This is a genomic window from Brucella oryzae (genome assembly GCF_041929965.1).
Lineage (GTDB): Bacteria > Pseudomonadota > Alphaproteobacteria > Rhizobiales > Rhizobiaceae > Brucella > Brucella oryzae.
The window spans coordinates 285,020-341,870 of sequence record NZ_JBHEEO010000002.1 but is presented as its reverse complement, the minus strand read 5'-3'; the positions used below and the strand labels follow the sequence as shown (position 1 = coordinate 341,870).

Sequence of the window (56,851 nt, the reverse complement as noted above, 5' to 3'; positions counted from 1 at the left end):
CGAAGCAATATCCCATATTGCACCGCCTTGGTTAAGGAGGTCTCAACATGAAGCTTCGGTTAACGCATTTTCGGGAAAAGTGGGAGTCGGTTTTCCGCTGGAAATGTGCAGGAAATTTCTTGGAGCGTGCCCTGCCAGTTGATTACAATACGGGCAGTTCCAGGGGCTTTGCTCAACGATGGGGTGGAGATGTCGAACAAGAAGAAACCGCTGGTCGTTCTTACGCGAAAACTGCCGGACCCAGTGGAAACCCGAATGCGGGAACTGTTTGATGCGCGTCTGAACATAGACGACCACCGCATGAATCAGCCGGAAATTATCGCTGCGATGAAGGAAGCGGACGTTCTGGTGCCTTGCATCACGGACGTCATCGATGCAGCAGCGATTGAACAGGCTGGCCCCAATCTCAAGCTGATCGCAAATTTCGGCAATGGCGTGGACAATATCGATGTCGCCGCAGCCGCAAAGCGCGGAATCACCGTTACCAATACGCCGAATGTCCTGACCGAGGACACTGCCGACATGACCCTGGCGCTGCTCCTGTCGGTGCCAAGACGCCTGGTTGAAGGTGCCAATGTGCTGGGCGAGCGCCATGGGCAATGGCCGGGATGGTCGCCGACCTGGATGCTCGGACGGCGCATCTGGGGCAAACGCCTCGGGATTGTCGGCATGGGACGCATCGGTACGGCGGTCGCCCGCCGCGCCAAGGCTTTCGGACTTTCCATTCACTATCACAACCGCAAGCGCGTCAATCCGCAGGTCGAGGAAGAGCTGGAGGCGACCTATTGGGATAGTCTCGACCAGATGCTGGCCCGGATGGATATCATCTCGGTCAACTGCCCTTCGACGCCTGCCACATTCCATCTGCTGTCCGCACGCCGCATCGCGCTGATGCAGCCGACAGCCTATATGGTCAACACGGCACGCGGCCAGATCATCGATGAGAATGCGCTGATCGAGCTGATCGAGCAGGGCAAGCTTGCCGGCGCGGGGCTGGACGTGTTCGAGAACGAACCGGCGGTTAATCCCCGCCTGCTGGCGCTTGCCGAAAAAGGCAAGGTTGTCCTGCTGCCGCATATGGGTTCGGCCACCATGGAAGGCCGCATCGATATGGGCGACAAGGTCATCATCAATATCAAGGCTTTTGTCGACGGACATCGCCCGCCCGACCGCGTATTGCCGAACCGGGTTTAACTTTTCCGGCTCGCAGTTTTCATTTCTTCGGCGTCCTTTCCATCGATGAAACGCAGGACTGTATGTGCATAGAGGCGCGGATTTTCGATAGGGACGCCATGCCCGGCATCGGGCAGGACAATCAGCTGGGCGCCAGGTATCTGACTGGCGATGAATTCCGTATGTTCGCGCGTGATGGCCGTATCGCGGTCGCCGATGACAATCGCGGTGCGCACGCGAATATCCGACAGTTCCTCGTCGGTATAGTTCGGTTCATTTGCCCAGAGTGCCTGGATTTCCTTGTCGATGCTCTCATAGTGGCGCAGTTCCGGTATCGGCTTTCCTGCGGCGCGAGCCTCGGCATAACCGGTATTGCCATCTGGCGTGACGTTCGCCGCCTGCGCGAACAGGCTTTTCAGCCGTTCAGGATAACGCATGGCGATATCGAGGCCGATAATGCCGCCATCGCTCCAGCCGACAAGGTCAACCTTGTCGATTTGCAGATAATCAAGCAGCGACACATAATCGTCGGCCATTAATCCATAGGTGATGGGATCTTCGGTGCGGGTGGAGTGCCCCTGTCCGCGGCTATCAGCAACGATTACGGTGTGGTGACGCGCAAGAATCGGAAGCTGTGCATCCCACACATGCTGGTCGGACAGGCCGCCGGGAATAAGCAGGATCGGCGGTCCCTTACCGATGATCCGGTAGTACATCTGGATGCCATTGACTTCGGCAAAGGCGGCAGGGGATGCGGGAATGGTCATGCGCGCAATTCTCTCAGTCGAAACGGGGGAAGGAAAAGACAAAGCAAAGCCGATCAGCAACGCAGCTATCGTCAATGTCGTCTTTCCCTTCATAAGTCCCGCTCTCTTTTGGAGCATCTACGAGTTAGGGTCTGCGGATGAGTGTCGGCAGATCATAGAGGTAGGCAATTCGCTTGATGGCATCCTGTAGCGGTTCCAGCGTTACCGTCATCGTATGACCGCTCGCATGGATCAGCATGTCGGGCGAGGCGCAGATGGCGACATGGCCCTTCCAGAACACAAGATCGCCGCGCTTCAGGTTCGAATAGGCCGCATCAGGCTCGATAATCTCGCCAAGCGTGTTCTGCTGCATGTCCGAATCGCGCAGCACCTTGCGGCCTGCTACCCACATGGACAGTTGCACAAGGCCGGAGCAGTCGATGCCGAAGCCCGATGTGCCGCCCCACAGATAGGGCGTGTGAAGAAGCGTTTCGGCGACCGCCACATAGTCTGCTGCATGTTCGCCCACCGGTGCAAGATGGCTTGCGATCAGCGCTTCGCCGCTTTCCAGAAGCGCATATTTTGTGCCGCGCGTCTCGGCCGCGCCGACAATGCGCACGCATGAGCCGAGCGACAGGGCCTTTGTGTGCGGAAAGCGGAGATCGGAGCCGGGATAAACGAAGGTGCGTGGCACGATGACCAAGTGTGTTTCGGTTCCAGCGGGCTGCTCCAGCGCGGCAGAGGAGACGTAACCCGTATAGCCGTCACGTTCTGCCTGCACCCACGACCAGCCGTCCATTTCTTCGTAGACGCGGACGCGATCACCGAAAATCATCTGTGTTTGCGGTCCGCTATCCATACGCGGTTCGGCACGCAGATCGACAACGGGTGCGGAAACCTGCATCGGTGTTCCGGCGGTAAAACGCGCCGCTTCCACCTGGCCGGACAGCCGCTCATCTGCTAGGTCGGGTCGATAGGCGTTGAGGCGGCGGTCGAGCATGGTCAAAGTGGTAACTCCCTGGCTTTGGCGATCACCAGATCACCCAGTCTTTCAACATAAAGTGCACCGGCGACCGTCCGCTTTATTAGCACATTTCGCCGGTCTTTTTCATCACGATGCCGGGAGACGAACTCAAGCGCGCCCATCGTGTCGAGCGCGCGGGTAATGACCGGCTTGGTGACGTTGAGTTTTGCTGCAAGTCCCCGCACGGTATGCGGCGGGGGCTCCAGATAGATGGTGAGGAGAATGGCTGCCTGTCGCGTGGTGAGATCGGGCATCTCGTCACGCACCTGTTCCAGCGACAGGGTTCTCAGCAATGTCAGCGCCTGCAACGGCTTCAGCTCAATCGGCATCCGGCTCCACCAAAAAGGGGATTGTTTCGGAACCGTTTTATTCAATCTGCTTTCGGCGTTTCAGGCAAGTGGATTCAGCGAGCCGGGTAGCGTTCCTTCAAAAACTGGTAAAGAGCGCGGATGGCCTGTGCCTCTCCGCCGACCTGCGAAGCGGGCTTTTCGACCGGCGCCCAGCCAAAAATGTCGAAATGCGCCCAGCTTTGAGCCTTTTCGACAAATTTGCTGAGGAAGAGCGCAGCCGTCACCGAGCCAGCAAAGCCGTCGGTGGTGACATTGTTGATATCGGCGATCCGTGAGGACAGTTTTTGCGCATAAGGCTTCCAAAGCGGCATGCGCCATAGCGGGTCTGCCGTGGCATCCGCGCTTTGCGCAATCGAAGCGGCAAGTCCGTCATCATGCGTGTAGAATGGTGGCAGGTCGGGGCCGAGCGCGACACGAGCAGCCCCTGTCAGCGTCGCCATGTCGATCAGAAGTGCAGGTTCTTCTTCATCGGCAAGCGCAAGTGCGTCGGCAAGAACCAGCCGGCCTTCCGCATCGGTATTGCCGATTTCGACGGTCAGGCCCTTGCGGCTTTGCAAGACGTCTCCTGGACGGAAGGCATTACCGGCAATCGAATTCTCCACTGCCGGGATCAGCACGCGCAGCCGCACCGGCAATTGCGCATCCATAATCATGGAGGCGAGGCCCAGCACATTGGCGGCTCCACCCATGTCCTTCTTCATCAATAGCATGCCGTTTGCCGGTTTGATGTCGAGACCGCCGGTGTCGAAGCAGACGCCCTTGCCGACCAGCGTGATTTTCGGATCGCCTGCCTTGCCCCAGCTGAGATCGATCAGGCGCGGTGCAATGGCACCGGCACGACCGACTGCATGGATCATGGGAAAATTCTTCTCCAGAAGTGCATCACCTTCGGTGACGGCAATTTCGGCCTTGTATCTCTTCGCCAGTTCGCGAGCGGCATTTTCGAGAGCATCCGGCCCCATATCGTTGGTCGGTGTGTTGATGAGATCGCGCACCAGTGTGACCGCATCGGCGATGCGGCGGATTTCCGCTTCGTCCACACCATTGGGCAGGGCGATACGGATCGCCTTGCCGTTTGCATTGCGATAACGCGTAAAACTATAGCCGCCCATCAGGAAGCCCAGAACGGCAAGCGCTGCCTCATCGACCGCGCCCTCAATATGCCAGTCTCCTTCCGGAAGACTGCGGGCGAGCTTTCCGGCAAGGAGTTGCGACTGGCTGCCCTTTTCCTCGTCTCCGATTCCAAAGAACGCACCCGACACCGATCCACCTGCACCCGGAACAACGAGTACGCGCCCGGCTTCGCCGTCAAAGCCATTGGCCCTGGCCCATGCGATTGCATCGGCTGGAAGGCCGGAAGTTTCCAGTCCGCCTTTCGGCGTAAACCAGATCGGGCGGCTTTGTTCGGATTTTCGGGAAAGAAGTTCGACAGACATGATGCTCTTTCTGACCAGTAGGTGATGTCCGGCAAAAGCGCATGGGATTTTGTCGGAAGTCCATAAAACAGACAGATAGCGCATCCCGAAAAGTGTGAAACGGTTTTCGGATAAGATGCGCGCCAAAACAGACAGATAGCGCGATTATTGCCGTGCGGAAACAGAAACCGCAATCGCTTTATTAACCAATCATTAGGGTTAACAGATTATTGATTTAGCAGGAATTGGGCTTGAGGGTGACTAAAGCATGCTGGATGCGCGATGCGCTTTAGCAGGAGAGGCGGGATGCTGAACATCGTTCGAAAAGACGCTATCGCAACACGTCTTGGCTTCGCCTGCATTCTTTCGGCACTTGTACTTTCCGGCTGTACATCGGTCGACCGGACCACGACCGGTTCGGTACGCCGCGCGGCAACGGTCGCCACTTTCGATCACATGAACGACGCGCAGCTTGCAGCCATGGCCGGACGGCTCGGCGCCCAATACGAACGCAATCCGAAGGATCGCCAGACAGCGCTCAACTATGCCAATGTGCTGGCGCGGCTTGGACGAAACGATCAGGCATTGGCCGTGATGCGGGCGCTCGCCATCGTCTATCCGAAGGATCAGGCCGTTCTTGCGGCTTACGGCAAGGCGCTTGCCGGTGCTGGCCAATTCGACGGCGCGCTTGATGCCATTCGCCGTGCACAGAACCCGGCCTATCCCGACTGGAAACTGGTTTCCGCAGAAGGCGCCATTCTCGACCAGATGGGCCGGAAGGAAGAAGCCCGCGCGACCTATCAGAAAGCGCTGCAGCTTCAGCCGAATGAACCGTCCATCATCTCCAATATGGGGATGTCTTATCTTCTGGCCGGTGATGCGCGAACGGCGGAAACCTATTTCAAGCAGGCTGCAGCCGCGCCCGGTGCGGACAGTCGTGTGCGTCAGAACCTGGCCCTTTCAGTCGGCCTGCAGGGGCGTTTTCAGGAAGCTGAAGCGATTGCCGCACGCGAGATTTCTCCGCAACAGGCCAAGGCGAATACGGATTATCTCCGCTCCATGTTGGCCCAGCAGAATTCCTGGAACATGCTCAAGGATAAGCCGAAGAGCTGAAATCTCTTAAATCAGTTGCCGCCGAACAATCCGCCCTGCGCCGAAATCTGGATGAAAGCCGGGCCGAGGATAACGATAAAGAGCACGGGCAGGAAGAACACGATCATCGGCACGGTGAGTTTCGGCGGCAAGGCCGCAGCCTTCTTTTCGGCTTCCAGCAAACGCAGATCGCGGCTTTCCTGAGAAAGCGTGCGCAACGCCTGCGCGACGGGCGTGCCGTAACGTTCTGCCTGAATCAGTGCCTGCGTCACCGACTTCACCGGGTCCAGTCCCGTGCGATTGGCGAGATTTTCATAGGCTTGCCGACGTTCCGGCAGGAAGGAAAGCTCGGCATTGGTCAGCATCAGTTCTTCCGCAAGCTCGACGGACTGAATGCCGATTTCATCGGCCACCCGGCGAAAGGCAGCTTCCGTGGACATGCCCGATTCGACGCAGATCAGCATCAGGTCAAGTGCATCCGGCCATGCGCGGCGAATGGATTGCTTGCGTTTGGTCGCCTTGTTCGAAACATAGAGATTGGGCGCATAGAAGCCTGCATAGCCGGCGAAAATGCAAACAAGCAAGCGAACGAAGAACGTTTGATCGGCAAGCACGCCGAGCATAAAAATGTAGACGGCAGCAACTACCATCGCACCGAAAGGCAGCACAAAGCGCAGGAATAGAAAGATGTTGAGGGGGTTCTGGCCTCGAAAACCTGCCTGCCTGAGCGAAGCAATCGTCTTTTCGTCGGCAAGCGCCCGTTTGAGGTCGAGCTTTTCGACGAATTCGCGAATGCCCTGCTTTTGCTGATGACGCAAGCTGTTACGGCGGTCGCTTTCCGCTGCAAGACGGGCGCGCTCACGCGAGCGAATGGCCTCGCGCTCGGTTGCGACGGATTTCATGCGCGATTTGAGCGCGGTGCCGCTCAGAACCGGCATGAGGATCGTCACCACGGTCGCAAAAACCGCAACCGTAATCAAAGCGCCGATGAGAAATTGCGGGTCGGTCAGTTTTTGTGTGAGGAGAGAAAACATGTCCGGTGCCTCACATATCGAAATTGATCATGTTCTTCATGATGAAGATGCCGGTCAGCATTAAAACGGCTGCAATGCCCAGAAGCATGTGGCCGGTCGAAGACGTGAAAAGCAGCGTCATATATTGCGGGCTCGTCAGATAGACGAGAATCGTAACGATGAAGGGCAGGACACCGATGATCGCTGCGGATGCTTTAGCTTCCATGGAAAGAGCGTTGACCTTGGCTTTCATCTTCTTCCGGTCGCGCAGAACTTTTGAAAGATTGTTGAGCGCTTCCGAGAGATTGCCGCCGGCCTGTGCCTGTATCTGGATGACGATAGCGAAGAAGTTGGTTTCCGCGCAGGGCATGGAATCGGGCATCTTGCCGACCGCTTCGGGGATCGAAAGCCCGATCTGCTGTGCCTCGACAACCTTCTTGAACTCGCTTTTGACCGGTTCCACCGCCTCACTCGCAATGAGTCTCAGGCCGTCATTGAGTGGCAGGCCCGCCCGGGTCGCACGTACGATGACATCAAGGGCGTTGGGAAACTCCTCGAGAAATTTCTTCAGTCGCCGCTTGCGCTTTTGCAGTACGAACCAGCGCGGTAGGCCGAAGAAACCGGCAATAGCGATGCCCGGCAGGAAAAGCAGCGGCGCGCCGAAGATCAGCGCGATGAATGTTGCAAGAAACGCAGCCACACCGGAATAGATGTAGAATTTCCGCAAAGTGAGATTTAATCCCGCCTGTGCGAGAAGAATGCGGAGCGGCGGATATTTCTGGTTCTTTTCGCGTTGCTTCTGCCGCGCTTCCAGATCCTTGATATTGTCCTGCAGCTGTTTGCGGCGCTTCAGGATGTCAGCGTTTCTGTCGCGTTCGCTACGCGTTATCGCCCGTTCCGAACCGCTGTTGCGCACGGTTTCGAAGCGTCGTGCCGCATGATCCTTCTTGCCGAGCTTTTCATAAAAAAGTGCATAGAACAAAGCCGCACAGGCAATCACGGCAAGCATGATGAACATTATAATGCTGGCGCCGGATCCCATCATGCGTCTGCCCTTTCCATGCTGTCGAGCACGGATGCAAGGCGGCTGTCTTCATTATAGTAGCGTGCCCGTTCCCAGAAGGCGGGACGCCCGATGCCGGTCGAGCTGTGGCTTCCGAGAATGCGGCCAGAAGCATCTTCCCCCTTGATATCGTAGAGAACGAGATCCTGGGTGGTGATGACATCGCCTTCCAGTCCCACCACTTCGGTGATGTGGGTGATACGACGTGTGCCGTCGCGCAGGCGTGCAGCCTGAATAATAATATCGACCGAGCCGACGATGATCTCGCGCACGGTCTTTTGCGGCAGCACATAGCCGCCCATGGCGATCATGGCTTCCATACGGTTGAGGCATTCACGTGGGCTGTTGGCATGGATCGTGCCCATTGAACCGTCATGGCCGGTGTTCATGGCCTGCAGGAGATCGAACACCTCCGGACCGCGTACTTCGCCGACGATGATGCGTTCAGGACGCATGCGCAGGCAGTTCTTCACCAGATCGCGCATGGTGACTTCGCCTTCGCCTTCCAGATTGGGCGGGCGGGTTTCCAGACGCACCACATGCGGCTGCTGCAATTGCAGTTCAGCTGAATCTTCGCAGGTGATGATACGTTCGTGCGTGTCGATATAGCGTGTCAGGCAGTTCAGAAGCGTGGTCTTGCCCGAACCGGTGCCGCCCGAAATGATGACATTGCAGCGCACACGGCTGATGATTTGCAGCAGTTCCGCTCCGGCATTCGATATGGCACCGAAACGCACCAGCTGGTCGAGTGTAAGCTTGTCCTTGCGGAATTTGCGGATCGTCAGGGTAGGGCCGTCGAGCGACAGGGGCGGCGCGATGACGTTGACGCGCGAACCGTCTGGCAGGCGGGCGTCGCAGATCGGGCTCGATTCGTCGACGCGTCGTCCGACCTGACTGACGATACGCTGGCAGATGTTCAGAAGCTGCTGGTTATCACGGAAGCGGATACCGGTTTCCTGCAATAGGCCGTCCACTTCGATATAGGTTCGGCGCGAACCGTTGACCATGATATCGGCGATGTCGTCGCGGGAAAGAAGCGGTTCCAGCGGGCCGTAGCCCAATACGTCGTTGCAGATGTCATCAAGCAGCTCTTCCTGCTCGGCAATCGACATGACGAAATTCTTGATGGCGATGATGTCGTTGACGATGTCGCGGATTTCCTCACGCGCGGCGTCCGGTGCCATGCGGGAGAGTTGCGACAGATCGATCGTATCGATCAACGCCGAGAAGACCTGCGATTTGGTGTCGTAGTAACTTTCGGTCTTTTCGCGGCCCTGTGTACCTGGCTGGGCGGGAGATCGGGCCTGTGTCGTCGGGACGGCTGCCTGCATACGGGATGGTTGGACTGCCGACTGGGCCGACACGGGCATTGCAGCAGGCGTGGCAGGTTTCAGCGCAGCCGACCGCATTCCGCTTTCCGGCTTGTTTCCCGTATCGTTGCCTCTTCTGCCGAACATGATTTCCTGCCGTTACCTGGTCTTGCGTGCAAATTTGCCGATAAGGCTCGAAATGCCGCTCTTCTTGCGCGGCTGCACATCGGCCCTGCCGGTGACGACATGCGCGATATGGCTGATGGCTTCGGCGACCGGGCTTTCCGGATTGGTTTCAGCCAGCATGCGGCCATTATTGGCCGCATTGCCGAAAAGCTGCGGATCGAAGTCGATGGTCGCTATGGGATCGATGCCAAGCGGTTCGGAAAAATCGGCGAGCGCGATTTCCGGCCGTTTGGGAATGCCCATCTGGTTGAGGACGAGATGCGGTTTGAGATCGTTCGGGCGCAGTTGCGCCAGCGTGTCGAGAAGGTTCTTCGTATTGCGCAGATTGGCAAGATCGGGTGTCGCGACGATCACGATCTCATCTGCGCGCATCAGGGTGGTCCGCGTCCATCCGCTCCAGCCATGCGCCACATCCAGCACGATCAGCGGAGAACTGCGCTGCGCAACATCGATCAGTTCGGCAAAGGCGTCCTCGCCGAAGTCGAATGTGCGCTCCAGCGTGGACGGGGCGGCGAGGATCGACAGATGGTCGCCATATTGCACCAGCAGCCGGTCGAGATAAACTTCGTCGATGCGTTCCGGCGAAAAGACGGCATCGGCAATGCCGAGCGTCGGATCCTGATCGAAATTAATGTTCGCCGTGCCGAAAGGCAGGTCCATGTCTGCTAGCACGACATCGTGCCGGAACAAGTCTGAAATCGACCAGGCGACATTGTGTGCGATGGTCGAAGCGCCGACACCGCCTTTTGCACCGATGAAGGCGATGGAACGACCCAGCGGTTCCGCACCGGGATCGAGAAAAATCGAGGACACAATGGCCAGAATATCAGCGAGCGAAACCGGCGCGACGATATATTCTGATACGCCACGGCGTAGCAATTCGCGATAAAGCCAGACCTCGTTGGAGTGGCCGATCACCATAACCTTCGATCCGGGATCGCAGACCTCGGACAATTGCTGCAGTTCTTCCAGCAGCATATTGGGTTCGGAAGCTGATTCGACAATGATCAGATTGGGCGTGGAAGCGGTCTGATAGAACTCGATTGCCGCTGCAATGCCGCCCATCATGACCTTGAGATGGGTTTTGGCCATGCGGCGGTCGCCGCCTGCACGTTCGATTGGAATGGCGACGCTTTCGTTGACGCAGAAGGCCTGGATTGAAATGCGTGGAATTGGGCGCACGTTTTCAAGCATGATCGGTGCGCGGCCCGTCTCGACGCCCTGTTCTTCTTCCGCCGGTTCGAAAGCGAAGTTGCTCATGGCGTCCTCTTAATACTCGGCCTGTTGGCTACGGATTTCCTGCCAGTTGTCTGTCTGTGCCGGTGACATTTTCGCATAGCCCTGATCGCCGTTGAGACGCTCCGTCGTGCGGTCCGAATCGATAGGCGACATGACGCGCGGTCCCAGAAGATCGGCCGGATTGGCAATCTGAGCGGCAAGATTGTTCTGCGAAGCGCAGCCGAAATTGGCGTAGTGCCTGTTTTCAGGCGTGCTGGCGAGATCGTCCGGCCAGCGACCGCACGGCGTCGTGCCTGCCGTCATCGCATAATAGCTGATGCGGATCGGCGCTGCCGCTTCCGGGTTCTCGACCGGATAGTTTTCGATGGCGATATTGTTCGCCTTGATACCGCTGCGGCGCAGTGTGGCGGATACCTCTGTGCTCAGCCGGTAGGCTGCAGCCTGATTGGATGCGCCCGAGGGCACCAGGACATAGAGCATGCCGGAACCGCTGCGCCGATAATTGGCGATGGCACCCTGAACGATGCCGCGTTGCATCGGGCTCAGCTTCTGGTCAGCCTGTGCGACAGGAATATCGGTGACCTGCTCCCGCTCGGCAATCGTGATCGGATGGTTTGTGCGATAATCGTCCGGCAGTGCACCCACAGTGACGTGCTGGCGGTTCGCGCAACCCGCGAGAAGGGCCAGCGACAGAGCGACAAGCGCTGGTCGGGCGGAAATCCTGCAAAAGCCTCTGACTGTCATGATCTGTCCCCGCTCACTTGTAGATATAACCGACGACGCCGTTGTAGCGACCGGGCGGCAGTTTGGTTTCCATCGTGCCGTAAACGCGATTGACCTTGCCAAGGATGTATCCCGCGCCATCGCTGGCCGGGTTGAGATTGTCATCAGGCCGTGCAAGCTGCTGGCGGGCAACAGGGCGTGCCAGATAAGGCGTCACGATCACCACCAGTTCGGATTCATTGCGGATGAAATCCTTGCTGCGGAACAGCGCGCCGAGAACCGGAATCTTGGTCAGGCCCGGAAAACCGGAAACCGACTGGCGCACTTCATCGCGGATCAGGCCGCCAATCATCATGGAGCCGCCGGACGGAAGTTCGACCGTCGTGTCGGCGACGCGCTTGCGCAGCGACAGAACACTGGCGCCCACGCCGTCCATCTTGTTGGTCGTGCCGGCACCTTCGGTCGTCGGTTCCGAGACGGAGGTTCTGATTTTCAGGCTGATGCGTCCCGGCCCCAGCACGGTCGGCATGAATTCGAGACCGATACCGTAATTGATTTTGGCCAGCTGATTGGTGCGTTTTCCGTCATCGTCATAGGTGACGCTGTTGATGACATTATATTCGCCGCCGACATTGAAAGCCGCTTTTTCGCCGGAGATTGCCGTCAGCGTCGGTTCGGCGAGTGTCTTCATCACGCCTGCCGATTCCATCGCCCGCAGATAGGCGGAAAAATTGCTCGTCGCGAGGCCGAATCCGGTATCGGACAGGTTGTTGCCGATAGCTCCGGCAATACTCTCGGAAATTCCACCATAGGAAATGCCGTTCGAAACACCGCCGCCGCTCATATTGACGCCAAGCTGCTTCATGACCGAGCGGCTGACCTCGGCGACAGTGACTTTCAACGTCACCTGGTCTTCGCCGACAATGGTGAGCATATTGACAATGGCACTTTGACGCCGTCCCCGGTCAGGATTGTTGATGGCGACGCCGCCACCATCGGTTGGTGCTGATGCTGTAGTCGTAAACTGGCCGGTTGTGGCTTCGCCGCCAGAAACGAAAAGACCGGCAAGTTTTGCAGCCTGCGCCGAATCCTGCGGAGTCTGTACGGTTCCTGTCAGCACCACATTGTCATTGATTAATTCGACGCGAATATCGGAACCGGGAATAAGACGTTTGAGCTGGGCGGCAAGCCCGCTCACGTCTCGTTCAATTTCGACATCGATGGAGGCAACCTGTTCACCGTTCGGACCGAAAACGAAAATATTTGTCTGCCCGACCTGTTTGCCGAAAAGATAGATGCGCCGCGATGTGCGTGTCACCGCATCGGCAATTGTCGGGTTGGAGACGAGAACATCGTAAGCGTCCTGCGGAAGGTCGAGAACAACCGATTTGTTGAGGCCAAGCCTGATCGTTTGCGAACGCTGCTGGCTGCCAACCTTGACAATGCCAGCTGCTGCCATGGCGGACATATCCGAAAGCGGCAGTGAAAAGACGCCAAGCGCGCTGGTCAAAAGCGCGATTTTTGCGGAATACGGGCGCACGCGTTTTATCTTTCTCATGAGCGCGGTCCTATTTCTGTAACGCTGCCGGACTTGATGATCTTGACCGTACCGCTGCGGGTCGGTGAAGAGACCAGATAGTCGGCCTGCTTGATATCCTTGTCCTCGACATCCTGTGTCGAGCGGAGGGCCAACGTCAGGCGGTCGGCCATCTGTTGGGCGACGGTGATGATTTCGGCCTGTTCCGGCGTGACTTCGAGTGTCGCTGTCTGGCCGACCATGACCTTGCGGCCCTGCTCATCCTCCTGAATGGCCTGATCGATGGCGAGAACCCGCACGTTCTGAAGCACGGTCTCCGTGGTAAAAGGTGTCAGCGATTTATCGCCATTGTCCGGCTTCCGATGGGTCATGATGACATCGACGAAATCATTGGGAAGAATGAAGCCGCCTGCCGAGCTTTCGGCATTGATCTGCGTCGCGACGGCGCGCATGCCGGGCGGCAGGATTGAAGACATGAAGCTCTGGCCTGGACCGATGAGCTTGGTCTTGCGGATTGGTTCGCCGGTGAAGAACTGCAATCGGACGGTGGCGCCGCTCAGCTGGTTGATAGCATCGGGTTCGCTCGCGCGGGTGATATAGCCTTCGCTGATTGCTTCCGCAGGCCAGGGCTGCCAGCGCATCTGCGATGTCAGTTCTGCGCCGACACCAAGGTTTTCGGTGGCGACCAGCACATCTTCCAGTTTCATCTGCGGTGCTTCGGGCGCAACGACAACTGGAGCCGGCGGCGGCGCGGCGAGATTCATGGCAATATAGCCAGCGCCACCAGCCGCAAGAACGGCCACTCCTAAAATGAGCAGTCGAGCTGATTTCATGATGTGCCCCACGCAAATCCCCACGTCTCGATGACGTGTTCCAAAATTGCACTGGGAATCGTGTAATTATGGTTAATATAATCTTATTCGAATGAAGAAAGATTGGGAGTACACGCGAGCGTTGCACATAAATGTGCTCTATCTCATTGTTTTGTCGCGCATCTTATCCGAAAACGGTTCGCACTTTTCTGGATGCGCTAAAGTGCTCCCACGATGTAGGTTTTCATTGTTTCCCCGACCGGTGACAGTGGAAATGTCCAGAGACCGGCAGCGCCAAGGGCAATGCCGTAGGGAATGCCCACATCCTTGCGCGCAAGCGTTCCCATGAAGACATAGCGGTTCGCGAGTAGCGGGCGGGGGATCATCCTGTAAAGAATGATCGTGAGTGTCAGCACGCCGCCGAGGATCGAAACCATCACAAGATAGTCCACGAGGCTGATATTCGGGCCGAACCACAAGGCCGTCGCGGCAATGAGCTTGGCATCGCCGCCACCCATGGCGCGAAGGCAGAAAAGCGAAAAGGTGATAATCAGCGTGATACCGCCGATACCCAGATGCCAGGCATAGTCGGAAAGGGAGAACCCCAGGAACGGGGCGAACAGGACGAAGCCAAGTGCCAGTCCGACGGAAACGCGGTTACGGATCGTCATCGACGTCAGGTCGGTGATCATGGCGGTCACCATTGCCAGGGCGAAGATTGCCGTCATGGCTGCTGCTGTCATCGCCGATGCCCCCGCGTCGCCTGTCATCCCATTATTGGGCCACTGTTTGCACGAAATTACGCTATAGTGATTAGCGGTTCGTCGCCTGTTCGAACTGTATGGCCGTATCGTTGAATTTTTCGCCGACATTGCCGGCCACAAGCGCGACGCCGCTGATGATCATGATGGAAACTAGCGTGCCGATCAGCGCATATTCGATTGCCGTCGAACCGGCCCTGTTCTTCATGAAACGCGTCATCAATGTCGGCATCACATGCTCCTCGCTGTTCCGATCGCGCTGGTTTTGGAATGCGCTTTAAATTCGGATGTGCTCAAGCATAGGGGAGAGGAATTGTGGTCCTCTTAACAATCAGGGTTAATGAAGCGTTTCGGCGCTTTCCGGTGTGCGACAATCGCGCGATTGGTTAATCCTTGGCGAATTGCGGGCGCGATCTGCACGGAACGGTAGCGACTTAATTCTTCCTTCACCAATCCCGTTCATTCTTTGCTCATTATATTGATGGGGCCGCATCTATCGGCGGTACAGCGGGGGAATGTCGCGTGGCGCGTCGTTTGTTTTCTTTGGGTGGCTTCGGCATAGTGCCCGCCATAGGCGTTGCGTTCGTCGCAGTCTTTGCTGCAGCACCTGCGTCTGCGGAAGAATATATAGCCCTTGAAACCAGCCAGGCGCGCATCTTGCGGCTGGCGCGTCCTGCCGACAGCGTCGTGATCGGGAACCCGTCGATTGCCGATGCGGTTGTTCAGGATGCACAGACCATCGTTCTGACCGGCAAGGATTTCGGCGTCACCAATATTGTCGTCATGGATAAACAGGGCGAACCAATCCTCGACCGCGAACTGGTGGTTTCCCGCAATACACGCGGAACGACGCGGATTTATCGTCAGGCTGAAGTGCAAACGCTGTCCTGCACGCCCTATTGTGAAAAGGCTTCGACAAAGAACGGTTTTGACGACAAATAACAGTATTCAGTCGTAAGCCACCCTTTCCGTTAATACTCTTTCAGGTTGTCCTGTTGTAACGATACGCCCTATCGAGTTCAGGTAGAATTGGGTGGGGTTATGATCTGGGGGATTTTTGCGCGTCACCTTGCGCGGGTGAGTGCGAATTTGCGCCGTTTCACCAATGCGCCAAATGGCGCGGTGGCGGTTGAATTCGCGCTGCTCATCGTTCCGTTTTTCATTATCATCTTTGCGACGATCGAGGTCGGCGTGAGTTTCGCGGCGCGTCAGGTCATATCCAACGCGACGGAGACCGTGGCGCGCAAGTTGCAGATGACGGGCAAGATCGGAGACGTCCCGATCAGCGTGGAAGCCCTGCGCACCGAACTCTGCCAGCAGATGCAGTTCATGGTCGCTGCGGGCTGTCCCAATCTTTCGTTCAACCTTGGAACCTATGAAGGGTTCGACAAGGTTCCGACGGACGGGCTTCTTGATGAAGCGGGTAGGCTGACGTGGGCAGGCATTACCGGGAAGAGTGGAACGTCCACGATCAACCAGCTCAATGTCGTTTATGCCTGGCCCGTGCTGACGAACATTCTTTATCTGGTTAAAAGCCCCCATGCGGCGGGCGGCACGATGCCTCTTTTTGCAACGCTTACCTGGCAGAACGAGCCTTTTCCGAACTGAAACAACCGACGCGCCTCCGAAGAGCGTTTCATACTTTTCGGGATGCGCTCCAGGGCGATCACCAGAGCGATTAAGTGTCATGTGTAATTATCTTCGAAAATTTCTGAGTGACCGGCGTGGCTTGGGAGCGGTTGAATTCGCGCTCATCGCGCCCCTCCTGCTTCTGCTTTATCTAGGCTCCGTCGATCTTGCCGATGGGATGGACACGAACAAGAAAGTGTCGCGCTCGGCCAGCGTCCTTGCCGATCTGGTTGCCCGCCAATTGTCGGTCACGAAGAATGACCTGGACGACATGTTCAATATCGGTCGCGCTTCGCTTCTGCCCTATGGCCGGAGCGACCCGAAGATTAGGATCACGGCAATCAGGATCGACGGAACGGAGAATGCCAACAACCTGGAGCCGAAGGTGGATTGGTCCTATGCCAATATTGCGGATTTTGCGGCAGAAAAAGGTGTTGCCAGCAATTTTCCGGCAAGTCTCCTGGTTGAGGGATCCTATTTCATCAAAGTCGATGTCGAGCTCGACTACAAGCCGCTCAATGCATGGATTTCCACGAGCATTCCGATGAGCGAAACCTATTATTTGGCGCCACGCTATACGAACACGATTCCCTGTACCAATTGCTGAGCTCTTGGCATCGCGGGCAAAACTGAACATATAAGGGCAAAGCCAATACATGGCTCTTGTTCAGGATCAGTTTTCAATGCCCGAATTACCAGAGGTCGAGACGGTTCGACGCGGTCTGCAGCCTGTCATGGAGGGCGCGACCGTCGAGCGGATCGAACAGCGTCGCCCGGACCTGCGCTTTCCCTTTCCCGACCGATTTGTCGAACGTCTTTCCGGTCGACGTATCGCAGCGCTTGGACGTCGCGCGAAATATCTCACGATGCATCTCAATGACGGCCTATCGGTCATCAGCCATCTCGGGATGTCGGGATCGTTTCGCATCGAAACCGATAACTGCGGCGGCATGCCCGGCGAATTCCATCATGAGCGTTCCAAGCTGAGTGCGCATGATCATGTCGTGTTTCATCTCCTGCGCGCCGATGGCGCTCCTGCCCGCGTGATCTACAACGATCCACGCCGTTTCGGCTTCATGCTCTTTGCCGAGGAAGGCACGCTGGATACCCATCCGTTTCTGGCAAGCCTCGGCATCGAGCCGACAGGCAATCTGCTTTCAGGCACTGTGCTGGCGGAACTCTTTACCGGCCGCAAAGCGCCGCTCAAGGCAGCGCTGCTCGATCAGCGGCTGATCGCCGGTCTAGGCAACATTTATGTCTGTGAAGCGCTCTGGCGCAGTCATCTGTCGCCGATGCGTTCCGCGGGGTCTATTGCACAGGACGCAGCAATCATGGAGCAACTGGCCTCCGATATCCGCATGGTGATTGCGGAAGCCATTGCCGCAGGCGGTTCAACTCTGAAGGATTATATCCAGGCGGACGGTGCGCTCGGCTATTTCCAGCATTCATTCTCTGTCTATGGGCGCGAGGGGGAACCATGCAGAAATCCTGCCTGCAACGGCATTGTCGAGCGCGCGGTACAGTCAGGACGTTCGACTTTTTTCTGTGCTTCCTGCCAGCAATGAGGCCTTGAAAAAGAAGCCCTGCCGGTCCACTTTGCCCGCCAATAGCGCGGTTCTGGTTTAGATGGAATCGTCGGAACCGCTCTATCTATTTGTTTTCACGCATTATCCAACGCAAAGCCGCTTCGCACTTTGCCGGAAATGCTCTGGAGCGCGTCCCGAAAAGTGGGAAGCGGTTTTCGGATAAGATGCGCGGCAAAAGACCTGCAGCCAGCCGTTGAAGGAGGAGTTCAAATCCATGGCCTATGAAACGATCATCGTTGAAACACGTGGCGGCGTCGGCCTCATCCGCCTCAACCGTCCGCAGGCGCTCAATGCCCTGAATCGCAAGGTGCTCGACGAACTGACGGAGGCGCTCGGCGCTTTCGATATGGACGGCAAGATCGGCGCGATTGTTCTGACCGGCTCCGAAAAGGCCTTTGCCGCCGGTGCCGACATCAAGGAGATGCAACCGATCGATTTCGTGGATGCCTATCTTCAGGATATGTTCGCCGACTGGCAGAAGGTGGATCGTGTTCGCAAGCCGATCATCGCGGCGGTCTCGGGCTATGCGCTCGGTGGCGGCTGCGAGCTGGCCATGATGTGCGATTTCATCATCGCGGGCAGCAATGCAAAATTCGGCCAGCCGGAAATCACGCTCGGCGTCATGCCCGGCATGGGCGGTTCGCAGCGCCTCACGCGCTATGTCGGCAAGTCCAAGGCGATGGATATGTGCCTGACCGGGCGCATGATGGATGCGGCGGAAGCCGAACGCAGCGGTCTCGTCTCTCGGGTCGTTGCGCCGGAAGAGCTTCTGGAAGAAGCACTGAAGGCCGCCGAACGCATTGCATCTTTCTCGCGTCCGTCGGTGCTGATGGTCAAGGAAGCGGTCAACCGCACCTATGAAATGACGCTGAGCGAGGGGCTTCGTTTTGAACGTCGTCAGTTCCATTCTCTGTTTGCAACGGAGGACCAGAAAGAAGGCATGGCAGCCTTCATCGACAAGCGCACGCCATCGTTCAAGAATCGCTGATTGGTCGGCTGACGGTCCAAAGACTGCCCCGACAAGAGCTGTCCGGAAGCCTTCACGTTGCTTTTGACGGGCTTTCGGGCCCGGTTTGCGGCTTTTTGATCGCGCTTTGGGGCAGAATCCACGTTGACGCCGCGCCAAAGCTGATCTATAAGCCCGCCACGGATCGGCGGCCCCCAGGGATCTTCAAGGGATTTTCTCGGCTGCCCTAGAGGTTTTGTGCCCGGCGGTTTTTGCCCCTGGCTAGCTGACAGAAAAAAGAGAGGCATTAATGGCCAATACTCCTTCGGCCAAGAAGGCAGTGCGCAAGATCGCTGCCCGCACCGAAATCAATAAGTCCCGCCGTTCGCGCGTTCGCACCTTCGTGCGCAAGCTGGAAGACGCTCTGCTGAGCGGCGACAAGCAGGCCGCAGAAGTCGCGTTCAAGGCTGCTGAGCCTGAACTGATGCGCGCTGCTTCCAAGGGCGTGATGCACAAGAATACCGCTTCGCGTAAGGTGTCTCGCCTTGCCCAGCGCGTTAAGGCTCTCAACGCCTAAATAGTCGTCCATTCTTATGGATCAGTTTCGAAACCCGGCTCATTGTTAGCCGGGTTTTCTTTTTTGAACGCTTTTCAGAAAACCGACGTTCTCTCGCTCCACCTTGAATTGTAGAGATTTTTCAATGCCTAGTTGGAATATCTTGCAGGGCGGCTTATTTCACATCTGGTGATTTAATTAGTATTTTCAAATGGTTGTATATTTTTATCCACCATTATCCACAGGCAGGTTTAGGGACTCGGAAGGGTGATTGAGTCAAGGAATATTTTTAAATTTATTTTTAAGCAGAACATATCAGGATCACCTAAAAATTGTCCTATGAAAACGCATTGAATCCAAAGGTGTTATTTCGCTGGCGTCCGATTCCCTACTTTGGCCAAATATCTCTGCAAGGGCTCTAGGTAAAAAAATGTGGCTTTCTGAGGCTTGCCCTTTGCAGCGGGGCTTCGCTAAAGTCAGGGCATAAGAGGGTGGGCCACCGGCCCGGAGTTAGCATCAAATAGAGAGTTTGTTGGCGTGGGCATCATAGCCTGCGGGTGTGGTATTCTGGTCGTAAGGTCCTGTTCCTCATGGTTGTTTGCTTACCGTTCATTAACCGGAATGCCGTTTTAGGCATGTCCCCGACAATTGAATGGTTGTGGCGGATTTCTTTCCGGGCAATCAGCCTCCGGTAAAAGTGTTGTGAGTCGTAAAAAGGTCGCCGGGAAGGAGTATCCGGGTGTGGGTCCTCATGGGACTGTTTGAGTTTGTGTTTGGCCAAGGGCTGCAGAGCCGGGCTTTGTGAGTGAGTACCTGCCGTGCCAGACAGACGATAAGTCTGCGGTTCGGACAGGAAAAAATGACAAGCGCCAAAAAACGGCGCGTACGAATGTGAAGGCAGGCGAGACGATGGCAATGATGACCGGCAAATCGACGGCAACGATGGGTGATGATGCACATGCAAACCGTATCCATGGATCTTCTGCTACCGGAAATGACAAGAGCCTGGTCGAGTTGAACGGCAATGCAGGTGATGAGGTTTTCGAGCGCCTTACGGCAAAGCTGAAAGCCCGCGTCGGCACCGAGATTTATTCCAGCTGGTTTGGTCGTCTGAAGCTCGACGACATCTCCAAGAGCATTGTCCGCCTGTCGGTTCCGACGGCGTTTCTGCGTTCCTGGATCAACAATCACTATTCCGAACTTCTGACCGAGCTGTGGCAGGAAGAAAACCCGCAGATTCTGAAGGTTGAAGTTGTGGTTCGTGGCGTAAGCCGCGTGGTGCGCAGCGCCGCTCCCGTCGAAACCTGCGAAGCCGCTGAAACCAAGCCTGCCGTCGCTCCGCGCGAAAAAACGGTGTTCCCGCTTGGACAGTCCTTCGGCGGTCAGTCGCTGGGCGATAAGCGCGGTTCCGCAGTGGTTGCAGAATCGGCAGCGGCTTCGGGATCGGTCCTGGGGTCTCCGCTCGACCCGCGCTATACGTTTGACAGCTTTGTCGATGGCGCATCGAATCGCGTGGCGCTTGCTGCCGCCCGCACTATTGCGGAAGCCGGCTCCAGTGCGGTCCGTTTCAATCCGCTTTTCATCCATGCTTCCGTCGGTCTCGGTAAGACGCACCTTCTGCAGGCAATCGCCGCCGCCGCGCTCCAGCGTCAGGAAAAGGCCCGCGTTGTCTATCTGACGGCCGAGTATTTCATGTGGCGCTTCGCCACTGCGATCCGCGACAATAATGCGCTCTCCTTCAAGGAACAGCTGCGCGATATCGATCTTCTCGTGATCGACGACATGCAGTTCCTGCAAGGCAAGTCGATCCAGCACGAGTTCTGTCATCTCCTGAATACGCTGCTCGATAGCGCCAAGCAGGTTGTGGTTGCTGCCGACCGTGCACCTTCCGAACTGGAATCGCTCGATGTACGTGTTCGTTCACGTCTTCAGGGGGGCGTTGCCCTCGAAGTAGCGGCTCCAGATTACGACATGCGGGTCGAGATGTTGCGCCGCCGTCTCGCCGTGGCGCAGGCAGAAGATTCGAGCCTCAATATTGGCGAAGAGATTCTCTCTCACGTTGCCCGCACTGTCACCGGATCGGGCCGCGAGCTGGAAGGCGCTTTCAACCAGCTTCTGTTCCGCCAGTCTTTCGAACCGAATATTTCCATTGATCGGGTTGACGAGTTGCTGGGGCATCTGACCCGTGTCGGCGAACCAAAGCGCATCCGCATCGAGGAAATCCAGCGCATCGTGGCGCGTCATTACAATGTCTCGAAGCAGGACCTGCTGTCGAACCGCCGCACGCGCACCATCGTGAAGCCGCGTCAGGTGGCGATGTATCTTGCCAAGATGATGACGCCGCGCTCCTTGCCGGAAATCGGTCGCCGCTTCGGCGGACGCGATCACACCACGGTTCTTCATGCCGTGCGCAAGATCGAAGACCTGGTCGGTGCCGACACCAAGCTGGCCCAGGAACTTGAGCTTCTGAAGCGCCTCATCAACGATCAGGCTGCCTGATTACAGAAGCTTCCCCGCTATCAATGGCGGTTATCAACAAAAAGCCCGGGTCCTGTCGCTTTCCGACATGGCCCGGGCTTGCTTTTCTCCTTAAAAATCTGCCACTTTAACGGACCTTCTGGCGCCTCGGCGCCTTATCGACAGGGGCCGCCTGCCTGCCCGTCAGATGCAGTTGCCCTGTCCCAGCGAGCGAGTGCGTTTGAACATGCGTGTTACCCTAGAGCGATCGAACCTTCTCAAATCTCTCAACCACGTCCACCGTGTCGTGGAGCGCCGCAACACGATACCGATTCTGTCGAACGTGCTTTTGCAGGCCGAGGGCGCAAGCCTCGCACTCAAGGCGACCGACCTTGATCTCGAAGTCAATGAAGCGACGGCCGCCATGGTGGAACAGGCGGGTGCCACGACGGTTCCGGCGCATCTTCTCTACGACATCGTCCGCAAGCTGCCGGATGGCGCTGAAGTCATGCTGTCGACCAACCCGGACGGCGGCTCCATGTCGGTCATTTCGGGTAAGTCGTCCTTCCGCCTGCAGTGCCTCCCGCAGTCTGATTTCCCCGAATTGACCGCAGGTGCATTCACCCATTCCTTCCGGATAGAGGCGCAGGCGCTGAAGCGTCTCATCGACCGCACGCAGTTCGCAATTTCGACGGAAGAAACCCGCTATTATCTCAACGGTATTTTCTTCCATGCCATCGAAAACGACGGTGCTTTGAAGCTGCGCGCTGTCGCGACCGACGGTCATCGTCTTGCGCGTGCCGAACTTGAAGCACCGTCCGGCACGGAAGGCATGCCGGGCATCATCATCCCGCGCAAGACGGTTGCCGAGCTGCAGAAGCTGGTCGATGTGCCGGATGTAGTCGTCACGGTGGAGCTGTCTGATGCCAAGATTCGCTTTACGGTCGGATCGGTGGTTCTTACCTCGAAACTGATCGACGGCACCTTCCCCGATTACCAGCGTGTGATTCCGTCGGGCAACGACAAGAAGCTCACCATCGGTCGTCAGGAATTTGCAGCCTCCGTGGATCGCGTCTCGACCATTTCGAGCGAACGTGGCCGCGCGGTCAAGCTTTCGATTGCCGATGGCCAGCTGACGCTCACCGTCAACAATCCCGATTCCGGCAGCGCTACCGACGAGCTTGCGGCGGACTATGACGCCGATCCGCTCGATATCGGGTTCAACTCGAAATATCTGCTCGACATCACCAGCCAGCTTTCAGGTTCCGATGCGGTCTTCATGCTGGCCGACGCCGGTTCACCGACGCTGGTGCGCGACACGGGCGATGAAGACGTCCTTTATGTCCTGATGCCCATGCGTGTTTAAAGAACGAGAAAAGTGAATACGCCTGAGCCTAATCAAAGCCGCCCGGATCGTGTTTCGATCCGGCGGCTTAAGCTTGTGAATTTCCGCAACTATGCGGAACTGTCGCTGCCGCTTGGCCCCGGCCACGTGGTGCTGACTGGCGAAAACGGCTCCGGCAAGACCAATCTGATCGAAGCAATTTCCTTTCTGTCGCCGGGGCGCGGCCTGCGTCGCGCCGCCTATGACGATGTTGCCCGCACCAGTTCGCTCGACGGTTTTGCGATCCACGCCGCGCTCGACTGCATGATCTATGGTGAAGCTGAAATCGGGACCGGCACCGCAGGCGGTGGCGAAGGCGGGCGCAAGGTGCGCATCAACGGTATTGCGGCCTCCGGCGACGATATGCTTGATTATGCGCGCATTCTCTGGGTGGTACCGTCGATGGATGGGCTTTTCACCGGAGGTGCTTCTGATCGCCGGCGTTTTCTCGACCGTATGGTGCTTGCCATCGATACTGCCCACGGCAAGCGCGTGCTCGATTATGAAAAAGCGATGCGCAGCCGCAACCGCTTGCTGAACGATGGCAATAATGACGATCAATGGCTGGATGCAATCGAAAGCCAGATGGCGGAACTGGGCACGGCCATCGCCGCTGCCCGTGCCGAAGCCATGCGCCTGATCGCAGCCATGATCGAACGGCTGCCCACCGAAGGACCGTTTCCAAAGGCCGATTGCTTTCTGGAAGGGGCGCTGGAGCAGAGAATCAATGTCGAGGCAGCGCTTGATCTCGAAGAGGATTTCCGCCGTACCCTGCGCGATGGCCGCGCGCGAGACCGGGCGGCAGGCCGCACACTCGACGGCCCGCATCGCACTGACCTGATCGTCCAGCATCGCCCCAAGGCCATGCCAGCCGCGCTTTGTTCCACAGGTGAACAAAAGGCGTTGCTGATCGGTCTGGTGCTTGCCCATGCGCGACTGACGGCAGAGCTTTCCGGCATGGCTCCGATACTCCTGCTTGATGAAATCGCCGCCCATCTCGATACGGGACGCCGCGCCGCGCTCTTCGGTATCCTTGATGAGCTCGGCGGGCAGGCTTTCATGACCGGCACGGATCGCGCGCTTTTTGAAGCCCTTGAAGGGGAAGCGCAATTCTTCAACGTCTCAGCCGGTCATCTCACCAGACTGTCCGACGCCTGATCTGACAGGTTTCATTCGAAAGATCGTACCATGAGGCAAAATATCCGCTGACAGCGCTTTGGGAGAGGCATATGTTTGTGGGTATGAATGCACCATCCAGACCATTTTCGTCCGAAGAACTTGAACGCTATGCGCGTCATATCGTGCTGCCGGAAATCGGCGGTCCGGGCCAGCAGAAGCTGAAGGCTGCCCGTGTGCTGATCGTCGGCGCAGGTGGTCTTGGCGCGCCTGTGCTGCAATATCTGGCGGCTGTCGGTGTCGGCACGCTCGGTATCGTCGATGACGACACGGTTTCACTGTCGAATCTGCAGCGGCAGGTCATTCACGACACAGAAAGCGTGGGTAAGCCAAAGGTGGAAAGCGCGCTTGCCACCATTGCCCGCATTAACCCGCATGTGAAGGTGGAAGGACACCAGCTTCGCCTGGATGTCGACAACGTTGAAGCGTTGATCGGCAATTATGATGTCCTGGTGGATGGTTCTGACAATTTTGCCACACGCTATGTTCTGGCCGATGCCGCCGCGAAAGTTGGGCGCCCGTTGGTGGCTGGCGCGATGGGCCGTTTCGACGGCACGGTCACCGTGCTGATGCCCTATACGACCGGGCCGGATGGCACACAGAATCCGTCCTTTCGCGATCTCTTTCCGGAAGCGCCGCCGCCCGGAACTGTGCCAACCTGCGCTGAGGCCGGTGTGCTTGGCGTCCTGCCGGGTGTGATCGGCAGTCTGCAGGCGATGGAGGTCATCAAGCTCATCACCGGCATCGGCGAGCCGCTGGTCGGTCGTCTGCTGCTCTATAACGCGCTCAATGTCCGCTTCGAAACAATTCGCTACAAGGCGCGCAAGAAGGGCTGAATATGGCACTGGCATTAACCGATGAAGAGCGGTCGATAGCCGCCGGCAATCAGGGGGAAGGCGCTGCGATGGCGATGCGCATCGTGGCCGACACTGCGAGACTGATGGGTGCGCCGCGTCTTATCCCTGTCGCATCGGCGCATATCGACGGCGCGCTTTATCACGGCGATAGCGGAACGCTTTTTGCTGAGAAGCTTGTAGGGGGCGGCGCAAAGGTCAAGGTGCGCGCCACGCTCAATGTCGGTTCTATCGATCTGACCGGCTGTTCGCATAATCTTTTGCCGGCTCACGAGGCGGATATGGCTAGGCGCATGATGCGCGCCTACATCAAGCTCGGCTGCGAGTCGACCTGGACCTGCGCGCCTTATCAGGCGGGACACAGGCCAGAAAAAGGAACCGATGTCGCATGGGGCGAATCCAATGCGGTCGTGTTCTGCAATTCGGTTCTGGGCGCACGCACCAATCGCTATGGCGATTTTCTGGATATCGCCTGCGCCATTGCTGGACGCGCCCCTGATTATGGCCTGCATCGCAGCGAAAATCGTCGCGCCACCGTGGTGATCGATATTTCAGGGTTGGACCGGGCGTTCCTGTCTTCGGAAGTCGCCTGGCCTATTCTCGGGAATCTCTTCGGTCGCAGCGTTGGTACGAATATTGGTGTCGTTGCGGGCAGTCCTGTCCATCCCGATGAAGACGACCTCAAGGCTTTCGGTGCGGCCTCGGCATCGGTGGGTGCAGTCGGATTATTCCATATTGCGGGCGTGACGCCCGAGGCACCCGACCTTGAAACAGCTTTGCAGCACCAGAAGCCGGAAGGCGTCATCCGCGTCACGCGGGAAATGATCGAGGCGACGCGCAAGCGTCTTTCGACAGTCGAGCGAGCGGATCATATCGATGCTGTTGCCATTGGCAGTCCGCATCTTTCGATAGCGGAATTCGACCGTCTGGAGCGAGCCATAGGGGAGCGCCAGCTCGCAGTGCCGCTTTATGCCTGCACCGGCCGTCATGCACTGGTTGAGCTGGAGAAAGACGGGCGCAGGCAGGCGCTTGAAAAAGCAGGCGTCGTCATTGTCGCCGACACATGCGTGGTCGTTACACCCATTTTGCCGCTCAAGGGTGATGCCGTCCTGATGACCAATTCCGGAAAGTTCGCGCATTATGCGCCCGGTAATACCGGCTATGGCGTGCTTTACGGCTCGCTGGAAGAGTGCGTGGAAAGCGCTGTCGCGGGCAGGCCGGTTTTCGGGAGACAGGCGGCATGAGCATTGGGGAAAGTTCCGTACTCGTTGCAGGCAAGGAGGCCGATGCTGAGGCATTGGTTCTCTCTGCGCCGATCAGCTTCTGGGGCGGTGTCGATCCGAAAAGCGGGCGCATTGCCGATGTACGTCACCCGGAACACGGGCAAAGCATTGCCGGGCGGGTTCTGTGCCTGCCCGGAACTATCGGGTCGTCATCGGCAGCAGCGGTGCTTCTGGAGCTTGTCCATAGCGGTCATGCGCCTGCAGCCATCGTCCTGCATGAGCCGGATGCGATCCTGCTCCTTGGCCTCATCGTGGCTCGCGAAATGGGGCATGATGTGCCTATCGCTATTGAACTCGACCGGGAGGCTCAAAAGCAACTCACCGGCCATCGGGTGATGGTCGGTGAGGATGGGACGATTGGGATTGCTGCTTAATACTGCGTATTGCGATCCACGACATGCTCCAGCGTTCCGTCGCGCTCGAAGGCTTCAATCTGCCGGATGATCTGCGGCACAAGAGCGGTTGCCGATGAGCTTGCCGCCGCGTGCGGAGTGATCGTCACGCGCGGATGATCCCAGAGAGGGCTGCTGGTCGGTAACGGTTCCTGCGTGAACACGTCGAGCGAAGCTGCCGAAAGAAGCCCGCGATCGAGCGCGGCCAGAATATCCGCTTCGTTCTGCAGACCGCCGCGTCCGGCATTGATCAGCACCGGCGCGCCGAGCGGCCCGTCGCTCTTCAATTGCGCGAACATCGACATGGAGAGGATGCCCTTTGTGTCGGGCGTCAGCGGCAGCAGACAGACGAAGATGTCGGCAGTCTTGAGGAATTTCCCAAAGCCGTCCTTGCTGTGATAGGTCTGCACACCATCGATCTCTTGTGGACGACGGCTCCAGCCGGTGACATTGAAGCCGAGCAACTTCAGCTTTTCCGCTGCATCGCGTCCCAGAACGCCGAGGCCCATAATGCCGACTGTCACTTCATGCGCGGCGGGCTGGCGACGATCTTCGTGCCAGACATGATTCTGCTGCTGCTTGCGATAACGCTGTCCGAGGCGGTGATGATCCAGCACCTGCCAGACGACATATTCCGTCATGCGCATGGTGAGATCGTCGGAAATGATGCGCACTAGTGGCACATTGGGAATCCGATCATCGCGGAAGACGTGATCGACGCCTGCGCCCAGCGAGAAGATGACCTTCAGATTGGGCAGGTTCTCAAGCGAGCCCGGCTTCTGCTTCCAGACGAGCGCATATTGGATGGAAGGATCGTTTTCCGTTCGATTTGTCACCACCGGACGATCCGGCGCGTGATCCAGAAATGTCTTCAGCCAGATTTCCGGGTCCCAGTCGGTGATCGCCAGAAGGATATTGCCCTTGGTTCCACTCATTGTCTTATACCTCCCTCCGTTGCCTCCATATGGAAGGCTGCCGCCATCAACGCCTTGGTGTAGTCGGTCTGCGGGTTGGCGAAGACTTCCTTCGCCGCGCCATATTCGACCGCCTTGCCGTTGCGCATCACCAGCACGTCATTTGCCAGTGCCCGCACTACTTTCAGATCGTGGCTTATGAAAAGATAGGCGAGATCATGCTTCTTCTGCAATGCGCGTAACAGATCGACCACCTGCGCCTGGACACTCATGTCGAGCGCGGAGGTCGGTTCGTCCAGCATGACGAATTTCGGGTTCAGCACCATGGCGCGTGCAATGGCGATGCGCTGGCGTTGACCACCGGAAAATTCATGCGGATAGCGGAAGCGGCTTTCCGGGTCGAGATTGACCTCGTTGAGTGCGGCAACGACACGCGCATCGCGATCGTCTGCCGACAGTTTCGGCTCATGCACCAGAAGCCCCTCGGCGATGATGTCCGCGATGGTCATGCGCGGGGAAAGCGAGCCGAACGGGTCCTGAAAGACGATCTGCATCTCGCGGCGCAGCGGGCGCATATCCTTGAAGCTGAACTTGGCAATGTCGCGCCCATCGAACCTGATCTCGCCCTTGGATGAGATCATGCGCGAAAGTGCCAGGCCAAGCGTCGTCTTGCCGGAACCTGATTCGCCGACGACGCCGAGCGTCTGGCCGGCACGTAAGTTTACGTCGATGCCATCCACCGCCTTCACATGGTCCACGGTCTTGCGCATGAAGCCTTTTTTGATCGGGAACCAGACGCGGATATCCTTGCCTTCCATCACCGTCTTGGCTGCGGGATCGGCTGCGGGCGGCTCACCCTTCGGTTCGGCTGCAAGCAAGTGCTTGGTATAAGGGTGCTGTGGATTGTCGAAGATTTCCCTGGTTGGCCCAGCCTCGACGATCTTGCCCTTGCTCATCACGCAGACCTTGTCGGCGATCTTGCGCACAATGCCGAGGTCGTGGGTGATGAAGAGCATCGACATGCCCTGTGCGGCTTTAAGCTCGGCCAGCAGCTTCAGGATTTGCGCCTGCACGGTGACGTCGAGCGCGGTGGTCGGCTCGTCGGCAATCAGCAGTTTCGGCTTGTTGGCAAGCGCCATGGCGATCATGACGCGCTGGCGCTGTCCGCCGGAAAGCTGGTGCGGGAACGCCGATAAGCGCTTTTCCGGGTCACGAATGCCGACTTCGTTCAAAAGTTCCAGCGTCCGCGCGCGTGCCGCTTGCTCGCCCATGCCCTGATGCATTTTCAGGATTTCACCGATCTGCCGCTCCACGCTATGCAGCGGATTGAGCGATGTCATCGGCTCCTGAAAGATCATCGTAATGTCGTTGCCGCGCACATGGCGCAGTTCCGGCTCCGAAGCCTTCATGAGGTCCTTGCCGTTGAAAAGAATTTCCCCGGAAGGATGGCTTGCGGACGGATAGGGCAGCAGCTTGAGGATGGATAGCGCCGAGACGGATTTGCCCGATCCCGATTCGCCGACGAGCGCTACCGTTTCGCCTTCGGCAATGTCGAAGGAAATGCGGTCGACCGAGATGCGTTCTTCGCCATTCTGGCGGAATGCCACGGACAGGTCGCGGACGGACAGCAGGGCTTTATTCCCCAATTGGTTCATCGGTCCGCCGCTCATTGAAATGCCTTTCGCGGATCGAAGGCATCGCGCGTTGCCTCACCGATAAAGATCAGAAGCGACAGCATCAGCGAGATGACTGCGAAGCCTGTGATGCCGAGCCATGGCGCCTGCAGGTTGTTCTTGCCCTGGGCGAGCAGTTCGCCGAGCGAAGCCGATCCGGGCGGCAGACCGAAACCGAGGAAGTCGAGCGAGGTGAGCGTGGTGATCGAGCCGTTCAGGATGAAGGGCAGGAAGGTAAGTGTCGCGACCATGGCATTGGGCAACAGGTGCCGCCACATGATGGTGCCATTCTTCACGCCGAGCGCACGCGCCGCATTCACATATTCGAAGTTTCGCGCTCGCAAAAATTCCGCGCGCACGACGCCGACGAAAGCCACCCATGAGAATAACAGCATGATGCCCAGAAGCACCCAGAAGCCGGGCGGCAATATCGCCGCGATAATCAGCAACAGGTAGAGAACCGGGATTGAGGACCAGATTTCGATGAAGCGCTGGAACAGAAGATCGACCCAGCCGCCGAAATAGCCCTGAACCGCGCCTGCCGTCACGCCGATAATGGCCGAGAAGAAGGTGAGAATCAGGCCGAACAGCACCGAAATACGGAAGCCGTAGAGAGCACGCGCAAAGACATCGCGCGCCTGATCGTCGGTGCCGAGCAGATTGAAATTGCCGAAGCGGCAATTGGGATCGCTCACACCCTGCGGATAACGCTGGCAGCGTTCTTCCGCCGAATAGAGCCAGAACGGCTTCGATGGCGCGGCCTCGGGTATCTCGTTGTTCACGGTGTTGTAGGAATAGCGGATCGGCGGCCAGATAGCCCAGCCATTATTGGCGATCTCTTCCTGTATGATCGGATCGCGGTAATCGGTGACGGCATAAAAACCACCGAATTTTTCTTCCGGATAATCGACAAAAACTGGCATCAGCAGCTCGCCCTTGTAGGAAACGAGGATGGGCCGGTCATTGGCGATGAATTCGGCGCAAAGTGCTGCGATGAGCAGGAACAGGAAAAGCCACAGCGACCAGTAACCGCGCTTGTTGGCCTTGAAGTTCTGCCAGCGGCGCTTGTTGAGGGGCGACAGCCATGGGCGCTTTACCGGTTGCGCGGCAGGGGGAAGCGTGGTGTCGGTCATCACACGTCCCTCCGGTCAAAGTCGATGCGCGGATCGATCCATGTATAGGTGAGATCGGATAAAAGGCCGACCAAAAGGCCGATCAGGGAGAAAATGAAGAGATTGGCGAAGACCACCGGATAATCGCGGTTGATGACCGACTGGTAGCCCAGCAGGCCAAGCCCGTCGAGCGAGAAGATGGTTTCGATCAGAAGCGATCCGGTGAAGAAAGCCGAGATGAAGGCGCCGGGAAAACCGGCGATCACAATCAGCATCGCATTGCGGAAGACGTGACGATAGAGAACCTGATTCTCGGTCAATCCCTTGGCGCGGGCCGTGGTCACATATTGCTTGCGAATTTCTTCCAGAAACGAATTCTTGGTCAACAACGTCGTCGTTGCGAAGGCGGAAAGTACGAGTGCTGTCACTGGCAGAACCATATGCCAGAGATAATCCTTGATCTTCTCGAACCACGTCATTTGCGCAAAATCGGGCGAGGTGAGGCCGCGCAGCGGGAACCAGTCGAAGAAGGAACCGCCTGCGAACAGCACGATCAAAAGGATCGCAAACAGGAAGCTCGGAATGGCATAGCCGACGATGATGACGCCGCTGGTCCAGGTGTCGAAGCGTGAACCGTCCTTGATCGCCTTGCGAATGCCGAGTGGAATCGAGATCATGTAAGACAGAAAAGTCAGCCAAAGCCCGAGCGAGATCGAAACCGGCATTTTTTCCTTGATGAGGTCGATCACGCTGATGTCGCGGAAATAGCTGCGGCCGAAATCGAAGCGCATATAATTCCACAGCATCTGGCCGAAACGTTCCAGCGGCGGCTTGTCGAAACCGAACTGCTTTTCCAGATCGGCGATGAATTGCGGGTCCAACCCCTGCGCGCCGCGATATTTGGAATTGACCGAGCCGCTATCGACGGCACTTTGCCCGAAATCACCACCACCGCCCGAAAGGCGGTCGAGGGCGTCGCCGCCCTGGCCGGAAAGCTGCGCGATCACACGCTCGACCGGACCGCCGGGGGCGAACTGAACCACAGCGAAGGAAATAGCCATGATGCCGAAAATCGTCGGGATCATCAGAAGCAGACGGCGGAGAATATAAGCGCCCATCAGCCCTGTTTGCTCCGCAGATTCATTGTTTTATGGCTTGCCAACAGCTTTTGCCTTTTCTTCATCAATCCACCACAACGTCTCGACAGGGAAGCCGTAATCAGGCTTCGGCTCCTTGAAACCGAACCGGTCCCAATAGGCCGCGAGATGATTCGCTGTCGTCCAATTTGGAATCCAGTCGCGCCGGATACGCAAGTACCGATCAAGCACCCGCATCGTGGCGACGAGTTCTTCGCGCGTCGAAACCTCGCCGATATCCGCAATCAGCGCATCGATCAACGGATCTTTTGTGCCCGGCAAATTGTAGCTGCCTGGCACTTTGGCTGATTCGGAGCCGAACATGCCGGCAAGCGATTCCTGCGTCGGCGTGGGGCTGAATTGCAGCGCCATGCCCACCATGTCGAACTGGAAATCCTGCAGCCGCGCCTGATACTGGCTTGCATCGACAAGCCGCAGGCTGGCGTCGATGCCGATGGCACGCAGTTTCTGCGCGAAGGGATTGTAAATCCGGGTGAAAGCTTCGGAATTGGAGAGAATCTCCAGCGCGAATTTCGATCCGTCCTTGTCGTGGAACTGGCCGTTCTTGCGCTCGAAACCCGCTTCTTCTAACAGCTTGATGGCCTGCGCGAATTGCGCGCGGTCGCGGCCTGTTCCGTCCGATACCGGCATTAGCACGGCTTCACTGAAAACCGCATCCGGCAGTTTTCCGCGATAACGTTCAAGAACTTTAAGTTCATCGGGCGTCGGCATGCCGCTCGCCTGAAAATCCGATCCGTTGAAGCAGGATTGCGAGCGGGCATAGACATCGTAGAAAAGATGCTTGTTGGTCCATTCGAAGTCGAAACAGAGCGCGATGGCTTCGCGTACTCGGGGATCGCGAAACCGTTCGCGGCGCTGGTTCACGGCCCACGCCTGCATCAGCGGAAGTTTCTCCTTCGGAAAGGTGCGCTTGACGACTTTTCCCTGCTGGATGGCAGGGAAATCATAGGCCGTTGCCCAGTTCTTGGAAACGCTCTCCTCGCGGTAATCGATGCTGCCTTTCTTGAAAGCTTCGAATTGCGGCTGGCGGTCGCGGAAAAACTCGATACGGATGCGGTCGAAGTGGTTAAAGCCTTTTTGCACCGGCAGGTCTTTCGCCCAATAATCTTCAACACGGTCATATTCGATGAACTGACCGGCGGCAAAATTGCCGACCTTATAGGCGCCGGAGCCCAGCACCGGCTCCATGGTCGTGGCTTCGAAATCACGATCCTTGAACCAGCTTTCCGACAGGATCGGCACGGTCACGGCATCGAGAATGGCGTTGGGGCCGCGGCCCGCAACGAAACGCATGCGAACCGCGTGCTTGCCGGTGGCTTCCACCTTTTCCACGCCGGCCAGCGACTGGCGCAGGATCGGGTGGCCCTTCTGCCTGATGGTTGTGTAGGTGAACACCACGTCCTTCGCCTCAATCGGGGAGCCGTCGTGGAAACGCGCTTCCTTGCGAAGCTTGAACGTGCAGCTGCGCCGGTCCTTGGAAAGCGTCGCACTTTCCGCAATCAGGCCGTAGACGGAATCTGGCTCGTCCAGCGCCGAAGCCATCAGCGTATCGAAGGTCAGTTCCATGCGCGGCGGCGCATCGCCCTTGAAGGTGAAGGTGTTGAGCGTGTTGAACGTGTCGGTATTCTGGTTCCAGACCCAGGTTGAAGGGGCAAAGTTGAATGTGCCGCCTTTCGGCGCTTCGGGGCTGGCATAGTCGAAATGCTGAAAATCGGGACCATATTTCAGGTCACCGAAAGCCGATAGCCCGTGCAGCGCCTTGCCCGTCGATATGTCGGCGATGGCACTTGGCGGCAGGAAGGCCGCAATGGTGGCACTTCCCGAAAGCCCCAGAAAATGGCGGCGGTTCATGCGAAGGATGGTCATTCTCGCTAGGCCCTCATTCACTGCCGGTCTTGAGCTTGGCTTCCTTCGCGGGGTCTATCCACCAGGAGAACGGATCAATGCCGCTGTAGTCCGGCTGCTTTTCAGGCATTCCGAATTTATTCCAGTACGCCACGTTGATCTTGTCATCATACCATTGCGGAATGACGTAATAGTTCCACAACAGAGCCCGGTCGAGCGCATGGGTCGAGGCGACCAGCTCGTCCCGATCCTTGGCATAGATGACACGGTCGATCAGCTTGTCGATGGCCGGGTTCTCGATACCGGCATAGTTGCGGCTGCCTTTGAAATCTGCGGCTTTGGAGCCCCACATGTCGCGCTGCTCATTGCCCGGTGAACTGCTCTGCGGAATGATGGAGGTCACCACGTCGTAGTCGAAATCATTGACACGGGCCTGATATTGCGCCGCGTCAACGATGCGTACAGTTGCGTTTATGCCGATCTTGCGCAGGCTTGCGGCAAATGGATTGTAGATACGCTCGTCCGTCGGGTCCTTGCCGAGAAATTCGATGGTGAACGGATTGCCCTTGGCGTCGACGAGCTTGTTGCCCTGCAATGTCCAGCCTGCTTCCGAAAAGAGTTTCAGCGCTGTGCGCAGGTTTTCGCGAGTGGCTTGCGGCGTGTCATAGACCGGCAGCTTGAATTCCTTGGTCAGTGCATCGGCCGGAAGCGAATCCTTCACCGTTTCGAGTATCGCCTGTTCTTCAGGTGTCGGCGGGCCGCTCAATTCCAGTTCATTGCCTGCGAAATAGCTGTTGATGCGCTTGTACTGGTTGAAGAACAGCAGGCGGTTCATCGATTCGAAGTCGAAGGCGTAGGTCAGCGCCTGACGCACTTTTGGGTCTTTGAACTTGTCGCGGCGGGTATTCAGGAAATAGCCCTGCATACGTCCGACTGCATGGTAGGGGAACGATGTCTTTATGACATCGCCGCGCTGCACTGCCGGGAAATTATACTGTTCTGCCCAGCGTTGCGCGCGGTTCTCCAGACGATAATCATATTGGCCGCCTTTCTTGAAGGCTTCCCAGGTCGCATCCTCATTGAAATAGTATTCATAGCGCAGGCGGTCGAAATTGTTGCGCCCGACATTCACCGGCAGATCCTTGCCCCAGTAATCATCCACGCGCGCCCAGGTGATGGAACGTCCGGGCGTCATGCTCTCGATCTTGTAGGCGCCGGAGCCGAGCGGAATTTCAAGCGTTGGGCGGGTGATGTCGCGCTGCCTGCCTTGTGCATCCTTGGCCGTCCACCAGTGCTTGGGCAGAACGGCAAGTTGCCCCATAATCTGCGGCAATTCACGGTTACCTTTTTGGCTGAAGGTGAATTTTACCTCATGGTCGCCGGTCTTTTCCGCCTTTTCCACGTCGCCATAATATCTGTTATACATTGGCGACTGCTTCTTCAGCACCTCGAACGACCAGATCACGTCATCGACGGTGATCGGCTGGCCATCATGCCATTTCGCTTTTGGGTTGAGCTTGAATTTCACCCAGGAGAAATCGTCGGGATATTGCAGAGCCTCGGCGATCCCAGGGTATTGGGTGGAGGGCTGATCGACCGAAGCCGTCATCAGCGTGTCGTAGAGCATCCCGCCGCCGAAATCGGACAGGCCAGCGGCAGGAACGCCCTGCACCACGAACGGATTGAGACTGTCGAAAGTGCCGACGGAGACCATGTTCAGCGTGCCGCCTTTCGGCGCATCGGGGTTCACATAGTCATAATGCTTGAAATCAGCCGGATATTTGGGCTCGCCAAGCAGGCTGGAGGAATACCGCCATTGGGGTTCCGCGTCATTTGCGCGAACAATTGAAACCGTGCTCGCAAGCATGGCCACCGCGAACGCACCCGCCCAAAAAGCTCTCATCCAGCCTCTCCGTTTCTGTTTCGGATATATTAGGATGAAGTCTTATGGGTTTTTGCGGAGGAAGAAAGGCATGAGCGCAATAAATTTGATGCGGGCAAGAAAAAAGCCCGGCGAACCGGGCTTTGATCGTCATTCTATCTTGTCGGCTTAATTCGCCGGTGCCGGTTCCGCAGGCTTCTGTTCGCCACCTGCCGGTGCACCTTCCGCGGGCTTTTCGCCTTCGGCAGGCTTGGCTTCGCCGCCCTCAGCAGGTGCCGCATCAGCGGTCGGCAGTGGAGCCGGATTGTCGGACAGCGTGCGCAGATAAGCGATCAGATCGGCGCGTTCATTGTCCTTCTTGTCACCGGCAAAGCCCATGGCGGTGCCCTTGATGTAGCCCTTCGGCGAAGTCAGGAATTTGTTGAGATGTTCAAAATCCCATTTGTTGCCCGCTGCGCCGAATTCCTTCATGGCTGCCGAATAGCCGAAACCTTCAACGGAGGCAGCCGGGCGGTTCACGACATCCCACAGATGCGGACCGACCTTGTTGGCGCCACCCTTTTCACCGGTATGGCATGCAGCGCAACGCTTGAAGACGGTTTCGCCGCGTGCCGGATCGGCAGACTGCAGCAACGTTGCAATGGAAACTTCTTCCTTGGCCGGTGCAGCTCCCCCTTCACCGGTCGAGGCTTCCGCCGCTTCGATGGCAAAGCCCGGCTTTTCAGGCGCAGGCGAGTAAAACAGCGAATCGGACAGGATGCCTGTCGTCATGACAACGAACACCGTTGCCAGAAAAGCCATGATAAACTTGTTAGTCCGGGTTGAATTCATCGCCGGTCAGCGCTCCCTCTACCAAAACGCTCTCCCCGAGAACGCCTTCCTAGCCGGCATGCAAACCTTTAATAAAGGTCGCAATTCTCTCCCCGGCATCGGGCGGAAACTAGGTCTTTTACCAGGGCGATGCAACACCTATAAGGGTGACTGGACCCGTGACTTTTTGACACTTTTGATGCATTTCCAGCATTGGCAAAGCGCGTTACAAGACGTCCGCGACCTATCGATTACAAGAGGCGATGATGCTTCAGACATTAAAGACACTGACCCTTATTCCCGCACGCATGGCCTCCACGCGGCTGCCGAACAAGCCGCTCGCCGATATTTGCGGCAAGCCGATGATCGTCCATGTGGCCGATCGTGCAGCGGCTGCAAAGCTGGGCCGGAGCGTGGTCGCAACCGACAGCGAAGAGATTTTTTCGGTTGTTACCGCGCATGGCCACGAAGCCATCATGACGCGTGAGGATCATGAATCCGGCTCCGACCGCATCTATGAAGCATTGATGAAAGTCGATCCGGCGGGCGAGGTCGATGCCGTGGTGAACGTTCAGGGCGATCTACCGACCATCGATCCCGATATTATCCGCCGCGCGCTTCTGCCGCTCGAAGACGGACCCGCCGACATTGCGACGCTCGGCGTCGAAATCGAGGAAGAATCGGAAAAGACCAATCCCAGCGTGGTGAAGATCGTCGGCTCCCCGCTTGCCGGTAGCAGCCGCTTGCGCGCGCTTTATTTTACGCGCGCGACAGCGCCCTATGGCGAGGGACCGCTCTATCATCATATCGGCCTCTACGCTTATCGCCGCTCGGCTCTTGAACACTTCGTCAAACTCGGTCAGTCGCCTTTGGAAAAGCGCGAAAAACTCGAACAGTTGCGGGCGCTCGAAGCCGGAATGCGCATCGATGTGGAGCTGGTGAAGACCGTACCACTCGGGGTCGACACGCAGGCTGATCTTGACCGCGCGCGTCTTCTTGTAGCACAGGGTATCTGACGACCGCCGTTGAGCGGCATTTGAGAAAGCATGGGTACGATGAAAACCAACAGGATTTCCTTCCAGGGTGAAGCGGGCGCAAATTCCGATACGGCGTGCCGCAACATGTTTCCCGATATGGAGCCTTTGCCGTGCCCGACTTTCGAGGATGCCTTCAACGCGGTTGAAACCGGCGCCGCCGACCTCGCCATGATCCCGATTGAGAACACGCTGGCCGGTCGCGTCGCCGATATTCACTATCTGCTGCCGCTCGCCGACATGCACATCATCGGCGAATATTTCCTGCCGATCCATTTCCAGCTGATGGTGCTTCCGGGCGTCAAGCGCGAGGAAATCAGGACGGTGCACAGCCATGTCCATGCGCTCGGCCAGTGCCGTAACGTCATTCGCCAGAATGGCTGGAAGGGCGTCATCGCAGGCGATACGGCAGGAGCCGCCCGTCTCGTTGCCGATATGAAAGACCGTTCGATGGCGGCATTGGCGCCAAGCCTTGCTGCCGAACTCTACGGTCTCGATATTCTGGAAGAGAATGTCGAGGATTCTGAAGATAATGTGACCCGCTTCGTTGTTCTGTCCAAGAACAAGCAGTGGGCGCCGCGTCCTGAAAACGGCGAGCGCATCGTGACAACCTTTGTCTTCCGTGTGCGCAACGTTCCGGCAGCACTTTACAAGGCGCTGGGCGGTTTTGCCACCAATGGCATCAACATGACGAAGCTCGAAAGCTATCAGATCGGCGGGCGTTTCATCGCCACGCAGTTCTATGCCGATGTCGAGGGGCACCCGGAAGATCACAATCTTCAGCTTGCGCTGGAAGAACTGCGCTTCTTCACCAAGGAAGTGCGCATTCTCGGCGTCTATCAGGGCAGCGATACTCGCGGCACGCAGTTGCTCGCCGCCGAATAAGCAGTCAACATCAGCCTGCTTCGTAGACCCAGGCCTTGATCAGATGGGTTGCGATGGCGCCGGATGGCGGCACCCGCAACCCATTTTCATGTGTGCCTTCCAGCATTGTCCGCACCTCGGCCTTCGAGAACCATCGACCGTCTTCCAGCTCCGAGCGGTCGATAGTGAAGTCGTCGTTCAAAACCTCGGCATGACAGCCGATCATCAGCGAATAAGGAAATGGCCAGGGCTGGCTCGCATGATAGGCAACTCGGCCGATGGAGAGCCCCATTTCCTCCACACTTTCACGGCGCACGGCGGCCTCGATTGTTTCGCCGTGCTCGATAAATCCTGCAAGGCAGGAATAGGAGCCGGACGCGAAATGGGGCCCGCGTGCCAGAATGCATTTTTCGCCGCGCACCGGCAGCATGATCGCCACCGGATCGGTTCGCGGGAAATGTTCCGCACCGCAATTGGGGCATTGCCGCTTGGCGCCGCCGGCGCGCATGTCGGTTTTCGTGCCGCAACGCCCGCAGAAACGGTAATTGGCATGCCATGCGGTCAGCGCTGCGGCTTGCGCCAGCGCGCCGAGCATATCGGCGGATACCAGCCCTTCCGTATAGATGCTGCGATAATCCTGCAGGCGAAAAGGCGTTTCCATCGTCTCGGGGTCGAACGGTGTTGTCAAAGCGACGAGCGGTACGCCGTCCTGAAGACCGAGAAAAATCGGTTCATGAAGATCGGGCGCAAACTCCTTCACCTCGCCGAGGCGGAACAAGGCCCGTGGGGCTTTTTCATCGGCATAGTCGAGCAGCAGCCTGTTGCTGCCGAGCAGCATGATTCGCGTTTCGGGAAGTTCCAGCGCCGTAAAGGCAGAATCATCCTGTCGCTTTTCGGATTGGCGGTCGATCCTGTTGCCGGAAAATCCGACAGATCGGCTCGGTTCGATTTCCGGCAGGTCATAGAGACGGAAAGTCATATCTATCTCGGAATTGTTGGGGGATTAAAGCGCATCCCGAAAAGTGTGAAACGGTTTTCGGAAAAGATGCGCGTGAAAACAAACTAAAGCGCCGTGCGAATGTCGGCGATCAGTTGGTGGGCATCTTTTTCGTCATAGGTCTCGCGGGTGCCGAAGCCCCAGACAGGGCCGGGCCAGCCTGCATCGCCTTCGTTGCGGGCGATGACATGCAGATGTAGCTGTCGAACGATATTGCCGAGTGCACCCGTATTGATCTTCTCACAGCCCGTCACGGTCTTGAGCGCCTGCGCAACGATACCGGTCTCGAAGGTCAGCATGGTCTGGTCGAGTGGAGTCATGTCGTGGATTTCAGCAAGGCCAGGACGGCGCGGCACCAGGATCAGCCATGGCCAGCGCCGGTCATTCATCAGCCGAAGCTCGCACAGGCCGAGCTTGGCAACAGAAAAAGTGTCGGCATGAAGCCGTTTATCGAGTTCGAATTGTTCCATAGGCCGACATTTACCAGTTTTTTTCGTTCAGCGCTTGCTTTTTGCGTGGCGCCCTCCTTGCTTTTTGCTTCACAATTGACGATATGCAGCGTGGGAGGTTGGTGGTGGACGAGCCACTCGCCAACCGGGTCAGGTCCGGAAGGAAGCAGCCCTAACGAGCCACGGCACGGGTCATCGTGCCAGCCTCCCACCCTTTCTCACGACGCCGACGACTGTTGATGGGTTGCCTCTTTGGTTGACGCCGCTCATGCGTCCGGTCCAAACTGGCGACTGAGAAAAAAGCGGAACAGGAAGAACGGAAGGGTCGCTATGGACACAAAATCCGCCGATGGCGCCTATCGCGTTCTCGCCCGCAAATATCGCCCCCAGAATTTCAACGACCTTATCGGCCAGGAGCCGATGGTTCGCACGCTCAAGAACGCGTTTGAGACGGGCCGCATTGCGCAGGCCTGGATGCTCACCGGCGTTCGCGGGGTGGGCAAGACCACGACTGCGCGCATTCTGGCGCGCGCGCTCAATTACAAGACAGATACGATCGACCAGCCGACTATCGATCTCTCCGCGCAGGGCGAAAACTGCCAGGCGATCATGGAAGGCCGTCATGTCGATGTGATCGAGATGGACGCCGCCTCGCATACGGGCATCGATGACATCCGCGAGATCATTGAGCAGGTGCGCTACCGCCCGGTTTCTGCGCGCTACAAGGTCTACATCATCGACGAAGTGCACATGCTCTCCAATCAGGCTTTCAACGGCCTGTTGAAGACGCTGGAAGAGCCGCCGCCGCACGTCAAATTCATCTTTGCCACCACCGAAATCCGAAAAGTTCCGATCACGGTCCTGTCGCGCTGCCAGCGCTTCGACCTGCGCCGCATCGAATCGGGCACGCTTGCCGCACATCTGCGCCGCATCGCTGAAGCCGAACAGATCGCGGTGGATGACGCGTCGCTCGCCATGATCGCACGCGCTGGCGAAGGCTCGGCACGCGATTCGCTGTCGATTTTCGATCAGGCCATCGCGCATGGCGCAGGCACCGTTACGGCGGAAGCCGTGCGCTCCATGCTGGGCCTTGCCGACCGTGCCCGTATCATCGACCTCTTCGAGATGCTGATGAGCGGCGATGTGGCCGGAGCACTGACGGAATTTCGCGCGCAATATGATGTCGGTGCCGACCCGTCGGTTGTTCTGACCGATCTTGCCGATTTCAACCATCTGGTGACACGCCTGCGTTTCACGCCGGATGTGGCAGAAGACGTGTCCCTGTCGGAAGACGAGCGCGTGCGCGGTCGTGAATTCGCGCAGAAACTTTCCGTCCGTGTGCTGTCGCGCACCTGGCAGATGTTGCTCAAGGGCATTGCGGAAGTCGATACGGCGACGCGGCCGGTTCAGGCCGCGGAAATGCTTTTGATCCGGCTTGCCCATGCTGCCGATCTGCCGACGCTGGACGAGGCGATCCGCGGTCTCGATAATGGCTCGGTTTTGGCACCGCGCCCGCAGCCGGACAATCCCCGGCCCAATGGCGGCGGTGGCGCACCGGAGGCGCGTTTTGCCGCTGACGCGGTTGGTGCATCCTCGATGGCTCCCGCCTCTGGCGGACCGGCCACGGCCATGCGCATCGTGGAAACGCCGCCGATCCAGGTTTCCGCGCCGAAACCGTCTGAAGCGGTGCCGCAACCTTCCGTGCCGGTCAACAGCCTGCATGATGTCGTGGCATTGGCCGACAAGCATCGCGACATGCAGTTCAAGATTTTGGTCAAGAACTGTGTGCGACTGGCAGCAATAGCGCCGGGGCGTCTCGAAATCGGCCTGACCGACGATGCGCCGAAATCGCTGCCGAGCGACATTTCACAGCGCCTCCTGAACTGGACCGGCATTCGCTGGATCGTTACCGTCACCCGCGACGTGGCGGGGCAGACCATTTCGGAGGCGGAGACCGAGCGCCGCGACAATCTGGTGACCGACGCCCGCGCCGATCCCGACGTTGCCGCCATTCTCGCGGCCTTTCCGGGCGCAAAAATCACCGACGTGCGCATTGCCGTGCCGGAGCAGAATGACGACGAGGATATTGACCTCGATGCCGTGGTGGATAGCCCCGGCGCCCCGTCTGAAGACGACTGATTTACGGAATGATGGAGTGAACCCATGCGTGACATGATGGGCATGATGAAGCAGGCGAAGGAATTGCAGGCCAAGATGAAGGCCATGCAGGACGAAATCGCCAATCTTGAAGCCACGGCATCTTCCGGCGGCGGTCTGGTGACGATCACGCTTTCCGGTAAGGGCACCCTGTCGGCGCTGAAGATCGATCCGTCGCTGATGAAGGAAGAAGAGGTGGAAATCCTCGAAGACCTGATCATCGCGGCACATAACGACGCCAAGGCCAAGCTCGAAGCCGCCATGGCCGAGAAGACGCAGTCGCTCACCGCCGGCCTGCCGATCCCTCCGGGGTTCAAACTGCCGTTTTAATTCTTGGGGGAGTAGGGGAATAAGGGAATAGGGGAGTATGTTTGGTCGGCTGATTGCCGCCATGCCGCATATTCCCGAGTTCCCATTCCTACTCCCTTACTCCCCTATTCCCTTACTCCCTTACAAAAAATGTCCAAACGAATAGCCGGTCCCGAAATCGAACGTCTTATCCAGCTTCTGGCCCGTGTGCCGGGGCTTGGACCGCGTTCGGCCCGCCGTGCGGCGCTGCATCTCATCAAGAAGAAGGAAGCGCTTCTCGTGCCGCTGGGCGGCGCCATGCAGGAGGCTGCCGAAAAGGTGCGGATCTGTTCTTGCTGCGGCAATGTCGACACAAGCGATCCATGCACGATCTGCACCGATGAGCGGCGCGATCCCACCACCCTCATCGTGGTGGAGGATGTTTCCGATCTCTGGGCGTTGGAGCGGGCAGGCACGATGAATGTGCGCTATCACGTTCTTGGCGGTCGCCTGTCGCCACTCGATGGCATCGGCCCGGACGATCTCAACATCAAAGGTCTGGTGGAACGGGTTGCCACCGGGGAGATCAAGGAAGTGATTCTCGCGGTCAACGCCACCGTCGAAGGCCAGACCACCGCGCATTACATCACCGACCAGCTGTCGAATTTCGATGTGCGCGTCACGCGGCTTGCCCATGGCGTGCCGGTCGGCGGCGAACTCGATTATCTGGATGAAGGTACGCTTGCCGCCGCCTTGCGGGCACGAACCACGCTTTAGATTTGATGGAGAAACATGATGGCTGCAAGCCGTTGGAAGCAAGCTTTGAAAACTGCTCTGGGTCTTGCCGTCATTCTTGCTGTTTCTCCCGCCATTGGGGCTCCGTCCAGGGCGCAGGTTGAAAGCCAGTATCGCAAATGGCTCGAAAAAGACCTTTGGCCGGAAGCGAAGGCCGCAGGCGTATCCCGCGCCGTGTTCGATCAGGCTTTTGCCGGTGTCTCGATCAACTGGAAGCTGCCCGACCTCGTCATTCCCGGCGAAAAGCCCTCGACACCAAAAGAGCAGAAACAGGCGGAATTCGGCGCGCCCGTCAAGTATTTCAATGCAAAGACTATTGCGTCGGTCACAAGCGGCGGCAAGGCGCGCTATGGCCAATACGCTAATCTCTTGAAACGCATCGAACAGAAATACGGTGTTCCGGGGCCGATCCTGCTTGCCGTATGGGGCCGCGAATCCGGCTTCGGTACGGTGAAGATTCCCTACAATGCCTATGAGGTTCTTGGCACCAAGGCGTTTATGGCGACGCGCAAGGACATGTTCCGCAAGGAACTGATTGCTGCGCTCGAAATTGCTTCCAAGGGTTATATCGACGAAGCCGCTATGAAAAGCTCATGGGCGGGCGCGCTCGGCCAGCCGCAATTCATGCCGACGTCCTATCTGAAAAACGCCGTCGATTTCGACGGTGACGGCAAGCGCGACATCTGGAACTCGGTGCCGGATACGCTCGCCTCCATCGCCAATTATCTGAAGCTGCATGGTTGGCAGAAGGGGCGTGACTGGGGCTTTGAAGTGAGCGTTCCGCAGAACGTATCCTGCTCGCTGGAAGGTCCGGATCAGGGCAAGACGATTGCCGAATGGGCAAAGCTCGGCATTACGCGGGTGAATGGCAAACCGTTTCCGGCCAATGAAATGAAAGGCGAGGGCTATCTGCTCATGCCAGCTGGCCGCTACGGTCCGGCTTTCATCGTGACGCCGAATTTCTACGTGCTCAAGGACTATAATATGAGCGATCTCTATGCGCTCTTTATCGGTCATGTGGGTGACCGTATCGCCTATGATGCGGGTGATTTCAGTCGTGCATGGGGCGATGTCGGCTCCATGTATCGCTCCGATATCGGCGCCATGCAGAAACGCATGCAGGCGCTGGGCTATGATGTCGGCAAGCCGGATGGTTTGCCGGGCTTCAAGACCCGTCGCTCCATCGGCCTGTGGCAGACGAAGAACGGCATGGCGCCGACCTGTTTTCCACAACCGGAATTGTTGCGTCAGATTCGCTGATCCGTGCCGCTCAACAAGTCAGCGAAAGCCCGTAGCGCTTTTGTCCTGTAGCGGTCATTGTGCTGCAGCATGAGAAACTGGCGTTGCGGGAGTGCAAAGTCCGCCTTCATGAGCGTTCCGGCGGCAAGATGCGGGGCGGCGACAAGTTCCGATATGGCCGTCACATAGTCACCCGAGCGCACTGCCGAACAGATGGCCTCGTTCGAGGGCAGTTCAAGCGCCACATGCAGTCGCGCCGGATTGTAGCCGGAAGCGCGCATGGCATCCTCGAAAACACTGCGGGTTCCAGACCCTTGTTCGCGTAAAATCCATTTTCCTTCGAAAAGTCGATCCCAGGTCAGTTTTCCACTTGAGCCCCAATCGTGATCGGGGCGCGCCACCAGAATAAGCTGGTCGCTGGCAACCTTGTTGATCGATAACGATGGCGACTGCACAGCGCCCTCCACTAGGCCGATATCGGCGACGCCTTCCTGTGTCGCCTCGGTAACGCTTTCGGTATTGCCGAGCGTCAGCCGCACATCGATCAGGGGAAAAGCGGCGTGAAAATGCGCCAGAAAGGGCGGCAGCCAATAGCTGGCGATGGTCTGGCTGGCATGAATGGCGAGGATGCCGCGTTTGCCGCCGCCGAGTTCCGACAACATTCGTTCGGCGGAACGTGCGCGTGCAAGTGCGGCGCGTGCCTCATCCAGAAACATGCGCCCGTCACCGGTCAGCTCGATCCGTCGCCCGATACGATTGAACAGTGTCGCGCCGTAGCGATCCTCCATGGTGCGGATGGCCGAACTGACAGCAGAAGGGGTCAGATGCAAGGCTTCGGAAGCGCGCGTTAGATGCTCGCGCTCGGCCACTTCAATGAAAATTCGCAGCTGTTCCAGTGTCATGTCGATAACCATTCGATTTTATCGAACGAAATATGCCATATAATGAAATGGATTGAATAGGCGAAATCGGGCATCTGATGAGAAAATAATTCTCATACGAGCATTTCCAGTAAAAGTGCGAAGCGGTTTTACGCGGGATAATGCGAATGGAAACAGCATTTCCAGTAAAAGTGCGGAGCGGTTTTACGCAGGACAATGCGAATGGAAACAGCATTTCCAGTAAAAGTGCGGAGCGGTTTTGCACAGGACAATGCGAAAAAAGCAAACAGACAGATTCGAAATGCCGACAATGACCTACTCCAAAATCCAGAACATCCTCCCAGGACTTGGCTTGAGCGTCGCCGTTGCAGTAGCGGCGCTCGGACTTGAAAGGATCGAGGAACATTATGCAGGGCGCGCCTGGCTTGAAGCACTGGTGATCGCCATTCTCCTCGGCACGGTCGTGCGGACATTTCTGCGTCCGGGCAAGCAGTTCAACAAGGGGATCGGCTTTTCCGCCAAGCTTCTTCTGGAGATTGCCGTCGTGCTGCTCGGCGCATCGATCAGCGCCAGTGCCGTTGTGGCCGCAGGTTCCGGGCTCATTTTCGGCATCGCAGGGGTGGTGGTGCTGGCAATTACGCTTAGCTACGGGATCGGACGCCTGTTGAAACTGCCGCATCGCATGGCCGTGCTGGTCGCCTGCGGCAATTCCATTTGCGGTAATTCCGCCATTGCCGCAACCGCACCGGTTATCGGTGCGGGGAGCGAAGACGTGGCGGCTTCCATCGCCTTCACCGCTATTCTCGGCGTCGTCGTCGTATTGCTTCTGCCGCTTCTGGTGCCGCTTCTGGGACTGTCGCACACGCAATATGGCGTGCTGGCGGGTCTGACCGTCTATGCAGTGCCGCAGGTTCTGGCGGCCACTGCGCCGGTCGCGACGATCAGTGTCCAGCTTGGCACGCTGGTGAAGCTCGTGCGCGTGCTGATGCTCGGACCGGTCATTCTCGCGCTGGCGCTTCTTGCCGGAAACAAGGACGCAAACGCCAAGCCTGGCTTCTTCCAGCTTGTGCCATGGTTCATCCTCGGCTTCCTTGGCATGATGGCGCTGCATTCGCTGCATCTGATACCGGAAACGATCCTGCCCGGCATTCAATATGCCTCGACCATCCTCACCATCATTTCGATGGCAGCCCTTGGCCTTGGCGTCGATATACGTTCGGTGGCATCGGCCGGGGGAAGGGTCACGCTGACTGCCGTGCTTTCGCTGGTCGCACTATGCGTCATCAGCTTGGGCTTGATTCAGCTGCTGTCTGTTGCATGACCGAATTCTGAATCTGGATCACGCAAAGACCGGGTTCCAAGATGGACCCGGTCTCTAGCTTAGTCAGCGAGTGGTGTTACTTTGTTTTCGTCGCGGCTTTTGCCGGTTGAGCAGGTGTCCCCGGTTTTATGTCTGGCGCCATGCTTGAATTGATCGTCACCATGCTCTGTGCCTTGATGAGGGTCATATTGGCTTCGTAATATTTACCGTCATCAAGTTGCGACAGTGCCTGATCGACGTACTTTCCTATGGCGGGCAGATTGGCTGAAGTTTCTGTTACCACGATATTGATGTCTGCCAGCTTGAGTTCTTCGATAGCTTCATTCTTGCGGCCATTTTTGAGATGCTCATTGGCTTTCTTGATGTGCTCGGTTTTCTCGGGCGTCAAAGTGTAGTCGTCAACAACGCCGACCTGCATATCGATGGGCAATGTACCTGATTGTACGGCCGTAATTTCGTCAGTTGTCGCTCCCGCCGCCTTCAATTTATCGATGAGAGCCGGGGTGCTTTTCTGTGCTTTATCGAGGTCGTCTTTGACTTTTTTGAGAATAGTTTTGGCTTCATCAGGAGTGCCTTGGAAAATTGCGAGCCTTGAGAAATTTATACCGCGCACCGCATTGAGCGCATCTTTGGATATCGCATCAAGCTTATTGATAGCTGCCAGTTGCGCAGATGAAGAGGATGATTTTGTGGGCGAGGAAGCAGGAGATGTTGTGTCGGCCTGCGCCGGCTTTGCTGCGGTTTCAGCAAAACTCGGTACCGTCAAAGATGCTGCGATCAACGAGGAAGAGACGAGCATCTTGGCAAGAAACATCTTTTGGCGAGAAGCGGGAAAAGAAGTAATGAAAAACATTCTAAAGCCCTTTCGATGAAACGTATCTTTGTTTATAGGGTGAGTAATTTTATATATTCATCTTTATATAAGTATTCACACTAAGTAGTAATATTAATTTATGGATTAATAAGATATTCAAGCTCCTCTTTTATGCAAGTTTATGTTGATCTTAAGGTTAATCTCATTCTTGACTATTTTGTGGCGGCGTCATCGTCTCAATTTTATTTTACTAAAAAGAAAAGCCCGCCGAGAGGCGGGCTTTTCCATGTTCATTTGAAGAAGGAAAGATCAGTTCTTTTCCTGCTTCTTCAGAGCGGCACCGAGGATGTCGCCGAGCGAAGCGCCGGAGTCGGACGAACCGTACTGAGCGACCGCTTCCTTTTCTTCGGCGATTTCGAGCGCCTTGATCGAGACCTGCAGCTTGCGGGTCTTCTTGTCGAAAGCGATGACGCGAGCGTCAACCTTCTGACCGACCGTGAAGCGTTCCGGGCGCTGTTCGTCGCGGTCACGAGACAGATCCGAGCGCTTGATGAAGCTGTCGAGGTCGTGATCGACCAGACGAACTTCAAGGCCGCCATCGGTTACTGCGGTGACTTCAACCGTTACAACGGCGTTCTTGCGCAGTTCGCCCGAAGCTGCTGCTTCACCGACCTTGTCGCCGGAAAGCTGCTTGATGCCGAGCGAGATGCGTTCCTTCTCGACGTCAACGTCGAGAACGACAGCCTTGACGACTTCACCCTTGTTGTATTCCTCAATGACCTGTTCGCCCGGACGGTTCCAGTCGAGGTCGGAGAGGTGAACCATGCCGTCAACGTCGCCGTCGAGGCCGATGAACAGGCCGAATTCGGTCTTGTTCTTGACTTCGCCTTCAACAACGGTACCGACAGGGTACTTCTGGGCAAAGGTCGTCCACGGATTGTCGAGGGTCTGCTTGAGGCCCAGCGAGATACGGCGCTTGACCGGATCAACTTCGAGCACAACGACTTCGACTTCCTGCGTGGTGGACAGAATTTTGCCCGGATGGACATTCTTCTTGGTCCACGACATTTCGGAAACGTGGATGAGGCCTTCGATACCCGGCTCGATTTCGACGAACGCACCATAGTCGGTGATGTTCGTGACGGTGCCGGTGATCTTTTTGCCGATCGGGTACTTTGCGCCGATGCCATCCCAAGGATCGCTCTCGAGCTGCTTCATGCCGAGCGAGATACGATGGGTTTCCTGGTTGATGCGGATGATCTGCACCTTGACCGTCTGGCCGATGGTGAGGATTTCCGACGGATGGTTGACGCGGCGCCATGCCATGTCGGTAACGTGCAGGAGACCGTCGATGCCGCCGAGATCGACGAACGCACCGTAATCGGTGATGTTCTTGACGACGCCTTCAACGACCTGACCTTCTTCAAGGTTCTGGACGATTTCCGAACGCTGTTCCGCACGGCTTTCTTCAAGAACGGTACGACGCGAGACAACGATGTTGCCGCGACGCTTGTCCATCTTGAGGATTTCGAACGGTTGCGGGACGTGCATGAGCGGGGTGACGTCGCGGATCGGACGGATGTCGACCTGCGAACGCGGCAGGAAGGCAACAGCGCCGTCGAGGTCGACGGTGAAACCACCCTTGACCTGATTGAAGATGACGCCATCGACGCGCTCGCCATTGGCGAACTTCTGCTCGAGCTTGACCCAGCTTTCTTCACGGCGTGCTTTTTCGCGCGACAGGACAGCTTCGCCCAGAGCGTTTTCGATGCGCTCGACGTAAACTTCCACTTCGTCGCCCGGCTTCAGCGTGCCGTCTTTGCCCTTTGCGCCGAATTCCTTCAGCGGCACGCGGCCTTCGACCTTCAGACCGGCGTCGATGATCGCCATGTCCTTTTCAATGGCTACGATGCGGCCCTTGACGACATAACCTTCAGCAAGGTCGTTCGTTGCAAAGGATTCCGCCAGCAGCGACTCGAAGTCTGCGAGGGTTGGATTGAATTCTGACATGAATACTCCTGGTGCATCCGGAAAATTCATCGGATACAGCGCCGGGGGTTAGTGTTGCGTTATGCCTGACCTCGGCCCCGTCTTTGCAGACAACCGGCGCGTGGAACGCGAAGTCAGACTTTTCAGTATGAGTGCAGCCTATATAGGTCCAAACTCACGATAATCCAGCTCTTCGAGGCATAACGAAGTCCGAAAAGTTTAAAAACTTGCCGGTTTCATCCCCGATGCTGCGCCAAAGCGTGATCGATCAGCTTTTTTGCGGCAAGAAATGCCGCTTCTATACTCATTTCGCTCGTATCAAGCAAGTGCGCGTCTTCAGCAGGCTTGAGCGGAGAATCGATGCGATTCGTGTCGCGTTCGTCGCGCTTCTTGAGGTCCGCGAGGATTTCAGCGAAATCCGCCTTCTCGCCGCGCGCCACGATCTCTTCATAGCGACGCTCGGCGCGTACTTCCGGCGATGCTGTGACGAAAAGCTTTATGGCCGCATCGGGACAGACGACAGTGCCGATATCGCGCCCGTCAAGCACGCTTGAGGGCAGGGCATTGGCGAAATTGCGCTGCGCTTCGACAAGCGCCCGTCGGACAGCAGGCATGACCGCAACCTTCGATGCCGCTTCGCCGATTGCATGAGCGGAAAGCACCGCCTTGTCCATCTCGCGCAGATCGAGATCGAGCGCGGCTTTTGCCGCCACCGCTTCGTCATCGAGCGGCAGTCCCTTGTCGAGAAGCGCCTTGGCGACGGCGCGATAGGTCAGCCCCGTATCCAGATGCGGCATGCCGAAGTGAATGGCGATGCGCCGGGCAAGGGTTCCCTTGCCCGAGGCAGCCGGTCCGTCAATCGCGACGATAAACGGCGTCATCGCGCGTCGCTCAGCTCGATCTTCGCGCCCAGTCCCGGCATCATGTCCATGAATTCGGGGAAGGACGTGGCGATCATGGTGCTGTCGTCGACCGTCACCGGCTTTTCCGATGCAAGGCCCATGACGAGGAAGCTCATCGCGATGCGGTGATCGAGATGGGTTGCGACCGTGCCGCCGCCGAGCCCCTTGCCGTCGGGACGACCGCGGACCGTCAGCGACATCTCGCCTTCGGTGCAATCGACGCCATTGGCTTCAAGGCCGCGCGCGACGGCTGCGAGACGGTCCGATTCCTTGACGCGCAGTTCGTCGAGCCCGTCCATCACCGTTTCGCCCTCCGCAAAGGAAGCGGCAATCGCCAGAACCGGATATTCATCGATCATCGACGGTGCGCGTTCCGGCGGGACGACAACACCCTTGAGCCTCGAGGCTCTGACGCGCAGATCGGCGACATCCTCGCCGCCGGCTAGGCGCTCATTGAATACTTCGATATCGGCGCCCATTTCCTGCAGCGTCATGACCAGGCCGGTACGGGTCGGGTTCATCAGCACGTTGCGGATGGTGACGTCGGAACCTTCGACCAGAAGGGCGGCCACGAGCGGAAAGGCGGTCGAGGACGGATCACCCGGCACGTCGATGGTCTGGCCGGTAAGCTTGCCCTGGCCGGTGATGCGGATATGGCGCACGCCATCCTTGTCGGTTTCAACCGAAAGATCGGCGCCAAAGCCCTGCAGCATCTTTTCCGTATGGTCGCGGGTCATGACCGGCTCGATGACGGTGGTGACGCCCGGCGTGTTGAGACCGGCGAGCAGCACGGCGGATTTCACCTGCGCGGACGCCATCGGCACGCGATAGGTGATCGGATTGGCCGTTCGTGGGCCGATCAGCGTCAGCGGCATGCGGTCGCCTTCGGCTGCTTCCACCTGAACGCCCATTTCGCGCAGCGGGTTCAGCACGCGGCCCATAGGGCGTGAGGTCAGCGAAGCATCGCCGATAAAGGACGTCTTCATGTCATAGGTGCCGACGAGGCCCATGGTCAGGCGCGCGCCGGTTCCGGCATTGCCGAAATCGAGCGCTGCTTCGGGCTGCAACAGGCAACCATTGCCGACGCCATTGATGATCCAGACATCGCCATCCTTGCGGATTTTCGCGCCCATGGCCTGCATGGCGCGACCGGTATTGATGACGTCTTCGCCTTCCAGAAGGCCGGTGATGCGGGTCTCGCCCGATGCGAGACCGCCGAACATGAAGGAGCGGTGCGAGATGGACTTGTCGCCCGGAATGCGGATTTCGCCCGTGAGTGCCTCCGAGCGGCGGGCGGTTGCTGGTTTCGGGGATGCAGAATGGGACATGGATTTTTCGCAGTCACATTTTTGGCGCAGACATGCGCCGGGATTGAGAGATAAGCGGGGCTTCACTAGCATAGGATAAAGCCGGGGTCATCCGCGAATACGCGGTGCAGGCGACACCCATAACCAAGAGGCGGAAGCAAGAGTCTGCGTATCCTCTTGCGTTTAGCTTTGACAAACGCGCCAAATTACGTTTATGCACCGGACAACAATATAAACGCGCTCAAGACTTGTCCCTTGCCATAACAGCATGGTGATGGGCTATATGCTTCAAGGCAGGCATTCCGGCGCGATTTTATGAATTTGTGTCCCCGTATAAATTAACGAGGCTAGACGTGGCAAAAGCTGAACTTGGTACCAAGCGTATCGACCCGGAAACGGGCAAGAAATTTTACGATCTCAATCGCGATCCGATCGTTTCGCCTTACACCGGCATTTCCTATCCGCGTTCCTATTTCGACGCCACGCTTGAAAGCCGTGTTGCCGAAGAGGAAACCGAAGAGGAAGAACTGGATACGGCACTCGAAAAGCCGGAATTCGTCTCGCTTGAGGATGCCGACGACGAAACCAAAGGCGGGAGCGACGATCTGCCGGATATGGATGACGACGATGTCGATCTCGGCGATGACGATGACGACACCTTCCTTGAAGAAGAGGAAGACGAGGACGACGACATGTCGGGCATTCTCGGCGGCGGCGTCGGCGGTGAAGACGAAGAAGGCTGATCTGTTACGCAGATCAAGACCTGATGTTTTGCGAGGCGACCTTCGGGTCGCCTCGTTGCGTTTTGAGCGCATCCACATGAGAGCTCTACGGGACGTTCAGTGCGATATGTGAATTATTTTTGGCAGATGTGAAAAGAGTTGCGATTTAGCTCTTGATCTTCTGACCAACGCCATTTAATAAGCCGCCACACCGGGCAGCAAGTCTTGCCTGGCCCACCTCGAAAGAGGTCTGATGGGGCCATAGCTCAGCTGGGAGAGCGCCTGCATGGCATGCAGGAGGTCAGCGGTTCGATCCCGCTTGGCTCCACCAATATTTTCCTAAGAAGCCAAGGCACAAATCAGTATCGGTCCGCACAATAGCTGTCGTTGGACAAAGCTTGTTCGTGCGCTATGTCGTTTTCCATGACGGAAATGATCTTGGCGACATTCGACTGGGTTCCCAAAATGCCACGCGGCTTCGTCCGCGATCTTCGCGTGCGCTGGGCGCTGGAAGAAACCGGACTCCCCTATCGCGTCGAAGGCGTTCCGTTCAAAGATCGCGGGCCTGAACATTTCACCCATCAGCCCTTCGGGCAGGTGCCATGGCTGATCGACGGCGATATGTCGGTCTTTGAAAGCGGCGCCATCCTGCTTCATATCGCGGAGAAGAGCGACGCGCTCCTGCCAAGCGATGCGAGGGCACGCAACGAGGTCATACAATGGCTGTTTGCGGCGTTGAATTCGGTCGAAATGGCTGCACTGCCGCTCGCTCTCTATAAATTCACCGGTGATGAAGAACAGACACCGGGACGTCAGCTCATGGACAGCTTTCTGGCCGGTCGGTTGGGGCATATGGAGCAGGCATTGTCAGGCCGTGAATGGCTGACGGAGCAATTTTCGATTGCCGATATTCTGATGGCCGACGTTTTGCGTCTGGTCGATCATTTTGACGGTCTGGCACAGCATCCGGCCTGCCGGGCCTATGTCGAGCGCGCCACAGCGCGGCCAGCATTCCAGAAAGCCTATACTGACCAGATGGAACATTTCGCTGCTGCGGACTAAAGCAGTATCGAAATTCTCGTATCCGGTAGATCTCACGCCGAAGTTGCGCTCGACAACTCCCTTAAAATTGGTAAATAGAATTTTAAGGAAGTAATTTATCAGCGCTATTTTGAATGAACAGACTGCCTGATTTCGACGGATTACGATTTTTATTATGTGTAGGAATCGCCGTTTTTCATTTTTCTTTCCGCATCCCGGTAAAAAACGAGATGTTGAATGATTTTATATTAACGTTTGCTTATTTTACCGATGTCTTTTTTATTATCTCTGGATTGTTTCTGGCAAGACGACGAAACTATCTCTGGAACTGGCCCCGTTATGTGGCTTTTGTCGGAAAGCGCTTGGCACGAATTTACCCGCTGCACCTGGTGGCTTTCTCTTGTTTTGCGCTCCTGTCAGCCCTGACTGTAGCGGGACTCCTGCATCCTCTGGTCGCTCCCAGCACAAGTTGGCGTGACGGGCTGGCACAGTTGCTGCTGGTGCATAATTGGGGGTTGGGGCGCACCGCCTCCTACAATTATGTCAGTTGGTCGCTGAGTGCCCTCTTTGCTATGTATCTGGCTTTTCCGCTGTTCGACATCTTGTGCCGCCGTTTCGGGAGTTGGGTTCTTGTCGGCGTAATCGTCGCTACCATCGGCGGTGAATATCTGGCACAAAAGCTTGGTGTATTGTCGCTCACCCGCATTCAAATATCCAGTGTGGGTGTTTTCCGGGTACTGCCATCCTTTCTCTTCGGCATGTGGCTTGCAAGGCGAACACATCCTGTGATGCCGGTCGCGGCAATCAGAATATTGCTTGCCGCCTGCCTGATCGTCTTTCTGTCCTATCACCCCGGAAACGGCCCGGGTGAACCCAATACGCTCGAAGGTCCCTGGCGGCTGGCATTCGTTTATGCTGGCATCTATGTGTTCTATATCGCGTCCAGCCAGGGCATCTATACGCCGCTGCAATGTCGTGCGCTGGCAAAACTCTCCCGTTACAGCTTTGGTATCTTCATTCTTCATCCCCTGGTCGGGATGATGTTTTTCAGAATAGTCCCTGAGCGATGGAGCGAGACGACGACGGGCGCGGTCCTGATCATGAGCGGAGCTGCCCTTGCCAGTGTATTGACGGCGATTGCCGCATACCACCTGTTCGAGAATCCCGTTCAACGCTGGCTGGTGAAGAAAATTGACGCATGGATCGGCAGACCCGAAGGTTCAAGCAAGTTTTTCGGGCGCGCGAGAGGCGGCTCGCCTGAAGCGGTTCCGGTTAAAACGGAATTGTAGAACCGCCCCATTTTCCGACAGGCAAATATCTTCACCGGATCACTCAGGCCGTGCGTGTCGTACCGCTATCCTGCCGCATGAGGTAGAGCGATGCAGCGACGATCAGGGCAGCTCCCGGCCAGAAATTGATGCTTGGCGTGGCAGCAAATACGATCCAGCCGAAAATCACATTGATCGGTAGTCTCAGATCATCGAAAGGCTGCAGATAGACCGCATCCGCTACCGAATAGGCGGCTGTCTGGAAATATTGCGCGAGAGCCGTGAAAGCGCCGATGACGATCAATATGGACCAGACGTCGACGGACGGCGCACTGATCGCGGACATACCCAGCCCGGATGCCAGCCAGAGTGCCGCGTTGATAGGCGTGAGAAGCACCAGCATATAGGCTGAAATGCTGGCAGGTTTTTCGAAACGGGTCAGATATTTGGTCAACACTGAATAGCCGGCCCACAGAGCGGCTGCCAGAATCGGCAGGAGCGAATAGACCGTATAGGAATCCGACCAGGGCGCGATGATGATCAGCGCTCCGACAAATCCCGTGAACGTGGTCACGAGACGTGTTGGCGTGACCTTTTCCTGCAGGAACAGTCGCGCGCACAGGATGACGAAGAAGGGCGACGTCATGGATAGAGCAACCACCTGCCAGATCGGCACATGGGTCAGCGCATAAATCCAGACCTGTACGCCAGCCGCTGCCAGCGCGACGCGAACGACGTGAAGGCCCAAATGTCTGGTGCGCAAGGCCTTCGTGCCGTCGCGAACAAGCAGGGGCAGGGTTAGCACCAGAGCGATTATGTATTGCCAGAAGGCGATGATGACGGATGGAATGCCGGTGCGTGTTCCCGCCCATTGTGTGGCGACATTGACGGCCGCATAGGCTGAACAGGCGGCGACCATCAGCGCTGCTCCGCGCACGGTCGGTTTCAAAGTTGGGGCAGAGGCAAGTTGGCTCAACGGTTTCTTCCTTCGGAGCATTTTGCAGCCAAATGGAAACATTTGGCGTCGCATAAATGCGGCAAAACAAATGGACAGAGCGTTCCGCTTCAGGCAGAACATGCTCTGGCAAGCCTGTTACTTCAGGGCACGGGAAGAAAAACAGCAGGATGACGACGGCAAGCCGTCTGGCACATGCATGGTTCCAACCTCGTTCTCTCTCATCCGGACTATGACCGTCGGCTTCGGAATCGCACCGAATCTGCTGACCCTGACACGTTTGCCGTGACAGGCGCTCGCGGGCTTCGGGTGTTTGACCCGTTACCGCCGGTGGGGAGTTTCGCCCCGCCCTGAGAACTGGATATGACTTTTGCGCCAGAGGACATCAGCATGAACTGCGGCGCGGGCTGTAGTTAGGTTACGCTTTCCCATAAAGCAAGATGCAGGCTAGGTTGCGTTTGCCAGCCCGGCAATGACAATTAGAACATTTCCAGCAAAAGTGCGAAGCGTCTACGCGGGGAAATCAATCCACTGGACTGATTTCTATTCCCGTTTCGATGCGCAGGATAATGCGACGAAACAAATATTCGATCGGTTCCAGTGGCTCCGTTTGGGCCGGACCGCTCGAGGTGCAGGCAACACAAGGGCCGGCCTTTGATATGCTCTTGATAGCCATACCATGGGAAAACCATGGACGTATCGGAAACACTCTTTTAGAAACTCGTGACAGAGTTGATCGGGAGAATGTCTGGCTCCGTACGGTTCTGGGAGGAATGATGACTACCAACGCAATCCCAACGCAGTTTTCGCACGACCATCCGCTGTGGCAGCCGGATGCGGGGCGCATTGCCGCCAGCAATCTGGAACAGTTCCGCATTCGCGCAGAACAGCGCACGGGCCTGAGCCTGCCGGATTATGCGGCGCTGCATCGCTGGTCGGTGGAAGATCGCGCGGGCTTCTGGACGCTCATCTGGGATTTCTGCGAGGTCATTGGCGAGCGCGGTGCAACCGCCCTTATCGACAAGGGACACATGCGCGAGGCGAAATTCTTCCCCGAAGCGCGGCTCAATTTCGCGGAAAACCTTCTGCGCCAGCAGGGCCATGACGACGCCATCGTTTTTCGCGGCGAGGACAAGGTCGAGCGCCGCCTGAGCTGGAACGATCTTCACGCGCTGGTCTCGAAACTGCAGCAATTCATGCTGTCGGAAGGTGTTGAACCCGGCGACCGTATCGCGGGCATGATGCCCAATATGCCGGAAGCGGTTGCGCTGATGCTGGCTGCCAGCTCCATCGGTGCTGTCTGGTCGTCATGCTCACCGGATTTCGGCGTACAGGGCGTGCTCGACCGCTTCGGCCAGATTGAGCCGAAGCTTTTCTTCGCCTGCGACGGCTATTGGTACAATGGCAAGCGCATCGACGTGGCCGACAAGGTAGCGCAGGTCACGGCAAAGCTGCCGGGATTGCGGCGGTCGGTCATCGTCAGCTATCTGGGCGAAGCGGAAGCCGTCGCAAATAAGGCCGAGAAGGGCGTTGCGCTCGATGAAGCGCTGAGCGCCTTTGCCGCGAAGCCCGTCGAATTCACGCGCCTGCCCTTCGATCATCCGATCTATATCCTGTTTTCCTCCGGCACGACCGGCATTCCAAAATGCATCGTCCATCGCGCCGGTGGGGTGCTGTTGCAGCATCTGAAAGAACAGCGTCTCCATGCAGATATCCGCGAGGGCGACA

Annotated in this window: 53 protein-coding genes, 1 tRNA gene, 1 other RNA gene and 1 riboswitch (1 of these 56 only partly in view); of the genes, 27 read left to right on the top strand and 28 right to left on the bottom strand. The window is 57.4% G+C overall.

Going from position 1 to position 56,851, the window contains the following annotated elements; translation table 11 throughout:
• The first annotated feature begins 189 nt into the window (after window positions 1–189).
• On the top strand, window positions 190–1,194 hold the full coding sequence (locus JNC70_RS03435) for a 2-hydroxyacid dehydrogenase (RefSeq protein WP_061344689.1): 1,005 nt from the start codon (window positions 190–192) through the stop codon (window positions 1,192–1,194).
• On the opposite strand, the gene JNC70_RS03430 is transcribed toward JNC70_RS03435, so the two are convergent.
• From JNC70_RS03430 to JNC70_RS03415, 4 genes are all read right to left on the bottom strand, one after another.
• Window positions 1,191–2,033, bottom strand: coding sequence for an alpha/beta fold hydrolase (locus JNC70_RS03430; protein ID WP_104756639.1), 843 nt, complete (start codon window positions 2,031–2,033; stop codon window positions 1,191–1,193). The genes JNC70_RS03435 and JNC70_RS03430 overlap by 4 nt on opposite strands.
• A 31-nt stretch (window positions 2,034–2,064) precedes the next feature.
• Window positions 2,065–2,919, bottom strand: a complete 855-nt coding sequence (locus JNC70_RS03425) for a C40 family peptidase (RefSeq protein ID WP_208623479.1) — start codon at window positions 2,917–2,919, stop codon at window positions 2,065–2,067.
• A gap of 2 nt (window positions 2,920–2,921) precedes the next feature.
• Entirely contained in the window at window positions 2,922–3,272 is a 351-nt protein-coding gene (locus JNC70_RS03420) for a MarR family transcriptional regulator (protein ID WP_104756637.1), read from the bottom strand.
• A 74-nt stretch (window positions 3,273–3,346) separates the two neighbouring features.
• Window positions 3,347–4,729, bottom strand: coding sequence for a leucyl aminopeptidase family protein (locus JNC70_RS03415; protein ID WP_104756654.1), 1,383 nt, complete (start codon window positions 4,727–4,729; stop codon window positions 3,347–3,349).
• A 285-nt stretch (window positions 4,730–5,014) separates the two neighbouring features.
• Here JNC70_RS03415 and JNC70_RS03410 point away from each other — a divergent pair, with 285 nt between their 5' ends.
• Entirely contained in the window at window positions 5,015–5,821 is an 807-nt protein-coding gene (locus JNC70_RS03410) for a tetratricopeptide repeat protein (RefSeq protein WP_104756636.1), read from the top strand.
• Window positions 5,822–5,832: 11 nt separating this feature from the next.
• Here the strand turns inward: JNC70_RS03410 and JNC70_RS03405 are convergent, their stop codons facing one another.
• The 9 genes from JNC70_RS03405 to JNC70_RS03365 all read right to left on the bottom strand — a co-directional run bounded on the left by JNC70_RS03405 (window position 5,833) and on the right by JNC70_RS03365 (window position 14,676).
• Window positions 5,833–6,834 (bottom strand): type II secretion system F family protein, encoded by a 1,002-nt coding sequence (locus JNC70_RS03405; protein ID WP_104756635.1) that lies wholly within the window; start codon window positions 6,832–6,834, stop codon window positions 5,833–5,835.
• 10 nt (window positions 6,835–6,844) lie between these two features.
• Window positions 6,845–7,858 carry a type II secretion system F family protein gene (locus tag JNC70_RS03400; protein WP_104756634.1) on the bottom strand — a complete coding sequence of 338 codons (1,014 nt, stop codon included), beginning with the start codon at window positions 7,856–7,858 and terminating at the stop codon, window positions 6,845–6,847.
• A complete protein-coding gene (locus tag JNC70_RS03395) occupies window positions 7,855–9,333 on the bottom strand; it encodes a TadA family conjugal transfer-associated ATPase (RefSeq protein WP_104756633.1) in 1,479 nt (492 codons plus the stop codon). The genes JNC70_RS03400 and JNC70_RS03395 overlap by 4 nt, the downstream gene beginning before the upstream one ends.
• Before the next feature lie 12 nt (window positions 9,334–9,345).
• Window positions 9,346–10,632, bottom strand: a complete 1,287-nt coding sequence (locus JNC70_RS03390) for a CpaE/TadZ family protein (RefSeq protein WP_104756632.1) — start codon at window positions 10,630–10,632, stop codon at window positions 9,346–9,348.
• A gap of 9 nt (window positions 10,633–10,641) precedes the next feature.
• Window positions 10,642–11,355: a CpaD family pilus assembly protein gene (locus JNC70_RS03385; protein ID WP_104756631.1), complete on the bottom strand. Its 714-nt coding sequence runs from the start codon at window positions 11,353–11,355 to the stop codon at window positions 10,642–10,644.
• Window positions 11,356–11,368: 13 nt separating this feature from the next.
• The gene (locus tag JNC70_RS03380; protein ID WP_104756630.1) at window positions 11,369–12,892 is read right to left on the bottom strand and encodes a type II and III secretion system protein family protein; all 1,524 of its coding nucleotides are present in this window, start codon (window positions 12,890–12,892) and stop codon (window positions 11,369–11,371) included.
• The gene (cpaB, locus tag JNC70_RS03375) at window positions 12,889–13,704 is read right to left on the bottom strand and encodes a Flp pilus assembly protein CpaB (protein ID WP_104756629.1); all 816 of its coding nucleotides are present in this window, start codon (window positions 13,702–13,704) and stop codon (window positions 12,889–12,891) included. The genes JNC70_RS03380 and cpaB overlap by 4 nt, the downstream gene beginning before the upstream one ends.
• Before the next feature lie 197 nt (window positions 13,705–13,901).
• A complete protein-coding gene (locus tag JNC70_RS03370) occupies window positions 13,902–14,426 on the bottom strand; it encodes an A24 family peptidase (RefSeq protein ID WP_245414782.1) in 525 nt (174 codons plus the stop codon).
• Between the two features lie 70 nt (window positions 14,427–14,496).
• Window positions 14,497–14,676: a Flp family type IVb pilin gene (locus JNC70_RS03365; RefSeq protein ID WP_010657803.1), complete on the bottom strand. Its 180-nt coding sequence runs from the start codon at window positions 14,674–14,676 to the stop codon at window positions 14,497–14,499.
• Between the two features lie 290 nt (window positions 14,677–14,966).
• Between JNC70_RS03365 and JNC70_RS03360 the strand changes: the two genes are divergently transcribed.
• The 12 genes from JNC70_RS03360 (at window position 14,967) to JNC70_RS03305 (ending at window position 26,689) form a co-directional block, all read left to right on the top strand.
• Window positions 14,967–15,386, top strand: coding sequence for a pilus assembly protein N-terminal domain-containing protein (locus JNC70_RS03360; RefSeq protein WP_104756627.1), 420 nt, complete (start codon window positions 14,967–14,969; stop codon window positions 15,384–15,386).
• A 99-nt stretch (window positions 15,387–15,485) separates the two neighbouring features.
• Window positions 15,486–16,052: a TadE/TadG family type IV pilus assembly protein gene (locus JNC70_RS03355; protein ID WP_104756626.1), complete on the top strand. Its 567-nt coding sequence runs from the start codon at window positions 15,486–15,488 to the stop codon at window positions 16,050–16,052.
• 79 nt (window positions 16,053–16,131) lie between these two features.
• Window positions 16,132–16,680 carry a TadE/TadG family type IV pilus assembly protein gene (locus JNC70_RS03350; RefSeq protein WP_104756625.1) on the top strand — a complete coding sequence of 183 codons (549 nt, stop codon included), beginning with the start codon at window positions 16,132–16,134 and terminating at the stop codon, window positions 16,678–16,680.
• A gap of 76 nt (window positions 16,681–16,756) precedes the next feature.
• A complete protein-coding gene (gene mutM, locus JNC70_RS03345; RefSeq protein ID WP_104756653.1) occupies window positions 16,757–17,638 on the top strand; it encodes a bifunctional DNA-formamidopyrimidine glycosylase/DNA-(apurinic or apyrimidinic site) lyase in 882 nt (293 codons plus the stop codon).
• 235 nt (window positions 17,639–17,873) lie between these two features.
• Window positions 17,874–18,647, top strand: coding sequence for an enoyl-CoA hydratase (locus tag JNC70_RS03340; RefSeq protein WP_104756624.1), 774 nt, complete (start codon window positions 17,874–17,876; stop codon window positions 18,645–18,647).
• A 268-nt stretch (window positions 18,648–18,915) separates the two neighbouring features.
• Window positions 18,916–19,182, top strand: coding sequence for a 30S ribosomal protein S20 (rpsT, locus tag JNC70_RS03335; protein WP_010657809.1), 267 nt, complete (start codon window positions 18,916–18,918; stop codon window positions 19,180–19,182).
• A gap of 894 nt (window positions 19,183–20,076) precedes the next feature.
• The gene (gene dnaA / locus JNC70_RS03330; protein ID WP_104756623.1) at window positions 20,077–21,660 is read left to right on the top strand and encodes a chromosomal replication initiator protein DnaA; all 1,584 of its coding nucleotides are present in this window, start codon (window positions 20,077–20,079) and stop codon (window positions 21,658–21,660) included.
• A 205-nt stretch (window positions 21,661–21,865) separates the two neighbouring features.
• Window positions 21,866–22,984 (top strand): DNA polymerase III subunit beta, encoded by a 1,119-nt coding sequence (gene dnaN / locus JNC70_RS03325; RefSeq protein ID WP_104756622.1) that lies wholly within the window; start codon window positions 21,866–21,868, stop codon window positions 22,982–22,984.
• Window positions 22,985–22,996: 12 nt separating this feature from the next.
• Window positions 22,997–24,160, top strand: a complete 1,164-nt coding sequence (gene recF, locus JNC70_RS03320) for a DNA replication/repair protein RecF (protein ID WP_104756621.1) — start codon at window positions 22,997–22,999, stop codon at window positions 24,158–24,160.
• 71 nt (window positions 24,161–24,231) lie between these two features.
• The gene (locus tag JNC70_RS03315; RefSeq protein ID WP_208623476.1) at window positions 24,232–25,014 is read left to right on the top strand and encodes a molybdopterin-synthase adenylyltransferase MoeB; all 783 of its coding nucleotides are present in this window, start codon (window positions 24,232–24,234) and stop codon (window positions 25,012–25,014) included.
• A gap of 2 nt (window positions 25,015–25,016) precedes the next feature.
• Window positions 25,017–26,276, top strand: a complete 1,260-nt coding sequence (locus tag JNC70_RS03310; protein WP_104756620.1) for an aconitase X — start codon at window positions 25,017–25,019, stop codon at window positions 26,274–26,276.
• A complete protein-coding gene (locus JNC70_RS03305; RefSeq protein WP_104756619.1) occupies window positions 26,273–26,689 on the top strand; it encodes an aconitase X swivel domain-containing protein in 417 nt (138 codons plus the stop codon). The genes JNC70_RS03310 and JNC70_RS03305 overlap by 4 nt, the downstream gene beginning before the upstream one ends.
• Here the strand turns inward: JNC70_RS03305 and JNC70_RS03300 are convergent.
• The 7 genes from JNC70_RS03300 to JNC70_RS03270 all read right to left on the bottom strand — a co-directional run bounded on the left by JNC70_RS03300 (window position 26,686) and on the right by JNC70_RS03270 (window position 36,121).
• Window positions 26,686–27,642, bottom strand: coding sequence for a 2-hydroxyacid dehydrogenase (locus tag JNC70_RS03300; RefSeq protein WP_104756618.1), 957 nt, complete (start codon window positions 27,640–27,642; stop codon window positions 26,686–26,688). The genes JNC70_RS03305 and JNC70_RS03300 overlap by 4 nt on opposite strands.
• Complete coding sequence (locus JNC70_RS03295; RefSeq protein ID WP_104756617.1) at window positions 27,639–29,291, bottom strand: ABC transporter ATP-binding protein; 1,653 nt, start codon at window positions 29,289–29,291, stop codon at window positions 27,639–27,641. The genes JNC70_RS03300 and JNC70_RS03295 overlap by 4 nt, the downstream gene beginning before the upstream one ends.
• Window positions 29,288–30,427 (bottom strand): ABC transporter permease, encoded by a 1,140-nt coding sequence (locus JNC70_RS03290; RefSeq protein WP_104756616.1) that lies wholly within the window; start codon window positions 30,425–30,427, stop codon window positions 29,288–29,290. Before JNC70_RS03290 ends, JNC70_RS03295 begins: the two co-directional genes overlap by 4 nt.
• Window positions 30,427–31,524: a microcin C ABC transporter permease YejB gene (locus JNC70_RS03285; RefSeq protein WP_104756615.1), complete on the bottom strand. Its 1,098-nt coding sequence runs from the start codon at window positions 31,522–31,524 to the stop codon at window positions 30,427–30,429. Before JNC70_RS03285 ends, JNC70_RS03290 begins: the two co-directional genes overlap by 1 nt.
• Window positions 31,525–31,554: 30 nt before the next feature.
• A complete protein-coding gene (locus tag JNC70_RS03280) occupies window positions 31,555–33,429 on the bottom strand; it encodes an extracellular solute-binding protein (protein WP_104756614.1) in 1,875 nt (624 codons plus the stop codon).
• 13 nt (window positions 33,430–33,442) lie between these two features.
• Entirely contained in the window at window positions 33,443–35,311 is a 1,869-nt protein-coding gene (locus JNC70_RS03275; RefSeq protein ID WP_104756613.1) for an extracellular solute-binding protein, read from the bottom strand.
• 147 nt (window positions 35,312–35,458) lie between these two features.
• Window positions 35,459–36,121 carry a c-type cytochrome gene (locus JNC70_RS03270; RefSeq protein WP_104756612.1) on the bottom strand — a complete coding sequence of 221 codons (663 nt, stop codon included), beginning with the start codon at window positions 36,119–36,121 and terminating at the stop codon, window positions 35,459–35,461.
• A 245-nt stretch (window positions 36,122–36,366) separates the two neighbouring features.
• Between JNC70_RS03270 and JNC70_RS03265 the strand changes: the two genes are divergently transcribed.
• A complete protein-coding gene (locus tag JNC70_RS03265) occupies window positions 36,367–37,116 on the top strand; it encodes a 3-deoxy-manno-octulosonate cytidylyltransferase (protein WP_104756611.1) in 750 nt (249 codons plus the stop codon).
• A 39-nt stretch (window positions 37,117–37,155) separates the two neighbouring features.
• Window positions 37,156–38,019 carry a prephenate dehydratase gene (locus JNC70_RS03260; RefSeq protein WP_104756651.1) on the top strand — a complete coding sequence of 288 codons (864 nt, stop codon included), beginning with the start codon at window positions 37,156–37,158 and terminating at the stop codon, window positions 38,017–38,019.
• Window positions 38,020–38,029: 10 nt separating this feature from the next.
• Here JNC70_RS03260 and nudC read toward each other — a convergent pair whose 3' ends face one another.
• Complete coding sequence (gene nudC, locus JNC70_RS03255) at window positions 38,030–38,977, bottom strand: NAD(+) diphosphatase (protein ID WP_104756610.1); 948 nt, start codon at window positions 38,975–38,977, stop codon at window positions 38,030–38,032.
• Window positions 38,978–39,060: 83 nt separating this feature from the next.
• A complete protein-coding gene (locus JNC70_RS03250; RefSeq protein WP_104756609.1) occupies window positions 39,061–39,465 on the bottom strand; it encodes an HIT domain-containing protein in 405 nt (134 codons plus the stop codon).
• Between the two features lie 93 nt (window positions 39,466–39,558).
• Here JNC70_RS03250 and ffs point away from each other — a divergent pair.
• From ffs to JNC70_RS03225, 5 genes are all read left to right on the top strand, one after another.
• Window positions 39,559–39,656, top strand: an RNA gene (ffs, locus tag JNC70_RS03245) — signal recognition particle sRNA small type.
• 118 nt (window positions 39,657–39,774) lie between these two features.
• Entirely contained in the window at window positions 39,775–41,583 is a 1,809-nt protein-coding gene (locus JNC70_RS03240) for a DNA polymerase III subunit gamma/tau (protein ID WP_104756608.1), read from the top strand.
• Window positions 41,584–41,607: 24 nt separating this feature from the next.
• Entirely contained in the window at window positions 41,608–41,931 is a 324-nt protein-coding gene (locus tag JNC70_RS03235) for a YbaB/EbfC family nucleoid-associated protein (protein WP_104756607.1), read from the top strand.
• Between the two features lie 129 nt (window positions 41,932–42,060).
• Window positions 42,061–42,666 carry a recombination mediator RecR gene (gene recR, locus JNC70_RS03230; RefSeq protein ID WP_104756606.1) on the top strand — a complete coding sequence of 202 codons (606 nt, stop codon included), beginning with the start codon at window positions 42,061–42,063 and terminating at the stop codon, window positions 42,664–42,666.
• An 18-nt stretch (window positions 42,667–42,684) separates the two neighbouring features.
• Entirely contained in the window at window positions 42,685–43,944 is a 1,260-nt protein-coding gene (locus JNC70_RS03225; protein ID WP_104756605.1) for a lytic murein transglycosylase, read from the top strand.
• Here JNC70_RS03225 and JNC70_RS03220 read toward each other — a convergent pair.
• Window positions 43,932–44,825: a LysR family transcriptional regulator gene (locus tag JNC70_RS03220; protein ID WP_104756604.1), complete on the bottom strand. Its 894-nt coding sequence runs from the start codon at window positions 44,823–44,825 to the stop codon at window positions 43,932–43,934. The two genes, JNC70_RS03225 and JNC70_RS03220, sit on opposite strands and share 13 nt — an antisense overlap.
• A gap of 280 nt (window positions 44,826–45,105) precedes the next feature.
• Here JNC70_RS03220 and JNC70_RS03215 point away from each other — a divergent pair, with 280 nt between their 5' ends.
• Window positions 45,106–46,125, top strand: coding sequence for a YeiH family protein (locus tag JNC70_RS03215; RefSeq protein ID WP_208623475.1), 1,020 nt, complete (start codon window positions 45,106–45,108; stop codon window positions 46,123–46,125).
• A 76-nt stretch (window positions 46,126–46,201) separates the two neighbouring features.
• Here the strand turns inward: JNC70_RS03215 and JNC70_RS03210 are convergent, their stop codons facing one another.
• The 4 genes from JNC70_RS03210 to aroA all read right to left on the bottom strand — a co-directional run bounded on the left by JNC70_RS03210 (window position 46,202) and on the right by aroA (window position 51,158).
• Window positions 46,202–46,978 (bottom strand): YfdX family protein, encoded by a 777-nt coding sequence (locus JNC70_RS03210; RefSeq protein WP_245414781.1) that lies wholly within the window; start codon window positions 46,976–46,978, stop codon window positions 46,202–46,204.
• A 270-nt stretch (window positions 46,979–47,248) separates the two neighbouring features.
• On the bottom strand, window positions 47,249–48,949 hold the full coding sequence (rpsA, locus tag JNC70_RS03205; protein WP_104756601.1) for a 30S ribosomal protein S1: 1,701 nt from the start codon (window positions 48,947–48,949) through the stop codon (window positions 47,249–47,251).
• 215 nt (window positions 48,950–49,164) lie between these two features.
• Window positions 49,165–49,809 carry a (d)CMP kinase gene (cmk, locus tag JNC70_RS03200; protein ID WP_104756600.1) on the bottom strand — a complete coding sequence of 215 codons (645 nt, stop codon included), beginning with the start codon at window positions 49,807–49,809 and terminating at the stop codon, window positions 49,165–49,167.
• On the bottom strand, window positions 49,806–51,158 hold the full coding sequence (gene aroA, locus JNC70_RS03195) for a 3-phosphoshikimate 1-carboxyvinyltransferase (protein WP_104756599.1): 1,353 nt from the start codon (window positions 51,156–51,158) through the stop codon (window positions 49,806–49,808). The genes cmk and aroA overlap by 4 nt, the downstream gene beginning before the upstream one ends.
• A gap of 332 nt (window positions 51,159–51,490) precedes the next feature.
• Here aroA and JNC70_RS03190 point away from each other — a divergent pair, with 332 nt between their 5' ends.
• The 4 genes from JNC70_RS03190 (at window position 51,491) to JNC70_RS03175 (ending at window position 54,189) form a co-directional block, all read left to right on the top strand.
• Window positions 51,491–51,880 carry a TIGR02300 family protein gene (locus JNC70_RS03190; protein WP_104756598.1) on the top strand — a complete coding sequence of 130 codons (390 nt, stop codon included), beginning with the start codon at window positions 51,491–51,493 and terminating at the stop codon, window positions 51,878–51,880.
• Between the two features lie 234 nt (window positions 51,881–52,114).
• Window positions 52,115–52,190, top strand: a tRNA-Ala gene (locus tag JNC70_RS03185).
• A 92-nt stretch (window positions 52,191–52,282) separates the two neighbouring features.
• A complete protein-coding gene (locus JNC70_RS03180; protein WP_104756649.1) occupies window positions 52,283–52,921 on the top strand; it encodes a glutathione S-transferase family protein in 639 nt (212 codons plus the stop codon).
• A 113-nt stretch (window positions 52,922–53,034) separates the two neighbouring features.
• Entirely contained in the window at window positions 53,035–54,189 is a 1,155-nt protein-coding gene (locus JNC70_RS03175; protein WP_104756597.1) for an acyltransferase family protein, read from the top strand.
• A 43-nt stretch (window positions 54,190–54,232) separates the two neighbouring features.
• Here JNC70_RS03175 and JNC70_RS03170 read toward each other — a convergent pair whose 3' ends face one another.
• On the bottom strand, window positions 54,233–55,144 hold the full coding sequence (locus tag JNC70_RS03170; RefSeq protein WP_280952369.1) for a DMT family transporter: 912 nt from the start codon (window positions 55,142–55,144) through the stop codon (window positions 54,233–54,235).
• A 188-nt stretch (window positions 55,145–55,332) separates the two neighbouring features.
• Window positions 55,333–55,485, bottom strand: a riboswitch (FMN riboswitch).
• Window positions 55,486–55,899: 414 nt separating this feature from the next.
• Between JNC70_RS03170 and JNC70_RS03165 the strand changes: the two genes are divergently transcribed.
• Window positions 55,900–56,851: the start of an acetoacetate--CoA ligase gene (locus JNC70_RS03165; protein WP_104756647.1), read on the top strand. Its footprint extends 1,037 nt past the window's final position; the window shows 952 of its 1,989 coding nt (coding positions 1–952); its start codon is at window positions 55,900–55,902; the stop codon falls past the right edge of the window.

Excerpts from the sequence above, each read along its gene's own strand:
- rpsA (WP_104756601.1), bottom strand. The coding sequence starts at position 48,949 with ATGTCAGAATTCAATCCAACCCTCGCAGACTTCGAGTCGCTGCTGGCG.
- JNC70_RS03415 (WP_104756654.1), bottom strand. The coding sequence starts at position 4,729 with ATGTCTGTCGAACTTCTTTCCCGAAAATCCGAACAAAGCCGCCCGATC.
- JNC70_RS03250 (WP_104756609.1), bottom strand. The coding sequence starts at position 39,465 with ATGGAACAATTCGAACTCGATAAACGGCTTCATGCCGACACTTTTTCT.
- JNC70_RS03260 (WP_104756651.1), top strand. The coding sequence starts at position 37,156 with ATGAAAACCAACAGGATTTCCTTCCAGGGTGAAGCGGGCGCAAATTCC.
- JNC70_RS03270 (WP_104756612.1), bottom strand. The coding sequence starts at position 36,121 with ATGAATTCAACCCGGACTAACAAGTTTATCATGGCTTTTCTGGCAACG.
- recR (WP_104756606.1), top strand. The coding sequence starts at position 42,061 with ATGTCCAAACGAATAGCCGGTCCCGAAATCGAACGTCTTATCCAGCTT.
- cmk (WP_104756600.1), bottom strand. The coding sequence starts at position 49,809 with ATGACGCCGTTTATCGTCGCGATTGACGGACCGGCTGCCTCGGGCAAG.
- JNC70_RS03295 (WP_104756617.1), bottom strand. The coding sequence starts at position 29,291 with ATGAGCGGCGGACCGATGAACCAATTGGGGAATAAAGCCCTGCTGTCC.
- JNC70_RS03310 (WP_104756620.1), top strand. The coding sequence starts at position 25,017 with ATGGCACTGGCATTAACCGATGAAGAGCGGTCGATAGCCGCCGGCAAT.
- JNC70_RS03380 (WP_104756630.1), bottom strand. The coding sequence starts at position 12,892 with ATGAGAAAGATAAAACGCGTGCGCCCGTATTCCGCAAAAATCGCGCTT.
- JNC70_RS03305 (WP_104756619.1), top strand. The coding sequence starts at position 26,273 with ATGAGCATTGGGGAAAGTTCCGTACTCGTTGCAGGCAAGGAGGCCGAT.
- JNC70_RS03405 (WP_104756635.1), bottom strand. The coding sequence starts at position 6,834 with ATGTTTTCTCTCCTCACACAAAAACTGACCGACCCGCAATTTCTCATC.
- nudC (WP_104756610.1), bottom strand. The coding sequence starts at position 38,977 with ATGACTTTCCGTCTCTATGACCTGCCGGAAATCGAACCGAGCCGATCT.
- JNC70_RS03435 (WP_061344689.1), top strand. The coding sequence starts at position 190 with ATGTCGAACAAGAAGAAACCGCTGGTCGTTCTTACGCGAAAACTGCCG.
- JNC70_RS03410 (WP_104756636.1), top strand. The coding sequence starts at position 5,015 with ATGCTGAACATCGTTCGAAAAGACGCTATCGCAACACGTCTTGGCTTC.
- JNC70_RS03300 (WP_104756618.1), bottom strand. The coding sequence starts at position 27,642 with ATGAGTGGAACCAAGGGCAATATCCTTCTGGCGATCACCGACTGGGAC.
- mutM (WP_104756653.1), top strand. The coding sequence starts at position 16,757 with ATGCCCGAATTACCAGAGGTCGAGACGGTTCGACGCGGTCTGCAGCCT.
- JNC70_RS03235 (WP_104756607.1), top strand. The coding sequence starts at position 41,608 with ATGCGTGACATGATGGGCATGATGAAGCAGGCGAAGGAATTGCAGGCC.
- JNC70_RS03430 (WP_104756639.1), bottom strand. The coding sequence starts at position 2,033 with ATGAAGGGAAAGACGACATTGACGATAGCTGCGTTGCTGATCGGCTTT.
- JNC70_RS03280 (WP_104756614.1), bottom strand. The coding sequence starts at position 33,429 with ATGACCATCCTTCGCATGAACCGCCGCCATTTTCTGGGGCTTTCGGGA.
- JNC70_RS03390 (WP_104756632.1), bottom strand. The coding sequence starts at position 10,632 with ATGAGCAACTTCGCTTTCGAACCGGCGGAAGAAGAACAGGGCGTCGAG.
- JNC70_RS03350 (WP_104756625.1), top strand. The coding sequence starts at position 16,132 with ATGTGTAATTATCTTCGAAAATTTCTGAGTGACCGGCGTGGCTTGGGA.
- JNC70_RS03395 (WP_104756633.1), bottom strand. The coding sequence starts at position 9,333 with ATGTTCGGCAGAAGAGGCAACGATACGGGAAACAAGCCGGAAAGCGGA.
- JNC70_RS03400 (WP_104756634.1), bottom strand. The coding sequence starts at position 7,858 with ATGATGGGATCCGGCGCCAGCATTATAATGTTCATCATGCTTGCCGTG.
- cpaB (WP_104756629.1), bottom strand. The coding sequence starts at position 13,704 with ATGAAATCAGCTCGACTGCTCATTTTAGGAGTGGCCGTTCTTGCGGCT.
- JNC70_RS03420 (WP_104756637.1), bottom strand. The coding sequence starts at position 3,272 with ATGCCGATTGAGCTGAAGCCGTTGCAGGCGCTGACATTGCTGAGAACC.
- JNC70_RS03365 (WP_010657803.1), bottom strand. The coding sequence starts at position 14,676 with ATGCCGACATTGATGACGCGTTTCATGAAGAACAGGGCCGGTTCGACG.
- JNC70_RS03265 (WP_104756611.1), top strand. The coding sequence starts at position 36,367 with ATGCTTCAGACATTAAAGACACTGACCCTTATTCCCGCACGCATGGCC.
- dnaA (WP_104756623.1), top strand. The coding sequence starts at position 20,077 with ATGATGACCGGCAAATCGACGGCAACGATGGGTGATGATGCACATGCA.
- JNC70_RS03370 (WP_245414782.1), bottom strand. The coding sequence starts at position 14,426 with ATGACAGCAGCAGCCATGACGGCAATCTTCGCCCTGGCAATGGTGACC.
- JNC70_RS03355 (WP_104756626.1), top strand. The coding sequence starts at position 15,486 with ATGATCTGGGGGATTTTTGCGCGTCACCTTGCGCGGGTGAGTGCGAAT.
- JNC70_RS03340 (WP_104756624.1), top strand. The coding sequence starts at position 17,874 with ATGGCCTATGAAACGATCATCGTTGAAACACGTGGCGGCGTCGGCCTC.
- dnaN (WP_104756622.1), top strand. The coding sequence starts at position 21,866 with ATGCGTGTTACCCTAGAGCGATCGAACCTTCTCAAATCTCTCAACCAC.
- aroA (WP_104756599.1), bottom strand. The coding sequence starts at position 51,158 with ATGTCCCATTCTGCATCCCCGAAACCAGCAACCGCCCGCCGCTCGGAG.
- JNC70_RS03210 (WP_245414781.1), bottom strand. The coding sequence starts at position 46,978 with ATGTTTTTCATTACTTCTTTTCCCGCTTCTCGCCAAAAGATGTTTCTT.
- JNC70_RS03220 (WP_104756604.1), bottom strand. The coding sequence starts at position 44,825 with ATGACACTGGAACAGCTGCGAATTTTCATTGAAGTGGCCGAGCGCGAG.
- JNC70_RS03225 (WP_104756605.1), top strand. The coding sequence starts at position 42,685 with ATGGCTGCAAGCCGTTGGAAGCAAGCTTTGAAAACTGCTCTGGGTCTT.
- JNC70_RS03425 (WP_208623479.1), bottom strand. The coding sequence starts at position 2,919 with ATGCTCGACCGCCGCCTCAACGCCTATCGACCCGACCTAGCAGATGAG.
- JNC70_RS03290 (WP_104756616.1), bottom strand. The coding sequence starts at position 30,427 with ATGACCGACACCACGCTTCCCCCTGCCGCGCAACCGGTAAAGCGCCCA.
- JNC70_RS03175 (WP_104756597.1), top strand. The coding sequence starts at position 53,035 with ATGAACAGACTGCCTGATTTCGACGGATTACGATTTTTATTATGTGTA.
- JNC70_RS03180 (WP_104756649.1), top strand. The coding sequence starts at position 52,283 with ATGACGGAAATGATCTTGGCGACATTCGACTGGGTTCCCAAAATGCCA.
- JNC70_RS03275 (WP_104756613.1), bottom strand. The coding sequence starts at position 35,311 with ATGAGAGCTTTTTGGGCGGGTGCGTTCGCGGTGGCCATGCTTGCGAGC.
- rpsT (WP_010657809.1), top strand. The coding sequence starts at position 18,916 with ATGGCCAATACTCCTTCGGCCAAGAAGGCAGTGCGCAAGATCGCTGCC.
- JNC70_RS03385 (WP_104756631.1), bottom strand. The coding sequence starts at position 11,355 with ATGACAGTCAGAGGCTTTTGCAGGATTTCCGCCCGACCAGCGCTTGTC.
- JNC70_RS03240 (WP_104756608.1), top strand. The coding sequence starts at position 39,775 with ATGGACACAAAATCCGCCGATGGCGCCTATCGCGTTCTCGCCCGCAAA.
- JNC70_RS03215 (WP_208623475.1), top strand. The coding sequence starts at position 45,106 with ATGCCGACAATGACCTACTCCAAAATCCAGAACATCCTCCCAGGACTT.
- JNC70_RS03315 (WP_208623476.1), top strand. The coding sequence starts at position 24,232 with ATGTTTGTGGGTATGAATGCACCATCCAGACCATTTTCGTCCGAAGAA.
- JNC70_RS03285 (WP_104756615.1), bottom strand. The coding sequence starts at position 31,524 with ATGGGCGCTTATATTCTCCGCCGTCTGCTTCTGATGATCCCGACGATT.